A 57,671-nucleotide genomic window follows, 5' to 3' on the forward strand; every position below is an offset into this window, starting at 1 on the left:
ATCCGTTAATGCTTTTGGATCCGCAATGATTGATTGAGTCGACTTGGTAAGAAGTCCTTTCTTGAAAAGATCCTCTTGTGCTGTCTCCAGTGATGAATCTAAACCTGCTGCGACCGCAATCGTATAACAAGCTTGTTTGAGCGTTAGAGGCTGCTTCGCTGGTTCTGAGATATTCTCAACCGCTGTTGAGAAATCCCCGGTAAATTGAGTATGATATTTCTTTTGAATGGTGTAGAGTGCATTAACCAAACGCTGTGGATTGGAAGTCTTATCTAATTTGAACGTTTCATTGTTATAGGACCCTACTGCGATGCCCATATATACGGCCGCTTTTAAGCCTTCATAGGCTTTATGGTTCATGAATGATTGTGGGCTAGGCGTATATGAATTTATTTCCATACCTTGCTCATTCAATCGATTTTGAAGTTCCGTGATGACAGATTTCGTATCCGCCATCTTACGGAAACTTATTCCTTGTTCAATTGATAATTTAACCGCTGCACCAGCAGCTTGACCTTCTGCCATTCCAGTTGGAATAACACGAGCACTACCATGTGCAAGCGTATCATAACTAGCTGATCTGCCCACAACCAGAATCCCATCCAAATTGTTTGGAACGATACTGCGAAACGGTACAGCGTACTTCGAAGGATGAACGACAACTGCTCCATTATCAGTCGGAGACGTTCTTTGAATATCGGCGGGATAAGATCCAAAGGCGATGCGATCCCACTGATCACGGTTTTCCAACAGATCGATGACATTCAGACGATACAGTCCGTTCATATGCCGCGTCTCGCGGACGTATAGTTCCGGTGCAATGCCTGTTAATTCCACACGTTTAAACTCTTCAAATTTCTTCAGAAATTCAATAACATGAGGAATCTCCTTCTTCGCTATCTCCATACCCTCTTGAACGGATTTCGGATTCATTCCATCCACACCAAAAATTTGCAAGGCGTTAATCAAGATCGTTCCGTCCATTTGTCGACCAATATTTAAACCGCGCATCTTGGTCCGCTCTTTATTTACAGGTACATAATCTTGCATTTCCTTCCCATAACCCCATGCAGACATTTTATTGGAACCGCTGCCTGTATCTTTTGTGTCTTTCATACGTTTTTGAATCAGATTCCAAGCTTTATCATCAATATTTTTCAAGCGGAATACGGCAGTAACCGCCATTCGCGATTTTTCATCACCCAGATCTTCACGACCGATTGTAAAAGATCCACCTGCTGCAGCCGCAATATCCGCATCTTGGGTTGCATCGACCACTGACTTTGCCAGCACATTATGCACAGTTCCATCAGACTTCTTAAACGATATTCCTTGTACTAAAGTGCTGTCCTTTTCTTTTTTGACCAAAGGTTCTATGGCAGTTGCTTTCATATACAAATCAATATTGTTCTCACTCTTCACTAGCTCATAGAATGCATTGGCAGCCGTCGTCACATCAAAGGAATCTCCTTCTATTTTTTGATACCACTCGGAGAAGATCCCTTTGTTTAAGTATTCGGGTGGTTTGCCAAGCTGCTTGGACGCTGAACGATCCCAGTTCATATCCAGACTGTTCAACCAGCCAACAGTCATTAACCCGCCTAGAATATCACGGTTTCTACCTTCAATAAGGAGTGTCTTTAGACCATTTCGAGCTCCTGATATGGCCGCTGTAATTCCCTCAGGATCTGTTCCGATTACAACTAAATCATACTGATCTTGAATCTGTTCCACCGAATGAACGGCCAGTAGTTCTTGCTTTTGCTTTAACTCTTCACCTGATGACTTAGACTCTGAATTGTTATCGAAGCTAACGTACTTCAATAGAACAGTTACTACAATCAGCGCACCAACCACTCCTAATATTAACCACTTCTTATAAGACATTTTCAACTTCTGAACACCTCTCTACTGTTTACTCGTGCTGGGCTATTCCCTGCTTCAACCACTATAACGTAGAGAGTTTAACGATTATTTGTGATGGTCTTATGAATCACTTAAAGGATTCTTAATAAAAATTAAGATTTGTGAAGTGAATCAGCGTATTATTTAGATCCTCAACACAAAAACAGCAAGCTGCTGCTTAGGTTACTGATCTGCCTTAGTTGGAATCAGTACCGCTTATCAGCGCTTGCTGTTTATCGTTAACTACATTAATTATCATTCAACACTTACGATTACCTATTCATCCACTTGAGCAACTTCAATATCTGTTTACGACTAATCTTCCCGCCTGTAAAGCGGTCGATTTGGCGAAACGGCATATTAAGCACGAAGTATACGTTATTCGCGAGCAACGGTTTATTAATAGCATTAAAGAATTTATTAAAGAAGATCACAACGTTATACAGCGACTTCCCGATCCAATTCTTATACCTTGCTTGCGCGATTGTGTCATTGAGTCCTAAATCCTTCATCGGATCCCACATCGGTGATGGTGGCTTATATCCCAGCAGGCGATGATATTCCTCACGACTCACCTCATGAACATGTCCGTTAAAGTAATTCGGGAAATTTTCCTTCGTATGTTCACTTTGCGCTGCATCCCCCTCTAGCGTCACCTGTTCACTTAATAAGATGGACTGAATGGAGCTGCCGATTTGGATTTCATAGACTCCTGGTTCAACAACCCAATCTCGAACGCTCGGATTATAGTAAGAGAAATCTCTTTCTTCCAACTTCAACGTAACACGTTTGCTCTCACCCGGCTCTAAGTACACCTTGTCGAACCCTTTTAACTCCCGCTTCGCTCTAAAGATTGAAGAACCCTTCTTCTCGATATACAGCTGCGCAACTTCTTCACCAGCAACTTCTCCCGTATTCGTAATGGTAAACGAAACCTGGTGCTGATCTGCCGATAGATCCTTATAAGCGAAAGTTGTATAAGACAGTCCATAGCCGAACGGGAATAATACAGGCTTATTAACAGTATCAAAGTAACGGTATCCAATGAATATACCCTCAACGTGCTCTGCGGTTGCCTCTTTACCCGGATAATACGGCGCTGAAGATACATCACTATAATGAATCGGGAATGTTTCACTCAGCTTGCCGCTTGGATTATAATCCCCTAGCAAAATACTCGTCAATGCCTCAGCACTGCCCTGTCCGGATAGGTAAGTATGCACGACTACTTTAACATCCTGAATGAACGGCATTTCAATTGCACCACCGCCAGACAGAATCACAACAACATTAGAACCCACTTGTTTCAGCGCATGAAGTAGCTCCAACTGATTCTCTCGCAAGCTAAGGTCTGTACGATCTACGCCCTCCGCTTCACTGCCTTCATCCAGCCCTAAGAATAACAATACGGTATCTGCTTGCTTGGCTAATGATACGGCTTCATTTAGAAGCTGCGCACTCTTTCCACCCATGCGTTTGAAACCTTGTGCATGCCCTACAATGGATAAACCAGACTTACCTAACTCATCCCAACTATTCGATAGCTTGGCAGGGTTAATAAGCGAGCTGCCTGCACCTTGATAGCGAGGATTTCTTGCGAAATCCCCGATAATCGCGGTTTTCTTATCTCGTTGAAGCGGTAATATCTGATCCTCATTCTTCAATAACACGATCGAACGTTTCGCTGCTTCAATTGCTTTGTGATGATGGTCATCATAATCGACAGTTGGTGCAACCTGATCATCCAATTTCGTTGCAAATACTAGCTCTAGCAATCGATCTACTGCATCATCCAACAACTCGACTGCGAACTCACCGCTCTTCACAGCCTGCACGATTTCTTGATCCGTAATCCCGTTTGTAGATGGCATCTCCAATTGATTGCCTGCCTTAAGCCCCGCTACACGATCATTATTACCGCCCCAGTCGGTTACGACGATGCCATTAAATCCCCATTCTCCATACAAAATATCTTGAAGTAGATAATTGTTTTCATTAGCAAACGTACCATTCACACGATTGTAGGAGCTCATAATCGTCTTCGGATCACTTTGCTCCACCACACGTCTGAACCCTTCTAGGTATAACTCTCTAATCGAGCGCTCATCCACGACTTCATCAATCGTCATGCGCATGTGCTCTTGGCTATTTACTGCAAAATGCTTCGGACACGCCGCAATCCCATTGGATTGAATGCCCTTCACCATTTCACTTGCCATTTCTCCCGTTAAATAAGGGTCTTCGGAGAAATACTCAAAGTTGCGTCCACATAGCGGATTCCGTTTAATATTTAACCCTGGTCCGAGCAGCACACTTACTTTTTCACTCGCTGCTTCTTTACCAATCGTCTGACCGACTTCATAAATTAATTGTTTATCCCAGCTGTTCGCCAGTGTAGCCGCAGTTGGAAAGCAGGTGGCAGGAAGACTCTTATTAAGCCCCAAATGGTCAGCCTTCCCACCTTGCTTGCGAAGTCCATGCGGCCCATCAGTTAGCATGATCCCCGGAATATTTAATCGTTCAATGGACTTCGTATTCCAGAAATTCGCTCCTGACATTAAAGATGCTTTCTCTTCTAATGTCATCTTCTCGATAAGCTCTCTATATTTCATCTCTCTCCACCCCATACGCATTCATTTTCCTAGATTACGATTCAAACAAATGAGTTCTTAGGATTGTATATAACACATGATGGACACTTGTACGAACACCATTCGCGATGCCTGATGGGTCTTTCTTATAAGCATCTTTGAGTCCCTTCTCATTTTTATTCGGTGACATAATATCTAGCATCAAGTCATTACCCGCAACAACAGCATCCTTCGCATGCATGAAGCCGAATACCGCATCACTTGAAACGAATCCATCAAAGCCCCATTCTTTACGTAAAATATCGTTAAGCAAGATGGAGTTCGCACCTGCCCACTTCATTCCAATGATCGAGAAGCTGGACATTGCTGCAAGTGGCTTCGCATCTTTAACCGCAATTTCGAACGGCTTCAAGTAAATTTCGCGAATCGCTTGTTCGTTCGCCCAGATCAAGTTACCAGAGCGAGCATTCGTTTCTTGATCGTTCATTGCAAAATGTTTGATGAAGACGATGATGCCTTGATCTTGCGCACCTTTCGTCATTGCAGCTGCTATTTTACCAGATAGAACTGGATCTTCGGAGAAGTACTCGAAGTTACGCCCGCCTTGCGCAGTACGGTGAATATTCATACCCGGCGCATACCAGCCTTGAATACCATAAGCACGCGCTTCTTTACCCGCAGCTTCCCCCATACGGTATGCTAGATCGTCGTTCCATGTGGATGCGATAACGATCTCTGACGGATAAGATGCCGCAGTTACTGGTTTGAAGAAGTAGCTAAAGCCAGCAGGTCCATCCATAAGCAATGTTTTCGGTACTCCCAGACGCTCTACTGCCATCGTGCGATATGCAGCATTTGTTACATATTTGAACATTTCATCAAGTGTAAATTGATCTAGGAATGAATCCCATTTCGGATCATTAAATGCTAAGCCTTTCAAATCCTTGAGCTTAATACCGTTATCCGCACCGAATGTCGGCATCTTTGCAGTGGAAGGTTCAATTTCCTTCGTGAAAGCATCTAGCACATATTGTGGTGCATCGTGGCTAATGTTCGCATCAGACGGGTAGGTACCTTTCCAATCATTACGGGATAGGTAAGTCAATTCGCCTTTAGCTGAGTCAAATTGGTTCTTGTATTCTGTTCCCGTATCTTTATCTTTCTTATATACAATCTTGTCAGCTAACTTATAGTCATAGCTCGCTACAATATCATGAACGTTGCGCGCTACTTTAATTACATAATTACCCTGTTCAAGGACATATGCTTGTTCTTTATTCATATCATAAGAAGCCATGTCTTCCGTGTTAAAGGTAAGTGTCAGCACTTCGGATTGACCTGGCTCAAGTAGAGATGTTTTGCCATAAGCACCTAATTCGATTGCTGCCTTCTCAATGCCACCAGGTGTATATGGAGTGGAGTAGTACAATTGAACAACGTCTTTACCCGCTACTTTCCCTACGTTCTTCACTTCCACTTGTACTTCCATCTTCTGATCAGACAATTTCTGATCCTTCACTGTCCACTCAAAGTTCGTATAACTGAGTCCATGCCCATACGGGTACAAGACTGCTTTCTTATAGCCGGCTTCATCATTGGCATAGAATGTTTCATAGAAACGATATCCGACATAAATGCCCTCTTGATAATTCATGAATGCATAGTTTAGATTGTTGTACTTATAACTTCCGAAGTTCTCACTTGCAGGAGCACTGGAGTTATCATACACATAAGTGTCTGTAATACGTCCAGATGGATTAATATTTCCTGCTAGAATATTTCCTAAGGAGTTCGCACCATATGGACCTGGCGTTCCAATCCATACAACTGACTTAATCGATTTGAATTCTTCAACGAAACCAAGCTCTAGTGCATTACCCGCATTGACTATGATTGTTACATTGTCAAAGCTTTGTGCTACTTTCTCAACTAAAGCACGCTTGTTAGCCGTTAATTTTAATTGCTCGACACTTGCATCACTAGCTTCTGTACTTTCACTTGCAAGCACGATTACAGCCTGATTCGAATAACCCTTCGCTTGTTTAATTGCGTCATCCGTTAAGTAATCGATTTTCGGTTCGTCACTCGAATTCATACCGAGCAAGCCTTTTGCTACTTGCACGAGTCCAGAACCACCGCCGGAGTTACCACCGCCAACTTTCTGATACATATCATAAAGATGTGTATTGTATGCGATGCCTGCATTCTTCAAACCATCGAATAAGTTCACTGCACGAGACGTATCGCCTCCACCGGAACCGCCGCCTCCATAACGCATATGAAGTGCTGCTACACCGAACACATTGACCTTCTTATCTTGTAGTGGCAAGTTCTGATCACTGTTCTTAAGAAGTACGATCCCTTCATTGGCGATTTCCTCTGCCATCTTCTCCCCATGTGCACGTGCTTGTACACCTTCAGGTGTATTCGTCACTGCTGTGATATGCTTACCCGACAATGCCTCCAGGATCGCTCCAGCAGTCGGTCCCACTTGCACAATTATGAATATGATAACAACCGCGACGATCGACCAACCCGCGAAACGTCTAGGTCTGTTCTTGATTTTTCTGTATCGCTTTGCTTCCTTCTTCATCGCTTTACGCTCTTTACGCCCCATAGACTTCATTTGCAGCCTTATTTGCTCTGCAGCCTCATTACGCAATTGCTTATCGCGCTTGATTGCTTCGTTTCGCTCTGCCTCAGGCATTGCCGCAATTTCTATTTTACGTTCTTTAAGCTTGGCCTTATCAGCCTTCACCCGTTGTACAAGCTCTTGTTTCTTGGCTTGCTTTTGTCTCAAGTAATCGAACATGTCGATACCCCCCTCTTGATCTATCCCCTACATTGTAAAATAGCGCTTTCATGAAAACTATGAGTTTCTTGTCATAAAAAAAGCTAAATATTGCGTACCTCCGATTTTTCATAAAATCGAAAGCGCAATATTTAGCATTAAATGTTCGTCTTCTCAAGGTCAATCATGATGATTCCGAATATCGGAACTTCGAACTCAAGCGTATGAGATTCCTTGATTGTAAGCGTTTCTATGCGTCTTGCAGGGCGATTAACTCCATTCCAATATGCAATATCGTCCAAGGACAACTTTTTACATTTCCTTAAATCGGAAATATCGGATCGCTGATCGACCAGCTCTGGTGTTAATTCTTGCTGGATCAATCGATACGTTCCCTCTAAGTTTTGCATATCTAATTTAATATGAATATACGGACTCTTCGCTTTTTTCCAAGCTATTTCGGATTCTTCTTTACTTTTTTGATTCATAAACAAAATGAGCTCTTCCTCCGGATATACAGCGAGTATACGATAGTTGTCCCCGCGCTTCGTCACGATACAAGCATCATTGCGATACACAACCTCCTCAAAGAGCCGCATCACAAATTCCTTCGCATACCAATTATCCTTGTATCGACCATCAGGGGTACATAATGACAACTTACTTGCCAGCTCATCTGGAAAATACTCAAACAGCTTCGCTGAATCAAGCGATAACGGTGTGTAAAAATGATTCATAGACTCGAATTGATTCGTTAAACTCATGTATTGCCATATACTTGCATTCGCTTGTGCTAAGTCAGAATACGTTTGCAAATAATCATCCTTTTCAAAAGCCAACATTCGGGTCAACGCATGGCTCAGAACCTTCATATTCTTATTCTCACTAATGATCTGGATGTATGCTTGATCGAACAAATGACTCCGTGCATCTTCTAGCGAAATCTTGCGCATATACGTCATGTCATCTATACAATAAATGGCGTTAAGACAGTCTGAATCGAGCGTAACTGCCCCTTCAGGCAGTACTGGAAAATGAATGACAATATTCTTATAGTCTTCGAATATGGAGATAGCCTCAACTACCGGCAAACACAACTCTCCACCATCCGTAAATTCATAGAAGCAACGGAATTCATACATCCAATCATTACTTGTGTAATAATTTTGCTGTAAATGGTGATGCAGCTCCTTAAATACCGCTTGAAATGATCCCTTATCTGGATAGCCCATCTCCTGCCAATCATCATAATCAATGAATTGGATTTGCAGATAGGGAAGCATGCCTGCGGAAATAATCTGTTGTAGGATGCGATCTAGTTCTCGAAATGAGCATACAAGTTTACCTTCTTGAACTTTCACATCCATAATTTTCACAATACGATTGACCGCTACCCACTTCACACCAAGACGTTGTCTTACTTCAAGTAAGCGGCTATCCCTCAGATCTCCCTTAACCTTCAAGACATCATTACCCTTCGCATATCGACTGATCGTTACTTGCATATCAATTTGGGCTTCAATCCGATCTGGATTCATCGGTACTTGTGCAACGATTTCACCTGGAGGCATGTAGGGTGCGAGTAGTGCCATAACATCTTGAGACAGAGGTGAATCTGTACGTTTCTTAGCCGCTCCCCTCTTACGCTCTTCACGAAATTCAGCCGGTGTCAGCTTGTAGCTCAGCTTAAATGCTTCATTAAAGGCGCGTACATTAGGAAAACCGTTCGATAATGCAATCGTAACAATCTTCTCGGTCGTACTCTCTAGCATGCGGTAGCTATGAAACAATCGCACCTCTTTGATATAATTACCGATCGTAATTCCGAGTTGGTTCTTAAATGAATGTGCCAAGTAAAACTTGCTGCTATAAAATTTGTCTGCAATCTCATCTAAACTGAGCTTCTCCGCATAATTCATGTTAATGTAGGAGACCACTTCTTGAATTTTATCTGATGCAGCATGTATCTGTTCCTTTTCATCCACAGTTTGAAGATATCTCAGCAGTAGTCCGATTAAACGCTTCGCATATCCTTCAATCATATAGTCCGAACCATCCGCTGGATAACTCATTTCGACATATAAGGAAGCCATGCAGTTCTTAATGTGCGCGTAACCCTCTTTTTTGTACACCATTGCAAGTGGAATGTTTAGTTGAAATGGTGGAAGCTCAACTTGGTATTCATTCGAAACAAAAGCAACCTTAAGTGTCGCATTCTCCTCACTATTCACAACCCGAACAAGATCGCCCTTATTCAGCACAAAAATATCGCCAGTCCGCATCAATATATTCGACCCATTACGTACGATTTCTAGGTAACCTGAAAGAACAAACCATATATGTAGCTCTGTCATAAGCAGATAATCGACTTCATCCACTGTTTGGATAGTCGCAGTGACGATATGATCTTGCTTTCTCTTTTTCTTCATAACCAATCAACCCCACCCTTAGATCTTGAGCCTACTAGAAATAGTAGCACGAAGAGGGTGAAGCCGACAAATTGTTCATGGATGATTCAATTAAGGATCATACCAGATTAAAAATAGTACGACACCACAAAAAAGGACGCCTACACTGTCCAATCAACTGTACGAAACAGCACGATTTGATAGAGGCGTCCTTTACAATTTATTCGATTTATTTAGCCTGGATATAGCCCTCTGCTTTGAGCAATTCAGCGATCAATACGGCACCGCCTGCTGCGCCACGAAGAGTATTGTGGGAAAGTCCTACGAATTTATAGTCATAAATAGAATCCTCACGCAAGCGACCTACGGAAACACCCATACCGCGCTCAATCTCACGGTCAAGCTTTGTCTGTGGACGGTTATCTTCTTGGAAGTATGTGATGAATTGCTTCGGTGCACTTGGTAAACCAAGCTCTTGCGGGCGACCTTTGAAGTTAGCCCAACGCGCTAAAATTTCATCTTTTGGCGGTTTATTTTCAAATGATGCAAAGACGGTTGCCATATGTCCATCTAAAACGGGAACACGGATACACTGTGTTGTGATGATCGGAGAGCTTGCTTTCACAATTTCACCGTTATTCACACTGCCCCAGATGCGAAGCGGTTCTTGCTCACTCTTCTCTTCCTCGCCACCGATGTAAGGAATCACATTATCCAGCATCTCCGGCCAGTCTGTGAAGTTCTTACCTGCACCAGAGATCGCCTGGTAGGTGGATGCTACCACTTGTGTCGGCTTGAAATCAAGCAGCGCGTGAAGTGCCGGCACATAGCTCTGGATCGAGCAGTTCGGCTTAACAGCGATAAATCCAGTGGAAGTACCTAGACGTCTGCGCTGCGCTTCGATTACTTCAATGTGCTGCGGGTTAATTTCTGGGATAACCATTGGAATGTCTGGTGTCCAGCGATGTGCCGAGTTATTGGAGATAACCGGTGTACCTGTCTTCGCATAAGCTTCTTCTAGTGCTTGAATTTCCGATTTTGTCATATCAACCGCACAGAAGATAAAGTCCACTTGACCCGCTACTTCTTCTACATTTGCTGCGTCAAGAACCATAATATTTTTCACTGCATCAGGCATAGGTGTTGCAAGCTTCCATCTTCCTTGTACGGATTCTTCATAGGTCTTACCTGCTGAACGTGTGCTTGCTGCAATTGTCGTTACTTCAAACCATGGGTGACCATTCAATAATTCAATAAAACGTTGTCCAACCATTCCTGTACCGCCAACAATACCTGCTCTTAGTTTCTGTGTCATAATCGTTTCCATCCCTTTCCTATTCGCGCGTCATATTTGATGTACCTTATGTTACAAGATTGCTGAATGCTATTTTTAAACACTAAAAAAATCCCACCCCCAAGACTATAAGTCTCAGGGACGAGATTTGTATGCTCGTGGTACCACCCTAGATTCGCCAATATGTCGCCATAACAGCCTCTTCAAGTACGACATTCCAATTGAATGCTTATACTCTAGCTCTATAACAGGAGCTCCTGGCACATCATCTCCATAACGCATCGTTTCGATGTGCTGCTCTGAGCCTTTCTTCAATAACTTATTCTTTGCCCCTTTCCAGCTACCGGAGCTCTCTGTGTAAGAATGGAAGTTATTTACTCATCTCTTCATCGCATTTGAATATTGGGATTATAATATCAGATAATTGCCAAGAGGTAAACCTATCTTTTGATTAAAAATGCCGATTTATCGGTCTCGATTAATCAAATAGTTCAATAAATGCCTCAAAAATGCAATTTTACGTGGAATTACTTGCAATGCTTCCATCGCCAAACAATAGTGCTCCCACATTGCTTTACGTGCGCCATCTGCACCAAGAATCGAGACGAACGTTGAGGTACTGTTCGTGGTATCTTGACCAATGGGCTTACCTAGCAAGTTATGATCTCCCTCCAAATCCAACAAATCATCCTTAATCTGAAAAGCAATCCCTGCGTGGTAAGCGTATTTCTTAAGCGCTTCGATCTCGAAGTCATTGACTTGTGCTAAGATTGCTGGCATTACAAGACAAGCTTCAAATGCAATTCCTGTCTTATAGAAGCAGATGGTATTCAGCTCATCAAGTGTTAATGGCTTGCTTTTGGAATGTAGGTCCATCGCTTGCCCCATACACATCTCTTCTGTTTTCTCTGCAGAATAATGCATAAGCGCCAGCACCGTCTTAGGATCATATTGTTTCATAGACGCCTGCTCACGTACCGCCTTCAGAATCAGGAATATACCTGTTAATTCCGCTGTCGCCTCATTGTGAACCATATGCAAGGTTGCCCGCCCACGCCGTGTGGACGCATTGTCTTGAGAAGGTAAATCGTCGATGATTAACGATGCAGTGTGCATATATTCCAAGGAACGAAGTAATGGCATGAGCGCTTTCGGCTCAAGTCCGTACTGATCCACACCCATCACCCACGATAGGATTGGACGAATTCGCTTGCCATCTCCCTCTAAGCTATAATTCGCTGCATTAATAAGTGGTTCTTTCATCGGAATCATATCTGCTGGCTTATCAATCGATAGATTATTATTGATCTGTTCACGTACCGATTCAATGGTACGAACGAATTCCTCTTGTTCGTTGCGATCATTTTTCAAATTTAGAATGAATTGATCCCGTAGCAGCTTATCGAAGAAATCGACATCACTTGCTTGTTGTACCATTTGTTGCACGAGGAGGTTAAACGTTGGATTGCCAGAAGCAAATATCGCCATAATCTCATTGTACTTGTCTTTACCAACCCGCTCCTTGCAACGTTTAAGGCCATTAATTGCCCGATCTAGTACGACTTCACGCGTCTTGGCACATGAGCCATGTACATGGTGGATCAAATGATATATAACCGTCCAGTACATTTCATATGGATTAATGAGATCAGGACGCTGCTTGTGATATTTTAAATAATACGTATAAGGTGTAACAGCACCCTCTCTCATGTCATCGAACATGTCTGCGAAATCGTCTGCCAGTTGATTGTAAATCCCATTATAGAAAGTACGATCATCAATCTCATCATCGCTTGAGGCCGCAATAACGGAGCGCACAATTAGGCGAGATGAGGATGACTTCAAGATAATTGGGATATATAACTCTTCATTCGAATAATTCGCAAAATCCATATGCTTCACACGGTCAATTTCTTGGGATTCAAAGAAAATATTCGACTGCTCAAAGAAGGTAATCTGCGTCAACATATTCTGGTAGTTCTTAATATATTCGAATGCTTCCCGCAGCTCACCATGCACATATTGCATCAATCCTTGAATCGGAGCTGCCCACTTACCTAACTCTGGCACAGTACCTGTTGCAAGCGATTGACGGATCAAACTCGAGTAACGAACCTTTTCTTGCGCTGATAGAATTTGAGCATCTAGAAGATCATCAATGAATGGATAAGTCAGACCATAAGAGTAACCGAGTCTTATCGCTTCATCCAATCGCTTCGCGCGTTCTTCGCTTGTAAGATTCGGTGGAAGCTCCTCATAAGCATGCATAAACACCCCAATGATAATCTTAATCAGCTTGCGCTGTGCGTGCTCTGCATTCAACTCTTTCGGAATGTGGTTTGCAACTGCCTTCAGCTTGTTCATGACCCAAATGACAGCACTTTCGATTCCTTTTTTCTGTGCTTTACGATACAACCAAGCAAGACTCATGTACTCAAGCTCAGTCCCCTTCTGAGTATCAACCGATTTAAGCAGATGTTTCTTAACGCTATTAACTACATATTTAATTCGAGTTTGCGTCACGGGATTATCCAATGATTTGCCCAGATCTCTCATATAGATATACGACACACTGCGATCTAGATAACTGTCTAATTTTCCCGTATACTTCAGCCAATCTATATACATCTTCGTATCCTTCGTACTAGGGTTCTTCGTTCCTTTTGTTAAGAAAGACAACAAAGAACGGCGGTGAACATGGTCTTTTTTCCATAGTAAAAAATCTTCTGTTAGCGCAGACACATATTGTTTTCCCGTCATTTGTTCTACAAGCGATGCAAAGTACTGGGCAGCCTTATACTCTGCTCGTCTGTACCCCATATCGGTTTGATCCATCCTTACAACATTCATCAGCTGGTCTACCTCAATTCCGCCTTTTATGTCTTCTTTATACGAAGCAGTATCGTCTTGGGTTACAAAAAAAATGAACTGGGGCTTACACCCCAGCTCTTTACATGTTGTTTATGAATTTCGTTTTTTTTTCAAAAAATGATTTCGCGTATTCCACAACACCTTGTACACCGGATAGTCCTTGATCTTGAAGCTCCATCGCCATAAAATTCTCATCTGGAACATCGAATGGCGCTTTAATCTGATACATGCTTGCTTTCTCGTAGCCGAACTTCGGATAGTACTCAGCATGACCAAGGACAACGGAACCCTTGTATCCAAGATTAGTTGCAATTCTATGACCTTCAGTAATTAGCTTCTTGCCAATTCCTTTACCTTGCGTATCTGGCAACACCGCGACAGGCGCAAGTGCAATAAGCATATGTTCTCCCACCTTAATCTCTGTGAACAGGATATGTCCTAAGATCTTGCCGTGTTCCTCTGCTACGAGGGATAGCTCTGGGATAAAGTTAGGACTCTTGCGAAGTCTGTTAACTAAATTATGTTCATCCTGATCCGAATGCTCCCCTTGCGCGAACGCTGCTTTAACTACTTCATAAACCTTGTGAACGTCTTCATTCGTTTCTTGTCGAATGTTAATTGTCATGGAGTCTTCACCTGCTTTGTGTATGGGTACATAAAAATTGGTACATAAAAAAAGCGAGTATAGTTGTTGACTATACCCGCTCGTTAAGCATATTCTAAGTGATTTCTAGACTAAGGTCAAATTTTGTAAAAGTAGATGAAAAATTACTGTAGCTTGCCGCCTTCAACGACCAACTGATCGGTAAATCCATCGCCATAGATGTCATTGAGCGTTGCCTTGTAAGCTTCGTGAATGAACTTATCTTTACCGAGTGTCTCAAGCTCTTTGTTGATCCAGTTCAGCAGCTCAGTATTTCCCTTTCCAACTGCAGGTGCAATTGTAGATTGACCACCAAACTCTGGAATACTTACCGTAAATCCAGGGTTTGCTTTCGCCCAAGCGATGAGTTCCGTATTGTCATTAGCAATGGCTGCACCACGGCCGTCTTTAAGCGCTGCGAAAATCTCCGTGTACTGATCGAACTTCAAGAGCTTCACATCGGGATGATTTTTTGTAAAATAAGTTTCTGCTGTCGTGCCTTTGGCTACAATCAGCTTCTTGCCGTCCGCTTTTAACTGATCAATCGATGTAATTGGTGCACCACTTGGTGATACGATCCCGAAGGAAAGTTTCATATATGGGTTGGCAAAATCAACTTTCTGCTTGCGCTCATCCGTTACTGTGAAATTCGCCATAATGATATCTACTTTATTGGATTCTAAGTAAGCCACACGGCTTGCTGCATCTACAAGTACAAACTCTGCTTTGGACTCGTCACCGAGCAAGTCTTTCGCGAATTTTTTGGCAATATAAACGTCAAAGCCTTGGTTCTTCCCATTCGAATCCACAAAACCGAACGGCGGCTTATCTGCGAACACCCCGATACGAACCTTGCCATTCTTCTTGAGCTGTTCAATAGAGGCAAACTTCGCATTCGACGCTGCGCCATTACTGTTGTTATTGGTGCTGCTAGCCTCTTTGGCATTGCCACAAGCTGTTAGACCTACTAATAATACACTTGCAAGTAATATACTCACCCATCTGCTTCGTCTTCTCATTTCTCTCCAACTCCCACTTTTCTATTATTTAATATTGAAAAACATCCAGAAAGTGCTTGGCACGATCTGTCGTCGGTGACGCAAAAAATTGCTTAGCAGGTGTGATCTCTTGAATCTGACCTTGATCCATAAACACGATCCGATCACCTACAGATTTAGCGAATCCCATCTCGTGAGTCACAATAATCATCGTCATCCCTTGGCGTGCAAGAACTTGAATGACATCTAACACCTCACGAACCATCTCTGGATCGAGGGATGCTGTCACTTCATCGAACAGAATCATATCGGGATTCATACATAAAGCGCGTACGATGGCAATCCGCTGTTTCTGTCCACCTGATAGTTGACGCGGATATGAATCTTTACGATCAAGCAGCCCCACTCTTTCGAGTAATTGTTCAGCTTGCTTTGTTGCTTCAGCCTTATCTCTCTTCTGAACCTTTAACGGCCCTAATAATACATTGTCGAGTACGGTCATATGCGGGAACAGATCATAATTCTGAAATACCATGCCGATATGTTGTCGAACTTCAGTCCAATCCACGCTGGCATCCACAAGGTTACGACCTCGGTACTGAATTTCTCCACCTTGTACTTGTTCCAATCCATTGAGACATCGCAGGAAAGTACTCTTCCCACAACCAGAAGGACCTAGAACGACGATAACTTCCCCTTTTTCAACAGATAGATTAATGCCATTAAGTACTTGTCGTTCCCCATAACTTTTATGTAATTGCTTCACTTCTAAGAGTGTTTCTGCGGCTTGGGTCATGGATAACAACCCCTTTCACATGCTAATTTTGCATTCTTCTCTCGAAAACTTTGGAAAGTTTAGATAATGGATAACACACAATAAAGTACAGAATAAAGATAAACCCATACACCCAGAATGATGCCGTTGGAGCATTAATGACGCCGACTTCAATAATTTGCTGACCAATCTTAACAACTTCAATAACTCCGATTAACACCACAAGCGATGTTGTCTTAATCATTCTAGTCGCTAAATTAATCGTACCTGGCAACATCCGACGAATGGCTTGTGGGATCAGAATGTACCGATAGATTTGCGCTTTACTAAGCCCTAATGCTTGGGCAGATTCCACTTGGTGCTTAGGTAATGACTGCAATGCCCCGCGCACAATATCGCCTATTTCCGCTGCTCCCCATAAGCTGAACACGAAGATCGCAGTCACTTCACCACTGACTTCAAAGTCTAATAATGGTGTAAATCCGAAGTATACGACATACAGCCAGACAAGAATCGGGATAATGCGAAACATCTCCAGGTACAGTCGCAGGAGTGTCTTCACAATTCTCGAATCCAGCGTTCGTAATAGACCCATGACAATTCCAAGTAGAGTGCCAATTACTATCGAAATGAACGATATTTCAATGGTAACGAGCAAGCCTCCAAGCAATCTTGCGAAATTAGAACCTTCGAACAGCACCTCAATTCCCGAATTCAGCATATCTAACCTTCCTTTCTACCCATGTGAGCACAAGTGATAATGGCAACACGAGTATAAGATAGGCAATAACGAGTAAGAGTAGGGATTCGGTTGTTCTGTAATGCATGCCAATGAGATCCTTCGCGACGTTCATCAGATCCATTAGTGCAATCGCACCAACGACAGAAGTTTCTTTTAATAGGAAAATAACATTCGCACCGAGCGACGGAATGCTGATCGCATACGCTTGCGGGAGAATCACGTACCTTGCGAGCTGTACTTTGGATAACCCAATACTTAAACCCGCTTCAATCTGCGATTTGCTCACTGCCTCAATTCCGCTGCGAAACGCCTCTGTCATGTAACTACCGCCTAAGAACGTAAGTCCGATCACAGCACAAGTCATTTCACTGAAATGAATGCCAATCTTCGGTAGACCATAATACAAGAAGAACAACTGAACAAGCAGCGGTGTATTGCGAGAGAGTTCGATATAACCGCTAATTATTCGGCTAATGACGGGCACTTTGTAATACTGAATGACGCTACACAGCAATCCGACAATTAATGAGAACAGAATGCCCCAGAATGCAACAACGACCGTCAACCACATTGCTTCCCCATAGAGAGGAAGACTTTCCTTCATAAAATCCCAATCCAAATTCATAAGCGACAACCCTTCTTGTTCGTCAAGATTTAGGATGACCCTATTAAACATATAATTCCGATAAACAAACTAAGAATTAATGTTTTATACGATACAGCAGGTTGGGAAAGTTTGCAAGAATTATTTTTTTGTCTAATTTGAAAATACAAACAACCCGCCAATCTATGCGATTGACGGGCTATGCCTCTTTATTTTTCATAACAATTAGATATATCGAGTGATTATTCGAACCAATTGACGTGGGAATGCCTCAAGATTCGTAATGTCGATAAAGCGTTCTTGACCGTAAATTTGACTAATGACCTCTTTATCTTGACCAATTGCGGCAGCTAGGAAGGTTATACCCTTGCGCTCGTACTCAGCAATCGTCTGCTGCATATCAGTTGCTGCAACACTTCCCGTATAGTCCTCCATCGCTTTGGGTTGACCATCACTAATACTTATAAGTAGCTTCGTCTGCTCGGAGGATGTTAGGAGTCGTTCGGCCATCATTCTTAAGATGAGTCCATCCCGATTGTTATTTCGTGCTCGAATCCCCATCAGCTTATAACGATCATCAGGATTCGGATGTTCGCTGTCCGTATATGCATAGATCGACATCTGCTCCATTCGAGACACGTCTGCTGTATCCCCATAAATGAGGACTGGAATTTTACATAGCTGACAAAACTCATACACTGCAATCACGGCACGCTTTGCCGCCTCTAATCTGCCAAATGCAGCCATGGAAGCAGACTCATCAATTCGTAGCCCGACTACAAGTGAAGGAGATTCTGTTGGTGGACGTTTCTTGGCAAAAGAACGGAAATCCCGGTATGCCACGCTATCTGCTTGAAATTTACTGCCATAGTATTGATTTTTTGCATAATCAACTGCTATTTCGTGTTCGAGAAGCGGTAGCGTTTTACGAGCAATTTCCTGAATGACCGGCATTAGCTCTTTACTTAATCGAGCGTACTCTTCCTTATACTCCACTTCATATTCAGGGCGATGAACAATGAGCTTGATCCCTTTATGAACCGTATCCGCAACAAGTTCCCTTGCCTCTCGGTTTAATTTTTTGCGAAAATCTCGCTCTTGCTGCTTCGCATCATTTAGCATCGAATCTGGATTTCCTTGGTGATATTGAGGCGTGCCATTGTCACCTGTGTCGGTGCTTTCTAAGTAATTCGAATTCTCGGTACTACTCTCACTTGATGAGTTTGGCTTGCTGTCAGCGGATTTTTTAAAAGCTACACCAGCTTCATCATCTGGGCTGCTATCAGTTATTATAGGATCGCTGATTTCGCCCTCAATGTGGATCTCTACGTTGTCAAAAACTCGTTTTTTTTTACGCTACTTTCGATCTCCGTTAATCGATCTAGCAGTTGATGCTTGTGAAGTGCATGTTCCAATAGGCTGATTTCGTCCGGATCGGTTGTAATTTTATAAATAACCTTATGATAAAGCGATTCGGTAGCTGTTGCACCGCTGGCATATGCATCTACCCAATAGAAATACGAACGCATGCCAGCCACACCTTTGATTGCATTCGCTCGTGCAGTCTGATCGAGAACAATGATGGTTTCTGCAAAAGCGTCTAATACTTGCTCTTCTCCATAGCCAGTCTTCGCCTTCGCTCGTTCCATCATAACGGCTTTAGAAGGAAGATCCATCTTCTCTGTGTGTTGAACCCTATCGCGAAGTGCTTCATTCAGCGGTCTAGCTCCTGCATAACTTCGATTGGCTGTAATAACTGCTATAAAGTCTGGGTGTCTGCGAATAATCTCTGTCGGCAGATTGATGCTACTATCAAGCTCTAAGGCCGAATTGAGCGCCATTAACACCGCGGCATCGCGTATGACATTCGGTTCTTGGATTTCTAGCAGGTATCCTTTTTGATAAGCCCTGACGATCTCAGACGGATAAAAGCGATACTCCACGTTATCCCCTTCTGCTTGTTCCATCGCGAGCTTAAGTAACTGCTTCATTTTGCGAGCAGCCATCTCTTCTGATAATCCGAGCACATTCATCAATATTTCATGCGCACTTTCAAAGCTGTCGTTCTCATATAACGCCTGCAATGCGCTTTTATCCGACAAATCCATCTGATTCATACGTTCTGTTGATATCACTGGCAGAATTGCACCGATAATATCCGATTTGTCCATATCTGCAAAACATGTCACCTTCGTATACGGCAGTCCGAAATTAGCGGATAATGCCTTCGCAAGCTGGGTCTTCCCTGTTCCTGCGTCACCCTCCAGCAATATGTTCGCAATCTTCATTTCCCCGCGATGCCAATTGCGCTTTATCTCCTGACACACACGCTGCTCTTCTTGACTGACTTTATGGGAGGAGGGCTTTTTCCATACGAGGTCTTGTTCGGATTCAGTTAGTTGTCTTGTCGGAGACAAGTTACATTGTTGATTCATTCTTGATTGGCTCCTTTCTTTACAAAAGCGATCTCCGCTTTTATATTTACTAATTTACTAAATTACTAATTCACTAAATTTGATGATTGCATCATAACGCAAGTTAAGATCAAAGTCAATTCGGCATTTGCCCATTCCACAAATAAAAAAACCAATCTCTGCACATATGCAAAGATTGGTTTCAAAGATTTTATTTCCCTTCAAGGGTTATAAAATCGACTAATTTATCGCCCCAGTCGGTCTGGAACAGCAATTGCTGATCCTTATTCGTAAACATATAGTTTTTACAAGTTGCTGTATGGTAGCAGGATACTTCCTTCACTTCATTTTTCAGAGACAAATCAATTTCAGATTTATTGATAGGAATTTGTAATTTTTGTACAAGGGTCGAGTCTAGATAGCTCGGATTCCAAATCGCTTTCACCAACTTGTTATTCGCCATTTCGAAAGAAACACCATTATTGTTATGATAGTTATCTCCATAAACCTTCTTGATTTCCTCTATCGTACTTCCGATTCTTAACCCACCAAAGGCAAGTTCATTCTTCACCTTATAGTTCCCACTCGCACCTTTAACCGGAACAGCACCAAGCTCTTTGCCAACCGATATCCATGGTTCCCATTTACGTGAATTCGGATTGTAAGTCAGATATTTGCCGTCTTCTTGTATGATAAGCTTCGATCCACTTCCGAATATTGCATCTGCAAATGGAATCGTAGTAAAGTTCTGTGGTGTCTTGCCTAATTGCCAATAACTGAAACCAATGGATTTCAGAGTGGTTCCTTTTTCGAATCGTTCCAAGTACGCACCGTCTTCACCAACAGCACGAATATACCCTACTGCTTTCTGCGTCTTTCCTTCGTTACTAACAAAAGTTGTGTAAGGAATCCCTTGCTCAATTGTCGTCCGATAGGTGCCCTTACTCGTCGGATAAATAAGCATATCCAGATGCGTGTACATGTAGAGGTTAACCGTTGATGTATAATTACGCGTTACTTTTAGTTCATTCTTCCCGTCTTCATAGGTGAACAAATCTAGTCCCGTCGATTCATTACGATCGTTATACACCAATACATGAATTTGCTTTCGAGCTTGGTCATACACGGCGTAATTAATGTTATACATTTCATCTGGTTTATTATCTCGAAGCAATTTCTTCGTACCTGTCGCAATGTCATAAATGTATACACCGTAGTAAGAGCTATATAAGATTCGGTTATTATCCATCCATTGAACTGGGGTATCGAACGGCTCAATGGTTGTATAGAAATGCGACTCGATAACAACTGGCTCCTGGTTAGCACGTTCTAGGACATAACTATAGAAATACCCATCGCCATCACCTAACGCCCCGCCAATCGGATATACACCGATATAGCTCTGACCGTCAGGAGAAGTAACAATTTGTTTGTAATACCGATCTCTCGGACTGAATCCAATTGACTTACCCGACTTGCCATCACGCCACTGAATTGCTGGATACTGTTTAACCGTAAGACTCGTATTGTCTAACTGCAAGTATGACGTTGTTTTCACTCTTAATGGATTCAAATCCAAGGTCATTTGTTTAATTCCTTGATCGTCCACATCCACATTATCCATGTTACTAACTGTAATCTGCAGATGTTTATTATCCAACCATTTACCCACAGCAGGTTTCCCACTATTGAGAGTGGGCATAGAATTCGTATTCATCTCTTCCGAAAAGGCAAGGATAATCGTGTCCTGTTCAGCAGGAATTAATATTTGATTGCCATATTCAGCTCCATTTATCGTAAGGTTTGCAAATTCATTTTCTTTCTCCTTCACAATCTCATACTTCAGAGGGTCTTTAGGAGCAAACTTCATTTCTGGCAACCCTTTCACTTGTACCGAAAAAGATCCTTTAGGATCAGTAATATGAATATTAAATCCTTCGGCATAATCTGGATTAGCCTTTAATTCCCACTTCACGTCTCCGTGTACTTGTACCGCTGGTTTAACCAACGCTTCATCAATCTCTGACTTGCGTACGTAACTGACTCCAATATTGATATGATCTAGATGGTACGGAATTTCTACTGCTTCATTGGGTATTTTGCTTTTGTCCCATTCGACATGAGAGGATGAGCAACAAATCTCGTTGTATTGATAGATGCTTAATTGCTTCATCCCATCCACCCATAACGGTTTGTTAACACTTTCAGTTACAGTTGACGTCACTTCAGGTGTTGTTGTTCCCAGAACTGAAGACGATGATGGTACTGTAACTACTGTTGACACACTCCTTTCTGGTGCTGTCCCCGCCCTCTCCTGACAAGCACTTAACACCAACAGTATGAATAATAACCCGAACAGCCCCCATTTTCTGAGCAAAATAAACAACGCCCCTCATCCATCTCAATTTATCTAATTTGGTTAATAATCCCAAAAAATTAGACGTCTTGAAATGAAATAAGTTGCATGTATTCGGTGTTAGTTTTCTTCGAAAACCTCAAAAATAAAGTACGTATCCATAACGAACGCTAACCCCGCCGGATTCGGCGCTGAACCTTGGTTCAAGTAATTCTGTCCTTCAAAAGAGACCACTGCCGAGTAATTAGAAGTACTATCCTCAACATCGACAGTTCCGGAGTAAAACCGCAGGGTTTGCCAATTAAATGGAGGTGCTACAGGTTCGTTCATGGGTGTCATGGTGCCATCAATTAACGGCAATGGAACATTAAAGCCATCCACAGGTGTTATCGTAACGGCTGGGAAAGGTTTCCCCTCCTGTAATAATTGAATAACAACATCATGGGCGTTATCACAAAAAACCGTAAGAAATACAATAATCGACAAACTTGATGCAGATGGATTTCCCGTAAGCTGACTGCTTGCAGCAAACCCTAATCGTTCACCGGGAATCACCGTATCTCCCCACACGAATGCGGGTGTTACAGGTGTAAAGTAATTATCATTCGAATACGAATCTAAACCTGGCCATGCAAAGAATGAACGCCCTACATCTGTTGCAGGTGTTCCTGTCATATTAAGCAACCCACTTATTGCGGTACTACGATCAATCGCTACCACAGTTGTGGATGGGCTGCTAACAATACGATCACGAATGATGGATATGGACATTACCGCACCTCCTTTTTTAATACTTTATTCAAGTTTGTACTAAAGGACATTGATCATTGCAAAAAAACAAACTAGCCTATATATACAAAAAAAGCAGCCCATCGGCTGCTCTCTTCCCATCATATTCCTATTACTAACCTTCTTCAATATCTGCTCTCAGCGCGCCTGCGATTTCCATCATGAATGGAACTACCGCTTCATTCGCACCTGATACATAAAGGTCGCCTTCATAATGACGGAATGGAATGAGAAGCTCTCCATAGCTCCACATGAAGAAGTCGCCTTCAATAGACATCGTCGTTTCACCCTTAACCGTAAACACAGATGTATAAGTCACATCCGGTCTTGTTTCAAAATATTGCTTGCACTCTTCGAGAGAAATTTGTTTCTCACTAATTTCTTGATGTTCTCTTGTGATGCGGTAACGCTGACTCATTGTATAGCCTCCGTATATATAAGATCGTCTTATTATAGCAGATCCGAGGACTAACTTTCATCTGATGATGGGTATTTCACAACCGGCCACTTCTGCTTGCGTAGCGCGTCAAGGAGTTCTGGTCCTACATGTAAGTTATCTCTTACTAGATCACGAGGTGTTAACGCCATCCATTGATTCAGCGAAATATCTTCAAAGCGATCACTCTTGAACATCTCTAGAAACCATAACGTCTGCGTTCCTGTATTCTGAATGTAATGCCCGAATGCGAACGGAACATACCCGACGTCTCCAGCCCGGAAATCAAACGTCCTTGCAGCACCATTCCCAGCAAATACAGTCATTCGACCTTCTCCTGCTAAGTAATACTGCCACTCATCTTGATTCGGATGCCAATGGAGTTCACGCATCGCACCTGGCTTCACCTCAACTAGCGCAGCAGCAATCGTCTTTGACACAGGAAAATTCTTCGAATCCACAATGCGGACGCTCCCACCTGGAGTTCGAAGCGGTTCTTGAGCAAGTAGTTCATATTTAAATGGGAACGGAATAATTCCATAGGGGGATTCAACTTCTTGACTTTCAATCGAACCAGGCACATCATCTTGAAAAATGTAAACTTGATCTGGTGGAATACAGTCGAATGTATCCTCAGGAACGCCAAAGTTAGCAGATAGCACATCTTTCGGCGTATGAGCAAACCAATCTGTGATTGACAGCGTATTTAAGTCAGAGAAATTCCCATCATCGAACACAAGCAGAAACTCGCACCCTTCATCCAACCCTTGAATCGAATGCGGCAAACCCGCAGGAAAAAACCAGAGATCCCCTTGCCCAACATCAGCAATATAGTTCCTGCCTTTCTGATCAACAGAAGTAATTCGAGCCCGACCATATAGCATATATGCCCACTCCGACTGTTGATGCCAATGTAGTTCCCGCACCCCTCCTGGGGTTAGACGCATATTAACTCCCGCAAGTGTCGTAGCGATCGGCAGTTCTCGAACTGTTATCTCGCGTGACCATCCTCCATGATTTAATTGCATATGTGTATCGGAAAAAGAATATCGCATGTTCGGCACGAGCCCCGCATCTGTAACAGGCGGTACGAACATGTTCTTATTCTCACAATCACGCATCACATCACGCGGACCGAGATCTGTCGCTCCCATTCCATCACTTCGAATTGGTTGTGGCACATTCGAATAAAACATCTGCAGTTTACGCTTATCATCCATCCACCCTCACACCCTCCTATCACGCTCTTATTCTAGAAAGGTATGATCTTTCATCTTGTTGTATAACTATTACGCATTCACTTACAACATAACTACAAAAAAATAGACGATCATTCCCCATCTATCCTTTAGGAAATAATCGCCTATTAGTTATTCATTTCATATTCGATCTAACCAAATATTAGCAGATGGATTGCTTCGCAAAGGCATAGAATGCCTCTGCATCTTCCCAAGTTGGGAAGCCTGCTTGTGCTTGCGTCTGACTGCCGCCGCCTTTGCCGTTATAGCTACTTACATGTGTTTTGTAAAATGCTCCGCATGCAAAATCATCTTGACCTTGCTGGGCAAGTACAACCTTGTTCTCAAATTTCGTCACAAGGAGCACAATGCAGCTGGATAAGGAAGTGATCTTGTTAGCGAGATTTTGCAAGTCTTGCATCGATTTATCTTCATAAATATGCGTGATGAGCGGACCCTGACTTGCCGCGATCAATTCTTGTGCAGTGTATTCGTCCAGTTTATTCTTATAGGCATTCAGATCGAATTGGAGCTGCTTCTGTTCTTGCTCCCATTTCTCAATGCGCTCTACCATTTCTTCTTTGCTAGTTTTAAGCTTATTCGTAAGCGTTCCTAATATACGCTGATTTTCTTTAGTCTCTGCTAGCGCACGATACCCGCATTTGAAATAAATACGTGTATTACCTTTTAGCTTCTCCGTCTTTAGCAGCTTGATCATTCCCAGCTCACCTGTTGACAAGACATGCGTACCACCACAAGCGTTATACTCAATACCTGCCATCTCCACGATGCGGATGTTCTCTTTGATCGAAGTCTCTTTCACAAGGTTGAGCTTGCTTAATTCTTCTTCGGTCACGAAATAGCTAGTAATCGCGTGATTCTTATAAATATGCTTATTTACTTCGTGCTCAATGGCATCTAGTTGCGTTAACTTGAGCTCAGGAGTTTCAATATCAATGGAGCAATAATCCGTACCTAGATGAAAGCTTACAGTCTTAAATTGAAATAAATCTCGTGTAATTGCAGATAACAGATGCTGTCCGCTGTGCTGTTGCATATGATCGAACCTTCTGTTCCAATCAAGCTGGCAAGCTACTTCATTCTCCTCAGGCAAACGCTCAACTTGATGAAGGATTTGATCTTCCACACTGATAACATCCAAGACAGGTATGCCTTGAATTGTCCCAAAATCACACGGTTGTCCACCACCATGCGGATAGAATGCCGTCTTCTCTAAAGTAACGAAAAACCCGTCTTCTTTCTCAAGCTTCTGGGTGATCGTTGTTTCCCAATCTGTCGTATAAGCATTGTCATAATAAAGCTTCATCGTCATGTTTATTCTCCTTACACTTCATTAAGTAATTATTTTCATTTGAGCGATTTTCGCACCCATATCATTCGCCTCTTGCTCAAGCTTCGGGTCATCATTGATCAGGACACCGTTCATCTGGATTGTAGCGGCAACTTTCCCTGCTCCTAGCCCAATTCCATTTAATGTCCCCATCGAACGCTGTGCTTCGCCTCTGTTAGGCGTTCCAAGTTTATGTTCACTGCTTCTCTTCAATAATCCTTGATGTTCTGAATTATCTGGTTGCGCCATTCTGCCACTCGACATGATTTAGCCCCCTATATACCAACTTCACTCATTATATAACAAATCAGATTGAATTTCTTATAGTCTATACATATAACAATCTCACACCTGTATATCTCTGGCATGAGATTGCTTACGATGGAACATCACACCCGAGATACTGCAAGCAAGCAGCAATTGCGCAATGAAATACGTAAGCATCACGAGAAATCCCGATGCAAACACAGGTCCAACAAATTTATTCCAAGCTAAGATTGAATCTGATACTACAAACAACCCTGCACCGAGTGCAGCATATGAATTGCGACTCATCATAGCAACCCATAACATCGAGGAGATTGCTATCAAGTACACGAGGACTGGCAACCACATACCGCTCTCACCTTCTGTCCCCCGCATACTCTCATACAGATTTGAACCGACCCACCATGCATAGATCCCTATTGGAATGATGCTTAGTAGCGAAATTAGTGAATAATGCCATCTATGGAGCAGTGCTACGATATAGATTAGATGCCCGATTAGAAAGGACCCTAGTCCAAGTATGAACCATTGATCTCCCGTATTAAGCAGGAACGCATCTCCTCCTAGGCAGAATACGAGTCCAATCATCATCAATAATTTGTATGTACGCTTAGGTGTGATGGAAATTGATCGAATCGCAAGTGTTAGAATGAGCAGCATCGGAAGTAGTTTAAACACCCAATGTACCGCCTCATTGTCCATATAAAGCGTCGCTAGATGAAACGCACCTGTTACAAGAATCGCAGCTATTAGTACGTTACGAAACATGTTCCATCCCCCTTAAAATCAATTGTAAGCCTTTACATTCATTATACTTGCGCACCCATAAGTTTCCAATTAAAAATACTACCAAACAAAAAAGCTGCAACCGAAGTCGCAGCCTATCGCATTACTAGCTTTTCTTATTCCAACTATCCTTTAACGGCACAATTCGATTCATAACTAGATGCTCCGTTGTCGTATATTTATGATCCCTGTAAAAATAACCATGACGCATAAATTGCATCCGATCCTCAGCATCAATTTCTTTCACATGAGGTTCAATCAGTGCCTCCCGAACTACAATTAGGGACTCTGCGTTCAACGAATCTGTCCAATCACCCGCTTCTTTCGGCGCGTTCTCATCCTTCAACAGTTTATCGTATAACCGAACTTCTGCCTTTACCGCGTGATCCGCTGAAACCCAATGAATCGTCCCTTTCACCTTGCGTTCTGTAAACCCTGAACCACTCTTCGTTCGTGGGTCATACGTACAATGAAGTTCGATAACTTCACCCGTCACCGGATCTTTAATCACTTCTTCACATTTGATAAAATAAGCACCTTTAAGTCTCACTTCAGCTTGCGGGCTTAAGCGATGAAACCCTTTCACAGGCACTTCCATGAAATCTTCACGTTCAATATATATCGTTCTGGCAAAAGGAACCTCCCGATTTCCCAGCTCCTTATTCTCGCTGTTCTTCTCAATTGTCAGCATCTCCATATGATCCTCTGGATAGTTCGTAATCACAACCTTAAGTGGGTCTAGCACGGCCATCACACTTGTTGTGTGTACCTTTAAATCCTGACGAAGTGCATGATCGAGAAGTGAGATATCCACCGTACTTTGCGTACGAATACTACCAATTTGCTCAATAAAATCTCGAATACTCGAAGGTGTAAACCCTCTTCTTCGCATCCCTTGAAGTGTCGGAAGTCTAGGGTCATCCCATCCATCCACATGTCCACCTTCCACCAATTGCCTCAAGAATCGCTTGCTTGTGACAACTCCTGTCAAGTTCAATCTACCGAACTCCCTTTGGCGCGGTGGATTAACCATATCGAGCTCATTTAGAACCCACTCATACAGAGGACGATGGTCCTTAAATTCATTGGAACACATGGAATACGTTATGCCTTCGATTGCATCTTGAATCGGATGAGCAAAGTCATACATCGGATAGATGCACCATTCTTTGCCCGTTCGATAGTGTTCAGCATGAATGATCCGGTATAGAATGGGATCGCGCAAATTCATATTCGGCGAGCTCATATCTATTTTAGCACGCAATACTTTCGACGAGGATGGATAACCCCCATTTTTCATATTGCAGAATAGATCTAAGTTCTCTTCGATCGTTCGGTCTCGATTAGGACTATTCTTACCCGGTTCGGTAAGTGTCCCGCGATAAGCAGCAACTTCATCTGGCGACAAGTCGCACACATATGCCTTACCTTTCTGAATCAGCTTGATAGCAGCATCATATATTGCATTCGAGTAATCTGAGCCGTAATAGATATGGTTGCCTGGATCATATCCAAGCCACTTGATGTCTTCCTTGATGACATTCACATACTTGATATCTTCTTTCAACGGATTCGTATCGTCAAAGCGCAGATGAAATGTTCCGTCATATTTGGCAGCAATCGAATAATTCGTATGGATCGCATACGCACTGCCAATATGCAAGTAACCATTCGGCTCAGGTGGGAACCGTGTACACATCTCTCTTCCGAACGAATACGTTTGCCGCTCTTCATCGATTAATTTATACATAAAGTGATCGTGTTTGTTATCTTCAGCCATATTGAACCCTCCTAAGGAATGAATAAAGTGATCTTTTCCCACAAAATAAAAAAACCTCACCTCCAAGACTTGTTGTCTTGGGGACGAAGTTATCGTGGTGCCACCCCGGGTTCATTAATATGTCGCCATATTAACCTTTTCAAGTACGGCATTGTTATGATGCACAATTGCTTATACTCTAGCTCTATAACGGGAGCTCCCGTCATGTCATCTACCGCTAACGGTTCCGACATACTGCTCAGAGGCTTGTTTCAGGGACTCGCGCTTTGCTCCTTTTCAGCTGCCGGAGCTCTCTGGGTAAGTGCGTATTCCCTTACTCTTCTCATCATCGCGTTTCAAATGTTGATAACATCATAACAAGGTCTACGTGGTCTGTAAATAGTGAACGATTGGGACTGCGTTAGACAACTTATCGTTATGATTCTCCAATATTCTTCTCTATACTCGCTCATTCATAACTTATCGGGTAAATTACAATAAAACTTAGCTAAAACTTAGATAACCTAAGCATTTACATAGCAAATGAACAATGCTGCCACTTGTATACGCTACCATTCGACAATTACACGGTTAATCGGGATTCAATCATTTTAATCCCGTTTTACTTTAATTGGCGTTCCAAGTAATATTTCATATCATAACAGTGAAATGGAGAGTGCCACCAATGGCATTAGCACTTAAACAGACCTACAAGCAGCATCAAATACAAGTTGATCATTTGTTGAATCATCCGATTGATTCCATTACGATCTACCAACTTGACACTAACAACTCAAGTGGATTATTCATTATCTCGAGTCATAATTGCTCAGGTGTGCACAGATTCGATATTCCATATCCGCATGAGAAACACTTTGATCTCGTACAGTGGGCTTCGGTCTATATGCGTATGAAGCACATGTCTGTCGGTCAAGCTCTCCAATGTACGTCACTCATTAACGAATCTTGGGGCTCATTACGAGCACGTGTCGCAGAAGCAGCCCTAAGCCAGCTAGCCGATCAATTAACACATGGCAGCCCATCCATTTATCGTGCAGATCTTATGCTTGACCGGACATTTCTTATCGATAAATCAGTGGCTTACTTCTCTTGCTAGTCCCTAAGTTTACATAAGAAAACCCGCTATAAGCGCGGGCTACGATCGGTTCTTTAGACAGGCATCGGCGTCTTTGTAGGGTTTCCGTAGCCTTTCTCGTACTTCTTATCGATATAATCTCTAATTTCTTTAAGCGACTTGCCTTGTTGTTTCAGCTGTACAGATTCAACAGCAATTTGCATACATACGCCGCAGCGAGTGCCATGATCATCCCATACGACTGAACCATCGCTATTAACTTCCTTAATGAAACAGTTCAGATTACTTTGGTGACCTACGCTCTCACCACAACCACAATAGCAAGGCATCCACTTGATAATGTCTGTTGCCATCCCTGCTACTTGGTATACCATGCGAATTTCTTCCTTTTGCTTATCTAGAAATTTAGGAAGCTGACTTGCTGAGGCTGTCTTTTCTTGAATATCTCCTTGCACATGCTCTTGGTGTACTTCTTCTTTCTTGGTGCTACACGCGGATAAGAAGAGCATACCTGCAAGTAACAATAGCGTTAATCGAGTTTTCAATGGATCCACCTCATGATATAAGATATTTCTACTATATCATCAAAGATATACTCGTATATAAGCTATGACAATTGTTCAATAAATCGTTGGAATTACAATACATCCCTACCCTATAATTGTTGACCTAATCTTCTCTAGCTTCCTCAAGAACGCTCTTCACTTTTTTTCAAGTTAAAGTAAAATAATACTCCATCCTCCGTATTACGAACTCCATAGCTCAGTCCATGCAATTCTAGAATCCGCTTCGAAATAGCAAGACCTAAACCCGTCCCACCGCTAGAGCGGCGACGTGAAGCTTCCCCACGATAGAATCGATCCCAGATTTTATCCAATTGATCTTCAGGAATGTGCGTGCCCGTGTTTTCAATGTTAATTCCAATTGTATTTGTCTGATCCACCATCGAGAGTCGGATTGACTCTCCGTCTGGAGAATAACGAATCGCATTGCTTATGAAATTGACAAGAACTTGTTCAATACGAAGTGGATTCGCTACAACTTCTGTATGGTGCAAGCTTAAGTTTAGCCACAACCGTTTTTTCGTCATCTCTGGTGCGAACTTATCACAAATGACTTCAATCATCTCATCAATGGCAAACACTTCGACCTCCATCTTGTAAGTACCAGACTCATACTTAGAGAGCTCAAGCATATCTACAATTAGGTGGTCCATCTTCTTCACTTCATTTTCCATCGCTTCAAAATAATAATCTCTCTTCTCCCCGGCTACATCGTCTTTGAGCACCCATAGGCAGCTTCGGATTACGCTCAGCGGTGTCTTTAGTTCATGGGATACACCTGAGATAAATTCTTTGCGCGTCACTTCTAATTGCTTCTCTTTCTGGATGTCCTGCTGGAGTTTCTGAATATGTGAATGCAGCGTATCAGAGAGTTCATTGATGTTATGTGAAAGATCTCCGATCTCGTCTTTGGAATTAATCCGAATCTGCTTAGAGAAATCAAGCTCAGCAATCTTCTTCGTCGTATCATTAATAAGCAAGAGTGGCCTTGCAATGCGCTTTGAATAATAGAAAGACACGAGAACAATGAGCACGAGAACAAACACAACCAAATATACATAATAGTCCTGAATCATCTGAATCGCTTCGTCCACAGGTTGCAGGGATGCCATTGCATATATATATTCCATCTCTCCTGCTTGACTCTGAATCGGCATCATAAACTGCTTATACTGAATGTCATTCTCCTCATAAGTCGAATTTTGCGCCGATTGTTCATATACATCTTTTATCTGCTGCATGATTAAATCTGCCTGAAATGCTTTAATTCGCTCAAGGAACAAGTGATTGGTATACATAAAACGTGTTGATGCATCTTTAGAAGGAACGTTTATCTTAACTATTTTCCCATAAAATGCATTTGTCGGAATCAGTTCTTCAGGATTTGGATTTAGCTTTTCTTTAGGCGATACAACCTTTGGGTAGGCTTGATTTGGGTAGGCTTCATAATGTTCTCTTATTTTCTTCCCTAACTGATTATTCTCCCATACCGTTCCATAATCGTATGCTAATATGCGGTAGGGTACGATTTCATCCCCGATTTGAATAATATCCACAGCAACTGTATTTCCGATTTGAAGTCCACTCTTCTCCGATTGCAAGTCATCCATCTGTACATAATCATTGTTCATAAAACTATAGAGCGGGATCGTAATTTTCTTATTATTGAGCGACTGTACTTCACTTTTATTGATTTGAACCTCAATTGACAGATCATCGGTATCCTTCAAATTGCCTAAGTGATCCAGCACAGTCACAAGTGTATTATGTTCCTGATAGAACGACTGCTCCAATTGTTCAGTCGCCGCGTTACTACCTTTCTCAGCCTGATATTGTTCGGCAAAAGCCTGTAGACTCGCTTGCACTTTATCCACTTTCTGATGGACGTAATACTGCTTGAAGAATACCGTCTGCCCTACGAAGATCGTCACTAGAATAAGTACGCACAGTGCCGTTGTTAGCGTAAACAACTTAAATACAATGCCTCGTCTCATCGTAGTTCCTCGAATTTATACCCTGATCGGACAACCGTCACAATGCATTTCGACTGATCCCCTAATTTATTGCGTAAATTACGAATGTGACTGTTTATCGTTCGGTCATCGCCGACAAAGTCATATCCCCATATTTTCATAATTAACTGCTCTCGTGTGAGAATGATTCCACTATGATTCATTAAATACGTTAATATCTCATATTCGGTATGCGTTAGATTACAAGGATTACCATCCACAGTAACAGTGCGGGAAGGTAGATTCACATGAATACCACTGCTCGATAGCGAATCGTGATCATGAACCTGTGCTTTCCATTGCCTGCTCTCAAGTAGTCGCTTCGCTCTTGCTAGTAATATTGGTGGTACATAAGGCTTGGTCACATAATCATCGGCACCCAGCTCAAATCCGAGGAGTGTATCGTCCTCATCCACTCTCGCGGTCAGCATAATAATAGGCACTTGCGACACTTTACGAATGCGCCTGCATACCGACCATCCGTCTAATTCGGGCAACATGATATCCAAGATGATCAGATCCACTTCGTTTTCTTGAAAAATTGTCATGGCATCTTGGCCATTATCTGCTTCAAGCACAGTATACCCTTCTTTTAGGAAGTAATCTTTCATCACTTCTCGAAGTATTTGTTCATCTTCTACGATTAGAATGGTGTGTGTCATTAGAAGTCTCCCTAATATGATCCAATCAGGACTATTATTGCTATTTAGATTGTTGTTCATGTAATACATGGTTGATTCAGGTTACAAGCGATCATCTTTTTGGAAGTTTAACGAGAAATGCTCGGATTCCTTGTAGACAGCGAACTTGTATCCTTTTTTCTTATAAAATTCGATGATTTGAGGTAAGGCCTGCAACGTTTGCGGTTGTTCGTGCATCAGTACGACCTCAACGTCCCGCTTTGTCTGTGCTTTGATCGTCTCTATGATTTTATCTGGTTTACCACGAAGGTTCCAGTCATTCGAATCAATCGTCCAATCCCATACTTTAATGCCTGATTGTGCGAGTTGATCGCGAACTTGCTGCGGTTTAAGCCCTGGAGCAGAGCCGTATGGTGGACGTACAAGCTTCGGGCGCTCTCCCGTAATGCTCTGAATCAGCTGAATGGTTTCCTTCATCTCCGGAACAAACATGCCTTCATTATACAGTTTTTTCGAGTTATGCGTCATACTGTGTGCGCCAACATAATGCCCTTCGTCTATCGCACGTTTCACATTGGGTTGATAACCAACAGTAGATAAATTATTCCCCGTCATGAAGAACGTCGCTTTTACACCGTGTTGCTTCAACACATCTAGGAATTTACTTGTGTACTTCGTCGGCCCATCATCAAATGTGAGATATACGACCTTCCCTTCTGGTTTAAAATCAGGTTTCTTCTGCTGTTCGGTTTCCTTATTCACCTGATCATTGGTACTTGAGCTAATGCTTGGGCTAGTACTTGGACTGACTTCGTGTGCGCTCACATCCGCTTTCCCCGAAACGTAAAGCTTAAGCGACAATGCCGCAATTGCTATAACTACTATTAGTCCAATTTTGTAAAACAAACCTCTTCTTCTACTGAATCTAGTTGTTTTCATTCTTCTCTTCCCTCTCTCTAGATGCTTCTCATGAAGACTTCATGTAAGTAATAGATTAAGAGGGACATGTGAAGATTAAATGCAGTTCAGATAGAGATTAACTAGAGATTGAATCGCCATGATTCTATGAATCTATTTAGTTAGCCGTGTCACAGTCAGACTTCTTGCAATATACAAGAGTAGAATAATAGAAGGAGGAGTCAATTAATGGCTAAGAAGAAAGCACGAAAGAAGCAAACTCTGCAGAGCGTGAATCGCATTCGACATCGGATGGAAGGTGTAACATCCACTAATAGTGGTCATCAGCACCTGTTCAGTAACATTAGTGACCAAGTTATACTTGCGCCGGGAACACATTTTCACACTTTTCACGGCATCACGACGACAGAGAATGGAGTTCGTCACGTGTATAACGGAATGACTGGGCCATCCATTAATGGGACAGGACTACATCGTGGAGGACCGAATCATTTTCACAACTTCCAATTCACGACGAATGTAGCTGGTGGGCACCGACATACGGTGAGCGGGACCACTACGAAGAATCGAATCATACGCAACAGCACACCAAATTCACCTTAGAAAATCATTGACAGGCAATATCTGTAAATCTATAATAGGAACAATTTATGTCCTGCCTTCTGCACTTAGAAAGCAGGATTTAATTTTACTAGAAAGAGGTAGATATATAGGATGAATGTGACAAGTGAAGAGATTGATTGTTTCATCTGCCGCAAACATCGCGGTGGGATTCAAATTCCTGGTGGAACGCTTTATGAGGATGCGTACCTGCGTGTTGGTCATATATATTCGGATACCGGTGCTGTTTACCTTGGTTATTTGATCATTGATCTTAAACGTCATGCTCAGAGTCTTGCTGATCTAACAGACGAAGAATCAAGTTCGTTAGGACGTCTACTTACACGAGTAAGTAGAGCACTTAAGGATGAACTCGGCGCGGAACACATCTACTCCTATGTCCTCGGTGACCATGTTCCACACTTCCATATGCATGTCGTTCCAAGGTATCCGAACACACCTGTGGAATATTGGGGTTTTAGAGTTGTAAGCTCACCAGATGCACCTACAGGTGGTGCGGCTGAGATTGATTCTATTTGCGAGAAAATAAGAGATTATTTGCAGAGGAAGTGAGTCCATTGGGGCTTCAGCAGCTTTATTATTTCAAAAGAGTTGCGGAACTAGAGAGTATGTCTCTTACCGCGGATGCCTTGCACATTGACCAACCTACTCTAAGTAAGATGATTACGAGGTTGGAAGAGAATCTCGGTGTTCCTTTATTCGAACGCGTTGGCAGACGTATTCGGCTTAATCCATACGGCAAGCGATACTTGGTCCAAGTCGACAAAGCATTAGAAGCACTAGAGTACGGGCGTAAAGAGGTACAAGATCTCGCCAAAATCGATCGACAACGTGTGAAAGTTGCTATGCCCCTGCATAATGATTTTGCCAATGAGATCGCCGAATATATGCAAATGAACCCTGACGCGAAACTGCAAGTTGTACAAGCATCTGAATTAGAGCAAGTGAAACAGTTGCGAAGTGGTGGGCTGGATTTGTGTATCACATCGACACGAATTGATGAACCAGACGTCGAAGCTGTATCCTTTTTCAAAGAGCAAATCTTGTTGGCAGTTCCATCTACACATCGGTTCGCTGCACGCAGTCATATTCAATTGAAAGAAGCTGCTTTCGAGCCATTCATTGGTCTTCATAAAAGTAATCCATTGCGAGAAATGACGGATATGTTCTGTAAACAAGCAGGATTCGCGCCTTATATTATTCATGAAGTAGATGAACATAAAGCTATTGAGCAGTGGGTACAGACAGGTGTTGGAATTGCGTTCGTGCCTGAATCGCATGTTGAGCAATTTAGTTCGAAGCTTACCGTGATCACAATTGAACAACCCATCTGTATACGTAACTACCAGCTCGCGTGGCGTAAGGATCGTTATATGTCTCAGGATGCGAAACATTTGCAACAATATATCCTCAGTGGATTCAGCAGCAAGTTTTACATAACAGCACGATGACTTCCTCACGACTTAATACATCTTCCGTCTTAGCAATCATGTCTTTAAGACGTACGTTGTCATCATTTACTTCATCCTCTCCAATTAGAATGACATATCGAATCCCTTTGGCAGATGCAGTAGCGAGGGAATTTTTCAATTTACGTCTACTTGTGTCCGTCCGAGTTCGTATACCATTGCTGCGCAGTTCAGCTGCGACTTGCAGCACACTTGGAGTCGTCTCACCAATCGGAATGACGAGAACGGACGGCTCATTAAGCTTGAACGGACGATTGCTGATCATCTCCATAATCGACTCCATCCCGAACGAAATACCGACAGTGGGATATGCCATATCCTCTCGTCCCACTAGTTGACCAATAATTGCATCATAGCGCCCACCCGCTCCAATACTGGATTTGTAACCATTTGTTGCATCGAACACCTCATAGACCGTCCCCGTATAGAAAGATAGCCCGCGTGACAAGAACGGGTCGAACTTGCAAATCTGACCCAAACCTAATTTACTTAATAATTCCTGTAAGGCTAAAACTTCAAGTGCTCCTGTGGTTTGAGGAATAGCATATGTGTTAACGATGCTTTCAAATGTTGGATTGCCCATGGTAATCAGTTCCATGACTCGCCTTGATACTTGCGTATCTAAACCTTTACTGAAGTAATTCCTTCTGTACCTCAGAACGGGAAAGCTTTGCAATTTTATCCAACGTTAACATCACTGTGAGCGTCTGATCTGACGTAACTCCCATGGACTCCAACACCTCAGTTAGAAACTTTCGGTTGTTCCACTTGATTGTAACCATGATGTCTAATCGCTTGAACACTTCTGCCGCAAGCAGCATGAGCTCCGCTTCTGCCTCTAGACCCTCAATACCGACCACATCGACATCACACTGCATGAACTCACGAAGACGACCACGCTTTACAGGGCCATCACGGAACACCTTGCCCATCTCATATCTACGAAATGGAAACTCAATGCCAGGATTCTGCGCAATGACTTTGGCGAATGGTATTGTTAGATCGTACCGCAGACCCAAACTACGATTGCCTTGATCTGTGAGTTGGTACATCTCCTTCAGAATCTCCTCCCCACCCGCATATTTGGATGCCAGTAGATCGAGTTCACTTAGAATCGTTGAACTCATCTCGTCATAATCGTATACCTCGAACACTTCTTGGAGTGTTGCTTGTACTTTCTTGCGAATCGCTTGATCCTTGCCGTAATAATCGTAAGTCCCTTTAACATTCTGCATCTTAATCCATCCTCTCTTTTTGTGGAAAATAAAAAAACGCGCAAGACCTCTTAGGTCCTGCGCGTTCGTATGCCGCAGGGAGGCCAACGCGAAATGCGTTAGCCCACCCTGTAAATTACAGATGTGCTAACGCCGTTTGTGATGATGAAGTTGATTAAACATGATTGTATTCATGGGTTGATCTCCTTCAAGTAAAAGAATATTGATATTTTAACGCAATGCAGATAGTTTTGCAAGTGTCTGCCAACTAGGAGTTTTTACGAAAGATCCTTTTCATACTGATACAAATTCATACCCGTGTATTTCACATAGAATCCATTCTTGATCCGAGGTAGTTGCTTCTTATCGATACCAAGTGAGAAGGAGCTTTCACTTGCTCCAATCTGTTTGACCTCTATTTCTTGATGATTGGAATCAAATATTGCAAATTGTTCTCGCTCAAAATTAACGGAGTTCTTACCATCTGGATAAAAAATAGTATTGCTTAAAAAATTACCTTCCTCATGATCCAAAATACGTGAAATGTGAAAACCAACCTGCAATTCATCCCCAAACTCTTCTAGCCATATCTCATTCAAATAAATTTGTGTTTTATTCTCATCATATAGCTTCAATTGGTGTTTCTTCCGCTCGTATGTATCAAATGTTATCCAATCCGGCTTAATGAAAAACTCCAATGGAACTGCTTTTTCCATTAGTTCAATCGAGTAACCATTTTGCGAAAACACTTGTTCTTCAAATGTGAATGGATTCAACTTTAGACTCACCTCGAATTGATATGGAATACTTTAACGCATGCGACGACTAATATTGAGATGATTATAATAACGATGTAAACAGGTTTTACAGACTTCATTGCATAACCATTTTCCTCTCATTATCATAGCGTCCTATTATAAGGATGACTTTATATGGAACAAAATGTAAGTGAAACTTTTTACAAAAATAGCATGAAAAAGAAAGGAAAATCGCTGTACTCACTTTCCAAAAACTTCTATATTTAGTAATGTGATATACAGATTACAATGAGGAGGAGTACAGTTGTCGAAAACATACTATTGCACAGTCGAGGCTACTTTAGATGTGATGGGAGGAAAGTGGAAGCCACTCATCCTCTACCATTTGGCTGACCGCTCCCTGCGGTACAATCAGCTGAGAAGGTGTATTCCGAACATCACTCAGCGCATGTTAACACTCCATCTCAAGGAATTGGAACAAGATGGCCTCATCGTTCGTACTCAATCTTCAGATATTCCTCCTAAAGTCGATTATGCCTTGTCGCTATATGGACAAAGCTTGCGTCCAATATTAGCTGTCATGTGCAGATGGGGTGGAAATCACATCGAGAAAAACGAACTCCATTTGTCTGCGGCAGCTGTATCAGATTTTTAATAAGAAGAAGCGAAAAGAAGGGCTATCTCAATTGAGACAGCCCTTTCTTATTACTTCGATTCTGATGGTGTTCTCACCGTTAGGTAGTACAAGGGAACAATAATGTAAATGGCTATGGTCAGGTAGACATGCACAAAAGATAAACCCATACCAATCAGGTAGCAAATAAGCGGAACAAACCTGCCTTTCCATGAGTTACGAATGACGTGAAGTGGTGTTTGTGAATCAATTAACCTGTGATTGCGAGAGGCATGCCACCAAATCAAGTTAAATGTAATTCCAGTCATTAGAAGGGCGAAACCATATACCATGACGGCTGTCTGAGTGTGTGGGTATTCGCCTAACAAAGCGGCAGGGAACGGTATGAATGATATGGACATTAAGAATAGCAAGTTGAATATAAGCAGTTGACGATCCGCACGGCGAATTTGGTGAAATGTAAAATGATGTGCGATCCAGTAAACACCAATCACAAGAAAGCTGAGTACATAACTTAGTAACTTTGGTCCAAGCGTAAAGAGTTTGGTAAAAAGATCACTGCTAGAAACATGTTCAGGTAAGGACGGTACTTTGATCTCAAGAATGAGTAAAGTGATGACGATGGCAAATACACCATCACTAAACGCCTCGATTCTCTGTGGAGTCAGCATTCCTTTGCTACTTGCTTCTGGTTTTACTTCTGACTGTGAGATAGGAAGTCACCTGCCAATGCCAGTTCTGCGGCAACTGCGTCGCTACTTAGCGAAATCATGAATTGAAGCGATGCATTCGGTAAATAGCGATCCATCCGAGTTACTAATTCTTGTTTCGCCTCTTCGGATAACTGCGAATTACCTTGCGCAAGTTCTTTGACATTCGCGCAATAAGTTAGCAAGTAGTCTCTTTGTTTAGCCAACAACTCATGACCACCTGCTGGCCCGTGTCCAGCGTAAATTTCAGATACATTATCCAAGTACTGCTCAGCGTTGTCGATGTTGAGTAACCAAGCTCTAATGCTTCCATCAGCCAAATAACAATGTGTACCACTAAAGACCAAGTCTCCAACAAATGCTGCTTTACTATTCTCCGAAGTCATGACCCAGACAGAATTTGCATCGCAATCTCCACCTGGCCCAATATCATGTACCTGAAAGTGAATACCGTCTAGTTCTACTTCTTCTAGATTCTGAACAAATCTATTCGGGAATGTCCATTGTCTGATCCATTCATCCTGGAAAATCGGCGCCCACTGTGCATGCTTAGCTTCTTCAGTAGCCCTCATAACACGATCGATGGATGGCAGCGCTATGACAGGAATTGAAGAATCAGATTGAACTAGCTCTGTAATGCCTGCAGTGTGATCGGGATGGGCATGTGTAACCAGCACGGCAAGCAATGGCTTGTGTAAGGCATCAATTTTCGCCCGCAATGCTCTGGCTTCGCTCCTAATTAATGTGCCGTCAACAGCAATGACACCATTTTCCGTCTCAACCAGATATGCATTCGCAAGAATACCTGCCTCTGTCGATGCATGTGTATGAATAACTGTTTTACTCATAAAATTACCTCCTCATAATTCGATCATATTTTTGGCCAAATAAAACATCCTTAACCGATCTTGATGCTAGAAAATCGTGAGGAAATCCTAACTCTATTCGGCTTGCTTCATGAAGTCTTGCAAGTTGATCTTCATTTAACTGATAGTGAAGACTGGCTATATTGTCGCTAAACTGTGTTACTTTCCGAGAGCCGATGATCGGTATGATAGAAGAAGATTGAGCACGTACCCAGCTTAGCGCTACCTGAGCAGGAGTACATTCTAACTCGCTTGCGACTTGCTTTAACTCCTCTACAATGAGGCGATTCTTATCGTTAAACCTTCCGCTGGACGGAGAAAGTCGTCCTCCTTCTGATCCAGCTTGTTCTTTCTCTTCAAAGTTGTATTTGCCTGTGAGAACCCCACCACCAAGCGGAGACCAAGCTGTTACGGACATACCGAATGATTCTGCCATCGGCAACAAATCTCGTTCTGGAGCACGTTCAATCAAGCTGTACTCCACTTGTAACCCGATGAAAGCTGACCAACCACGTAGGGCTGCAAGTGTATTTGCTTGAGACACAATCCAAACTGGCGTATCGGAAATGCCTATGTAAAGCACCTTTCCTGCGCTAACCATATCGTCCAAAGCTCGGATGACTTCCTCAACCGGTGTAGTGAAATCCCATGCATGAAGCCAGTAGATATCTACATAGTCCGTATTCAATCTCTTCAAGCTTGCTTCAAGCGACTGTATCATGTTCTTGCGATGATTACCTCCAGCGTTCGGATCATCACTTCGCATCGTTAGACTATACTTCGTTGCCAGCACATATTGCTGCCTTGCTGAAGCTATGAGTTCACCAACAATAGATTCACTTGTACCTTGTGTGTAAAAGTTGGCTGTATCGATAAAGTTGCCTCCAGCTTCCACGTATGTCTCGAAAATTTTCTTGCACTCTTCCTTCGATGCACCCCAGCCCCAATCTTCGCCAAAGGTCATCGTACCCAGACAAACTTCCGATACACGAAGTCCACTTTTTCCAAATAATCGATACTTCAATTTTGCCACTCCTTATTTGAATTTTTTCCCAGTATACGCCTGAGATTAAAATCCAACAAGAAGGCACAATTTTGTTCGTAAACTCAATTGGAACAAAAAAAACGTAAGACCATAGCGGTCCTACGCGTTCAACATCTCACAGCTATCCAGCTTCGTTAATCAGCAAAATACATGGGTACAAAAGTATCTGGATCATTCATATCCGCCTTCCATATTACTCCTCCTAAGTAAGGCGTTGTATAGAAATAAATAATGTTCGCATTTGGATCAACCAAGGTTAAATATGGACCCTCAAACATTTCATAGCGTCCAATATTTCCAACATAGTATGCGTCATCTATAGCTTTATCGATTTGTACAAATGTCGGGTCATCCAGACTTTTTCCTACTAAGCTGCCTCTATGCGCAGTGTCTAGATTGATTTTCAAACAGTTAAGTCCTTGCTTCATCTGAGATTTAAGCCATACCAGTATTTCTTCGGTAGAGTTGCTCTTGTTCATTTTGGCAGGATCATCAATCCAAACAATAGGGTTAGGTGCTAAACCCTTAGCAACGTCTTTATCGGCGATAGCATGAAGATATTGTTTTCCAGCTGGAAGATACCCTACGGCTTTGTTAAGGCAAATACTAATAAAACGTAATGGGACATAGGTACGTCCATTATCTTGAATAGGTTCTGCATCCATTGTTATAGTTTTACCGTTTACACTTGCTACTGTAATCCCTATTTGCATGACGATTTCATTATTTTCGTCCTTGATCCTAATCGTTTGTGTCGATTCATCCCATTGGACACTCGCACCGTATGCCTCCGCAACAGTGCGGATAGGTACAAGCGATCGATTACTAGTTATAATCACTTTCGTGTCCGTAAACTCACCATTTATCATCAACAAGACTTCATCTGGAGCGGTTTCTTTCTCCCCCTTCTGGAACGAATATATTTTGTTATCAGTAAGACCGTTGCTATCAGTCTTTGGCCTGACCTGATATGTGGGATCAGGATAGCTTATGGAGTTAATGTCAACTTTGGCATCTGTTGTCTGGACATATGTAACCATCGAAATCATAGTTAAACTAAATAGCATCAAGCCTACTCGACTTAATAAAATTCTTCTCATAACATTCCTCCGTTTTTTTGGAACGTGATACAATGATGATATCATCTCTTTGGAAGGAAGTGGTATTACATGCATCTGTTTAGGAATGGGTTACATACTCTTTCCTTCATCACCTTTGTAATCTGCGCTTCCCTATTGACAAGCTGCTCTATAAATCATAGACTCTCTGAGAAGTTGAATTACTGTTGAAAATTAACTAAGATCATAAAGAAAATATTGCTTAAAGCAATTGAGATAATTATCGTCACAATAACATGTTTCCAACTAATCTTAGATTGGCTAGACTCCTGTATTATTTTTATTTGTTGTTCAAGTTCAGCAACTTTCTTTTTTAAATCGTCATTGTTATCTTCATTAATCATATAAATATCCTCCTTGAAAAAGTCCCACATCCAATAAAAGAAAAGTTGTAGTTACCCTATGCTTGAGCTAGAGTCCATTAACAAATTGACTCACCATGCCAAAGACTAGAATGCATAAGTATAACAATCCAATAAATGTAATAATGACTACCATAAACTTATATCTTGTTCTTATTGGATTTGATTTATCTTGTATATCTACTTTTGCTTGTTCAACAGCTTCTGAAGAACTACGTCTGGAACAGACAAAACCTATCATAGCTAATACCAATCCCATTAACCCAAAAGCTTGACTACTCACCCCATCTGTTATACGTAAAATAATTCCGACCACTGCTACGATTAGAATTAAGAGGAGTAGAATACGTCTATTCCATTTCATATAAAGCCTCCTTCTTTTGAAATCAGAATTACATTATTTTGAAATTCAACACACTCGGCTCCTAATCCTTTGAGTAATCAATTTCTCTCCACATATGTTCAACTCCCCCACTCTGTTATACAATGCTTGAAGGGATCAATCGTTTGAACCTAGAAAGGCGGGAACAATTTTGTCACAGATAACTGATGATTCTTATACTTCACAAAGCCATCCTGCATGGGTGCAACGCTACTTAGATTCACCACATAAGCTAAAGCAGCTATATCGCAGAACACTTGCGGTTGTAGTGCTTTCTCAAATATTCGGGGGAGCTGGACTTGCGGCAGGGGTTACGATCGGGGCTTTGCTTGCGAAAGATATGCTGGGATCAGACCAATTCGCAGGAATTCCAGTTGCACTCATGACATTTGGATCTGCTATTTCTTCACTGTTGGTGGGTAGGATTTCACAAAAATTAGGTAGGCGCTACGGACTTTCGCTTGGGTTTATCGCTGGAGGTATTGGTGCGATTGGGGTAATATTTGCAGCAATCTTAAGCAATGTCTACCTACTGTTCGCAGCTCTACTCCTCTATGGGGCAGGTACGTCGACGAATTTACAAGCACGTTATGCTGGAACAGACTTAGCAAGTCCAACACAGCGTGCGACTGCAGTTAGTATTGCACTTGTTTCAACGACATTCGGTGCGGTAGCTGGGCCGAACTTGGTTCAGGTAATGGGAAATCTTGCTGACTCCATCGGCATTCCAACACTTGCAGGACCTTTCATTCTATCTGCTGCTGCGTTTATTGGTGCAGGTATCGTATTATTCATCCTATTACGTCCAGATCCATTAATTGTGTCCAAAGCTATTGCAGCTGCTAATAAGAACAAGTCACAAGCAGACTCTACACAAACTTCTTCTCTAACGTCTGATTCCAATAAGCGCGGGATTATTGTTGGTGCAACCATTATGATCTTAACGCAGATTGTGATGGTATCGATTATGTCGATGACTCCCGTTCATATGGGCCATCATGGGCATGGACTAGGTGATGTAGGTCTGGTAATTGGATTCCATGTCGGTGCCATGTATCTCCCTTCTCTTATAACAGGAATATTAGTCGATAAAATTGGTCGAACTGCGATGGCAATTGCAGCAGGGGTAACACTTCTGGCCGCTGGTATTCTATCCGCACTTGCTCCAGTAGATTCATTACCACTCTTAATCGTTGCTTTATCTCTACTTGGCTTAGGTTGGAACTTCGGATTAATTAGTGGAACAACATTAATCGTTGATGCAACAACTCCTGCAACGCGTGCGAAAACACAAGGAACGGTGGATGTATTCATCGCTCTATCTGGTGCATCTTCAGGTCTCCTATCTGGTGTTGTATTTGCTTACACAAGCTATCCAACCCTATCCTTAATCGGTGGGTTCTTGTCACTTCTGCTTGTTCCCGTCGTTGTCTGGTCCATTATGAAGAGAAAAGCGCAGCAACGAAATGATGTAAGTATGTAGTGAAATAACAAATGCCGATCTCCTTCACCAAGGATGAATCGGCATTTATTGAATTCATATTCTTTTCGGAGGACATTACATGAAAGATTACCAACTTATTAGTGATTATAAACATATTGATGCATATAAAGAAAGCTTTAATGACTTAGCCAAACTCGTATTTGATCTAGATTTTAAAGAGTGGTATGAACAAGGATATTGGAATGACAATTACATCTGCTATTCCTACATAGATGATGATCGGATTGTCGCGAATGTATCGGTTAATAAGTTAGTTGTCGTTGTAGGTGGTGTTGAATACCAAGCCCTGCAGATCGGAACCGTCATGACCCATCCCGACTATCGTCATCAAGGTCTGGCAGCTATGTTAATGGATCATGTGATTCATCAATATGAACAAGACTACGATCTGATTTATCTATTCGCCAATCGCTGCGCGATACAATTCTATCCTAAGTTTGGCTTTGAACCCATTCAGGAAAGTCGTTTTCTTCTAGATTCTTCTCATTTGAAAAAGAAACCAACTACACCATCAGCATTACAGAAGCTAAGTCTCAATAATCCTGCTGATCTTGAACTCATGAAACAATTTGCTGCTGAGCGTATTGCTGTATCATCCACCTTAGGAGTAAAGAATCAAGAACATCTAACCATGTTTTACTTGATCTTGGCTTTTAGTGATGCGATCTATTACATCCAAGATGAAGATGTTATTGTATTGTTCGAGCAAGAGGATAAAGAGCTACATGTCTTAGATATCATTAGTAAAAGAAAAGTCGCAATCGATACGATTCTTCCATACATCATCACAGATGACATAGAAACTGTTCACTTCTCTTTTACACCTGATATGAATATCGAGGGCATTCAGACTGAATTAATCACAGATAGTGATGATTTGCTATTCGTTCGCCCTGTCCTAAACAATTTCCCCACTCATTTCTTATTCCCAATAACCTCACATGCCTGAAACTCAAGAGTAGAACGTGGTTGAATCATCCTCTGCTTTAACCACGTTTCTCCATATATTCCAATCCCCATTCTCGCATCAGCATAATGATCGGCTTCAAAGACTGTCCAAATTCAGTCAAAGAGTATTCCACTTTTGGCGGTACTTGCTGATACACTTCTCGATGGACGACGCCATCCTCTTCCAATTCACGCAGTTGCAGTGTCAACATACGTTGAGTAATCGCCGGACAAATCCTTCTAAAATCGCTGAACCGCTTCTTTTCTTCTAACATGTGATACAACAGTATCCCTTTCCACTTCCCACCAATAACATCTAACGTATATTCGACAGGACACGCCTGTTTATTACTATTTGGAAAATTTCCAAAGCCACCTTTACGATCACGCATAGTCCCACTCCTTGGTAACATTTTTGTTACTATCCCACATTATTGTGCGTACTTCTCTTTTATAAGTATATAACTTAATATAAATCCATGGACGAATGATCGTCAATAATTCCCAGATAAATAAGGAGTGGATCAACAATGCAAACGACTGTATCCAAGAAAAATGAAATTTTGAGTGCATACCAATACCGCCACGCAACGAAAGAATTTAGCGATCAGAAAGTAAGTGAAGAGAATTTCGAATTTATAATAGAAACCGGTCGATTATCCCCTAGTTCATTTGGATTTGAACCATGGAAGTTTCTTGTGATCCAGAATCCACAAGTAAGGGAGAAAATTCATCCCCATGTCTGGGGCGGACAAAGACAAATCCCTACAGCAAGCCACTTTGTCATCTTACTTTCGAGACAGCCTAAAGATATGCTAGCTCATTCCACATACATTAGTGAGATCATGAATAACGTGCAGCAATTACCACCGGAGGTCGCAGAAGGCAAACAAAAGATGTATGATAATTTCTTAAAAGTAGAATTTAATCTGGAGGGCAACGAACGTGCTATGTTCGAGTGGGCAAGTCGCCAAACATATATCGCTCTTGGTAACATGATGACTGCCGCTGCGCAAATTGGAATCGATTCCTGCCCAATTGAAGGTTTTATGAAGGAGAACGTTGAGGAAATCTTAGCTACTGAAGGAATTTTAGATCGTGAACACTTTGGTATCTCAGCTATGGTGGCCTTTGGTTATCGGTTACATGAGCCTCGCGAGAAAACAAGAAGGTCTACATCTGATGTGATTCAGTGGGTGTAAGCTTAACTCTATGAACATACAAAAGAGCCGCTCATAAGCGACTCTTTTTTTAATTACACTCTCATAAAATATCCAATAATGAAGATGATCCATAAATGTACAGGGTAGAATAGATAAAACAGATTTTTCGTAAATGGTGTATTAAGTCCACGAGCCCCGTTATATAACAGCATAAATGGCAAGGCCATAAACATCATCCATTGAACATTCATAAGGAATAAATTATCATATTCGAATTCTGTAAAACTATTTGTGAGAATAAAGAGCTCAAATGCACAAATGACTAGATAACCAATCGCCATCTTCCATTTTGAATTACGTAAGAAGTAAAAGTTTAATGTCATTAGAACCCCAAGCATACTTGCTTCTGTGAAGAAAGCAGCACCTGCTACGAGTATTGCGAGAATAATAAACAGAGCATTATCCTTTCCTACTTTACTCTTAGCTAAGTCAATGCAATGAAGCATAAGTATCCCTAGTGCTAGTGATAAGAACATGTGATTCATGATGACATAACCTTCTATCCGGAAAATTAAATTCAAGATGAGGTTACCTATTATCATAATAAATGCACAAGCAAATAGTCGTTTCATATACTTGGTACGACTTCGTGTATGGAAGAATCCTTCAACGATTAAATAGAAGAAGATAGGCGCGACTATTCTCCCAACCCAATGAAACCAATTTGGCGTATCTGGAATGAATGTTGCAACATGATCTAACACCATTAAGACGAGCGCAATAATTTTTAATTGAAAAGCATTTAATCCAAAACTATTATTCATGATGACTGCTCCTTTATGTATAATTCCGAGGATTATCATAGCATGGATAAGGGAAATAATGGCTTACAAGTTTGTAAGATTAGTGCTTACATAACTGTCACTTTGTTATTTGAGGCAATGGGTATCGATAACATAAAAAAAGAGCCGCTCATGAGCAACTCTTCGACTATCCGATTAATATCCAAGCTCTTTGAGAATCGCAGACAATGCGCGCAATCTCTCACCGATCAATTCCCCATCATCGCTAAGTGCTTGATTGAACAACTTAATATCTTCATTAATTTTCTCGTTAGCTGTGCATACCTCGACCGTCATTGCATCCCCTTGTAGACCAATACGATCAATCTGTGGATTCGTAGGATCATACAAGTTCTCAAAGCGATAAGCTTCGCGGAAGTGTTCCATCGTGCGACAGATCAGAATGGACAAATCTAATACGCGATGCAGTGGCAACTCCTCAGACTGTCGTGACCACTTCTCACCTGTATAACGCCATACTTTAGCCGAGATATCAACTTTACCGCGATCATTCCATTGTGCCAAACCTAAGGACAATCCTTGTGCATCTGTGTTACCTGCTAGGCGTCCGTCCACTTGCGAATAATTTTCCGTTACGACAACAGGTTTATGCTTTAATGTTGTTGGTATTCTCATGTAAATCCCTCTTCCTATTCTTCATTTCATTATTATTCATTCACTAATTTAGTCATTTAGTTGTTTATTGTACCCTCGATCACCGTAAGGCTGCAACTTCTCCAGCCAAGGCTTCTTCATCTTCTTACGCTCCCATTTCATATCTGTGATATCATCGGCTTCTTTTTGCTCCAACACTTCAAAAGTAAAGGCTTCTTCACCAAGCTCTTTCCAATCCTTTTGCAACTCTAGATTCATGAATGTTCCCATTTGAAGTTGAGCTTGCATACTTGACCATTTATTTTTCAAATTTGGAAAACTCTCAATAAAGATCTTGCCGCTGACTTTGTTCGTTATTTGAATGACACCCATATAAGTCTTGATCTGCTTGTATTCCTCAACCATTTCTTTGCGTTTATTCTTATCCAATTGCAACACCTCTACCCGTTTACTTATTTAGTAATTTACTAAATGACTAAACTTAGTATATGCTTCATTTTGATACCAGTCAACCTACTAATATCATGATAAATTTGCCAGAAAGTTGGAGTTATGTATAAAAGCAATATATAATGTATAAATAAACAGTCATCATGAGGAGGTACTTGATTGGAATTTACAGTGGATAGTACGATATTACTTTTCTCAACATTATTAATTGTTGGTGTAATTACTACGAAATTTTCCTCTAGGTTAGGCGTCCCATCCCTCGTCTTCTTTATCCTGGTTGGTATGGTTCTCAGCAAGTTTTTGTATTACGATAATGCATATTTAACACAATTATTCGGTATTCTTGCCTTGATTGTGATTCTATTCGAAGGTGGTCTTCAGACCAAATGGACGGATATGAAGCGAGTTCTCGTACCGTCTACGACCTTAGCCACCGTCGGGGTCTTGCTCACAACTGTCATCATTGGTGCTCTGGCAAAATACATACTTGGATTAACTTGGCTTGAAGGTATGTTATTCGGTGCAATTGTTGGTTCGACGGATGCTGCAGCTATATTCGCGGTACTCGGTAATAAGAACATTCGACCGAAGCTTACGGTTACATTAGAAGCGGAATCCGGTACGAACGATCCCATGGCGATCTTCTTAACGGTTGCCTTTATTGAACTCATTCAGAATCCAGCTGCTAGCTTCACAACATTAACACTTGGATTCGTGTGGCAGATGGGATTGGGTCTTGTAATGGGTATAGTCGCAGGAAAAGCCTCCACTTGGATCATTAATAAGATTAATCTTGATTCGTCAGGGCTTTACCCGGTTCTATCGATGGCACTCGCTGTGCTAACGTATAGCGGAACTGCAATGCTACATGGTAGTGGCTTGCTTGCTGTCTATGTAATGGCGGTGCTTATCGGAAATTCTGATCTCACCTACCGTCATTCGATCTTCCGATTTAATGAAGGTTTTGCATGGATGATGCAAATCCTGATGTTTATCTTGCTGGGCCTACTCGCATTCCCGCATCAACTGTTTTCAGTCATGTGGCAAGGTTTAGGATTGTCTGTGTTACTCATGTTCGTAGCTCGTCCAATTGGTGTGTTTATCAGTATGATGTTCTCCAAATTCACGAAGAAGGAAGTCACATTCATTGCATGGGCAGGACTCCGCGGAGCCGTTCCAATTGTACTTGCGACTTATCCGCTTCTTGCTGGGCTTGAGAACAGTCAGCTTATCTTTAACGTTGTATTCTTCGTTGTTCTTACCTCGGCTCTTGTTCAGGGCTCTACCATTTCTCTGCTTGCTGAAAAGCTTGGCTTATCTGGTGATAAGAAAACAACAGTTCCACACACATTAGAACTCGTCTCTATCGGTAAGACTAATTCAGAAATCCTTGAGATTGATATTGAACCGAATTCAATGGTCGATGGAAAAGAAGTTATGTCGATCAACTTACCAGAAGAAGCATTAATCACAGCGATTGTTCGGGACGAAAAAATCATTACACCTAAAGGTCAAACCGTAATGGAATCTGGCGACATTGTATACATTCTCATTCCGAAGTGTATGCGAGAGCAGATTAAACAGCTTTTTATAACGAATGAAGAAATACTAACTGAAGAAGAAATCGGAAGTGACTCAAAAAAGAATTGTAAGACAGAGAAGGAATAGGGTACTCCCCTGTCGTATATTAAGGTAGTAGGATCATGTAATTCTATTTTTGTGGAATAAGAAGGAGTCTTGGACATGCAACATTATGAAGATTACTGCTTGAGTAAAGCAGGCGCTGAATTAACATACCCATTTGGTGATAATGTAAGAGTATTTAAAGTCGGAAATAAGATGTTCGCACTCCTGCCTTCTGAAGAACCCGCTCCTACTATTAGTCTCAAATGTGACCCGATGCGTGCAGCGTCACTTCGTGAACAGTACAAAGAAGTGAAGCCCGGCTATCACTTGAATAAGAATCATTGGAACACCATTACTTTAACAGGTACTCTTTCGGAGCAAGAAATTCATGTCCTGATTGATCATTCTTATGATCTTGTCTACAAAGGACTAACCAAGGTGGAAAAAGCGGCGATTGCAGAGGACGCTGTCTCTTAGTATTTTCAAATTAAAAGAGGAGGTTCACATGTACCTCATAACGAAATTGCTTCTGCAATTTGTTCGATTAAATAATCGCTTTATTATTTTCTTCGCCCTCCTTTTCATCGTTCTCTGTTCCCTGCTTGCCTTTCAGCTAGAGCCCGAGACATTCAAGACACGCTTCAATAGTTTCTGGTGGGTCATGACAACTGTGACGACTGTCGGATATGGGGACTTCTATCCCCATACCGTTGCAGGTAAATGGCTAGGTATCTTCGTTTACCTGTTCGGAATTGGTCTAATTTCACTCACCATTAGCAAGATTATCGATGCGATGTTTATCTATCATAAGAAAAAGGAGGAAGGGAAATTGCAATACATGGGCGAGCAGCATTTTGTCATTATTGAGTGGAGCAAGCATGCTGAGAATGCAATTCAAGAAATATTAGAGAGTGATCCGAAAGTGGAAGTTGTCTTGATTGATTCATTAGAGAAAACCCCATTCAATGATATTCGGGTTCATTACATACAAGGAAATCCTGTACACCTGGACACGTTGGAAAAAGCGAATATGGCGAAGGCTCGCGCGGTGTTTATTTTTGCCGATGAAGTCACCCGCTACCAGAATACAATACGAGATCCCGCCTTTATCGATGGTAAAACACTTCTGATCGCTACGACCATTGAAAAGAATTACAGTAACGTCTACTCCATTGTTGAAATTCGAGATCGTGAGAATCTAGAAAACTTCCGTCACATTCAGGTCAATGAATTTATTCTAAGTAGTGAAATGGTGTCGCAGCTGGCAGTACGCTCTGCATTCAATCCGGGTAGTACGAAACTTCTGTCTCAACTATTAACTCGCACTTATGGTGATGATCTCTATGAAATTCCGAGTAATCCAAATTGGAATACATTCCATGATGCGTTTACAGACTTACTTAATCAAGGCGCAACCCTTATATCAGATGGTACGAATCTCAATATCAATCGCAGACTGACCGAGCAAATTCCAGCAGATGCAAGATTGTTCGTGATCTGTGATCGTGAGACATATGAGAATTTACTCCTTATCGCTAAAAAATAATAAACCAACACCAAACGTCCCTGCCATATAGTTGTCAGGGACGTTTGTTTATTATAGAGATATAGAACAATAATGAAAATTGTAGGAGGTAATAACAATGAGTAATCAACAAACTTTACGAGGATTTGCAACGATTAGTTACTGGGCAGATGATGTCGAAGCGGCAACAACTTGGTACACGGAATTATTAGGAATTGCACCCTACTTCGAGCGTTCAGGTCCCGATGGAAAGCTTGTTTACACGGAGTTTCGAATTGGTGATTACCAGCATGAGCTTGGAATCATAAATCGCCAGTTCGCACCACCAAGTACAACCGATCAACCTGGCGGTGTAATCATGTACTGGCATGTGGATGACATTGAAGAGACTCTTCAGAAATTAACCGAGATGGGAGCTAAAGAATACGATCCACTTACACCTCGTGGGGACACTGGATTCGTTACAGCTTCAGTTGTTGATCCATTCGGTAACGTGCTTGGGGTTATGTATAACCCTCATTATCTGGAGATTTTGAAGTCATTGAAAGAATAGCTGCTAAGTCTTACCCTTCCCAGATAAATTTACTATGTGAGCTTAAAGCTGGTTCGAATCCAAGTTAGTGATTTAGATAGTGCTAAATACTCTTCCTTTAACTCTGAGTTTGCGGGATCATATTGCACATCGCTAGGCGTACTAAATACATAAATTTGATCCCCTTTCTCCCCCACCTTAAATTGGTGACTGCCTGTCATCCCATTCTCAACATCCGCATTCCATGACTCCTTCGACCGCGTCGATATTGTAAACAGCAATCCGCCGAATCCAGCTTTATTCGCTTTGTTGAAGAAATGAACGCTAGAAGCTGACGGAAGTGATTCCTGAGTCTGTTCCACAACCTCATACTTCCCCTCAAAGTAACTCGGTAAGATCAATCTAAACTTCAAAGCTTCACTCTGATATAACTTACTCGAAGCAGGATCAAGGATTGTCCCCTCTTGGCCATTCTTCACATAAATCTTCTGCTTATCCGCATCGTAGTCAACGGTGGAACCTAGATGCTCAGCCACAAAACGAATCGGTACATAAGTATGTTGATCGACATTCAGTACTTTGTAATCTTGATCTAACACCACTTGTTCTCCATTAATCTCGAATTGAACCGGAAATAAATAAGCTTTAATCGAATCTGAGGCAACCGCCACTGTCGAGAATGAAACTGCGATCCCACAAACCATGCCTACAATGAACTTTTTCAACTAGCGCACCTCATTTACGTTATTTGTTCTTATAGACGCATATTTCTATGAAAAGTTTTACATTGTTTGTTTGCAAAATAAAGAACTGCACGACCAATGTAAGTCTAATCTAACATCTGTGGTGCAGTTCTTTTTTCGTAACGCATAACTTCTTACTAAATCTTTTCGCGGCATTATCCACTTTAATCATGACATCATCCCTTTCTCAAATACTTTTTCACGATATCAATAATTTCATCATCCTTCTTGCCGAATGAACGAAGCGTCTCGATGCACTGATTAATACTCTTGGCTAAAGCCTCTTCACGTAGAGACACCAGCAGGCCATCATCACTGTGTTAATTTATTAATTCAGTAACACGATGGCAGTTTCAAAGTCAAAAGGCTAACATTCTTTTTTGAATGATCAACTTCATCTCTATTTCCATAATAAAAATAACCCCGGAACCATTCGGTTTCGAGGTTAAATGGTACTTCTATATGAGATTATGTCTACGCTGTGTCCACTTCAAGATTAGCTCTGCTTCTGGCTGTGGAATGTATGGCAGTGAAACTTTCATCTTGTTGTTGCCTGACGCAATTGCTAAGTTCACAGATGCAATATCTTTACGTTGTTGAAAAATAGTATGCGATAACTGCGACCACTGTACGCGGTCCTTCTTAATCAACGTAACTTTACGCGTAAACCCGCCATTCTGAATCGTAAGCTGCTTCTCTTCGAGCTTCCAGCTTGTAAGCTTATACTCCATGAGGCAGTAGATCAAGACGTAAATCGGAATAAGTACGGCAAACCATCCATACGATTTAGGCACGAAGACGATGATTGGCACGCACACCGCGATACTAATTAGTGTTGGTACTAGCAAGTAATATCGTAGTGACTTCTTCGATACCTTCTGCAAGTTTTCCGCTACATAATAATGGGTATAACCATTTAGGAATACCGGGACCTCCGCAATTCGCAAGATAGGATGAAGTACCATCGAACTCTCGGTATCCTTTTCCTTTCTATTACGTACAAACACCACTCTTACACATACATATCCGAAGAGTCGTTGCAGCGGGCTTTGAATGAGCTGTACACTCTGAATTCGCTTCTGCGCAATGGAAGTCTTCTTCTTCTCAAAAAGTCCTCGTTCTATTATAAGGTCCGTATCCTGCGCACTTAATTTGAATCCATAATCCCCGATCAACGTCCACAAGAACGACAAGACCGCGGATAACACAAGCAGAATAACTATGCTTAATACGATCCAATTATCTAATATCCACCCTGGAAGCAAGGAAACTAGATCAATGTCCCTGTCTTTCCTAACTTTATCCCATAATTTGAATGCACCACCCAACAAGACGAAGAAGATCAGACTGAATTTGGGAGATAACATACTATGTATGATCAGTTCTCTTGTCGTAATTTGAATTGATTTAACTGTACCTTCTTGCTGCTGTAGATTCTCGGAACTAGCTGATGGTTCTACATTCGCCGATACTGACTCTGTTTCCCTCGTTTGCTCATCCCCTGACGAGTCAACCGATTTTTTCGATAATACCGCTCGAATTCGTTCCGCTTCCTCTTGCCTGATACAGCTTAACTCCACACTTGAATCTTCTCCACCTGCCACTTCCATCGTAAGTGTAATCGTATTGAAAATCCGGTCATATGCACGAATCGTCGAATCAATCGAATGGAGCCGATCTGGTGTAATCCAGCGCTCCTTTTTCACCAATACGCCACTCTTGATGTAGATCGAGTTCTCATTAACCTGATAAGTGAAATTACGCCATTTTTTTCGTCCGATCAACACGAATATTCCAAGCAAGATGAAGGCAACCACGATAAACACTACAACTTGATTGACCTCATGCCCGAACCATTTCTTGATCCACAGTAGTCCTAGCGGAATAATCCAGATGTAGGATCTAGATTCTTTAAGCGCCATCACGACGAAATATAGAATAGAGACCGGATGTAAACGATTAGTATCCGTGCGCGAATCAGACATCATTATCACCGATCCTTGCAAGCTCGGCAATTCTTCTCCGCACATCTTCCGCTGCTTCCTCTGCTAACCCAGGTATTTCGTGACTACCCGCCGCGGTTGAGAAATTAATCGTGTACAAACCATATTTTCTAAGAATCGGTCCTTGTTTGGAATCAACATGTTGAATACGCACCATCGGGATTAACGTTCTTTTTTTGAAAATAAGCCCATGCCATAACTCCACCTCATGCTCGTGAATCGCATACTTCCAAGACTTGTACTTCCATTTCGGAACCACATTTATTTCAAACGGAATCGCGATGAATACCAATACCGCAGCTCCAACTGCATACCAGATCGGCCATTCAAACTTCAGTGACACAATAAAGAGTGCACTCACGATAATTGCCTCTACGAGAATAGTAATCCAACCCTCTAATATGCGCGCATTCATTATTTTGATATCTACATGCTGTAATTGATCTTCATTCATTTACGTTCACTTCCACTGTCTAAGTATAGTTATTGTGTCATATCTGCATCTAGCTTGATAATAAGCCCTAATAGTCCAATAAAGGACTTCGCTTGCTCCTCTGTTACGATACAACCAGCCAAATCCTCACGTTCTACGATAATTCCATCGAATTGGCATTGCGTTAGATCAATACCATCAAGCTTCGTTCCTGACAACGTCGCTTTCTCAATCAAGCAGCCCGATAAGACTACTTTATCCCATGTCGATTGATAGAAGTCTGCACGCGTGAGAATGCAATTCGTCATCACTGTCTTGTTTAACTTCGTGAACCGAAAAGTTGCATAATCCCCTAAGCAGTTCATAAACTGAACGTCTTTAAATCTGGACATCGTGAAGTCCGTTCCGACAATTTTACAATTACGGAATTCAACTCTTTGAAAAATACAATCCGAGAAGTTAAAATTTGACAGATCGCATTTATCAAAAATGACATCTGTTAACTCCGTATTCGTAAGACGTGAATCCGAAATCGTCACCTGATTAATAATCACTTGATCGAGCGTGACTTTGTCTGCTTCCAAGTATTCGAAATTAGTGTCTTCGATCCGTCCATGACGAAGTTCATCATTATCTCCAATCCCATATAGCATTTCCGATAAATCATGCAAATCAGCTGGAATTTTGGGAGATGTAATTTTAATTGAAATAGGAAGTCCCCCCTTTATACATTGGTTCACTAGATAGCATACCATATTCCTACGTGCAGGTTGGTATTTATCCATACCTACTCTTACGAATAGGTGGAATCCCAGGTTCTATGGCGTAGTTATACTTCCATAGATCCACTCTTATAAAATAATAAAAACGCTAAACCTCATACAGAGACTTAGCGTTTCCTTCCTAATCGTTAACTTTCCCGTCCAATTACTTTACTAACGACCATCATATACTTTTTACGATTTAGTGGGGATACCGTGCGGCGTTGCTTTTCAATCGGTATACCTTGCACCGACTGATACCCACCCGGTCTTGCAGTGAAGAACCCTTCCCCCACTGTAATCGACTTTAAGCTTCGCTTTAATTCTTCTGTCCTGCGAACTGGTATTGTGCCACGAATCAAACAGCCACTCGTCACCAACTGTGGCACTTCGATGCTTGCTTCAAGAGACGCAAGCATTGACATACACTTGCTTAAACTCGATTCAGGTATGAGCATCTCATACTGCTGATAAGGTTCATACACCCGCGTCCCTGCTTCATGAAGTGCATGCATCAAGACAAGCGGGACTAGATTACGAAAATCCGCCGCAGTCGTCACTGGACTTGCATATCCAGAATGCGTCAGTGTCACGACAATATCTGTTACAGGCCAACCTGACAACCCCTCTTGCAGCACCTCCATAACTTTCTCTTGTATCACTTTCTGAAACGTAAGTGGCAGTGAACCTAGCTCTACCTCAAGTCGATAAACAACTCCCGTCCCAAACTCACCCGGTTCCACACGAAAACCAATCGTAGCGTAGAACGGATTTGGTCGAATCCCCATAAACTCAGCGGCTGACCCTGTCGATAAGGGCTTTTCGATACACATAATTAATGGTTCTGAGAATTTCGCGCGAATCCCATAGTTCTCTGATAGGGTCGTTGCGATGATTTCCTGCTGCACTTCTCCAAACATGCGAATCGTCAACTCTTTGGTTACAGCATCTTGTGTAAATTGGATAAAAGGATCTTCAATTGCCAGATCCGAAAGCGCCTTAAATAGTAAATGTGTATCTTTACTATGCTCCGCAGACACTTGAATCTGAAGCGGAGGCTCGTGAAATGGAAAATGCTTGATCTTCGTACAATAGTGTC

The 57,671-nt window shown here is 41.9% G+C and carries 55 protein-coding genes and 2 other annotated features (2 of these 57 cut by a window edge); of the genes, 12 read left to right on the forward strand and 43 right to left on the reverse strand.

Going from position 1 to position 57,671, the window contains the following annotated elements; genetic code table 11:
• The 21 genes from NV379_RS16615 to NV379_RS16715 form a co-directional block, all read right to left on the reverse strand.
• On the reverse strand, window positions 1-1,887 hold the 5' portion of the coding sequence (locus tag NV379_RS16615; RefSeq protein WP_258208703.1) for an FAD-dependent oxidoreductase. Its footprint begins 63 nt before the window's first position; 1,887 of the gene's 1,950 nt are visible here — the first part of the coding sequence; the start codon lies at window positions 1,885-1,887; its stop codon lies off the left edge, out of view.
• A 290-nt stretch (window positions 1,888-2,177) separates the two neighbouring features.
• Entirely contained in the window at window positions 2,178-4,517 is a 2,340-nt protein-coding gene (locus NV379_RS16620) for a glycoside hydrolase family 3 C-terminal domain-containing protein (protein ID WP_258208453.1), read from the reverse strand.
• 34 nt (window positions 4,518-4,551) lie between these two features.
• Window positions 4,552-7,308 (reverse strand): glycoside hydrolase family 3 N-terminal domain-containing protein, encoded by a 2,757-nt coding sequence (locus tag NV379_RS16625; RefSeq protein WP_258208454.1) that lies wholly within the window; start codon window positions 7,306-7,308, stop codon window positions 4,552-4,554.
• 137 nt (window positions 7,309-7,445) lie between these two features.
• A complete protein-coding gene (locus NV379_RS16630; protein ID WP_258208455.1) occupies window positions 7,446-9,716 on the reverse strand; it encodes a helix-turn-helix transcriptional regulator in 2,271 nt (756 codons plus the stop codon).
• A 208-nt stretch (window positions 9,717-9,924) separates the two neighbouring features.
• Window positions 9,925-11,010 (reverse strand): aspartate-semialdehyde dehydrogenase, encoded by a 1,086-nt coding sequence (gene asd / locus NV379_RS16635; RefSeq protein WP_258208456.1) that lies wholly within the window; start codon window positions 11,008-11,010, stop codon window positions 9,925-9,927.
• 113 nt (window positions 11,011-11,123) lie between these two features.
• Window positions 11,124-11,388: a binding site (T-box leader), on the reverse strand.
• Between the two features lie 66 nt (window positions 11,389-11,454).
• Window positions 11,455-13,839 carry a polyprenyl synthetase family protein gene (locus NV379_RS16640; protein ID WP_258208457.1) on the reverse strand — a complete coding sequence of 795 codons (2,385 nt, stop codon included), beginning with the start codon at window positions 13,837-13,839 and terminating at the stop codon, window positions 11,455-11,457.
• Between the two features lie 100 nt (window positions 13,840-13,939).
• Entirely contained in the window at window positions 13,940-14,485 is a 546-nt protein-coding gene (locus tag NV379_RS16645; protein WP_258208458.1) for a GNAT family N-acetyltransferase, read from the reverse strand.
• A 143-nt stretch (window positions 14,486-14,628) separates the two neighbouring features.
• Complete coding sequence (locus NV379_RS16650) at window positions 14,629-15,522, reverse strand: cysteine ABC transporter substrate-binding protein (RefSeq protein ID WP_258208459.1); 894 nt, start codon at window positions 15,520-15,522, stop codon at window positions 14,629-14,631.
• A gap of 28 nt (window positions 15,523-15,550) precedes the next feature.
• A complete protein-coding gene (locus tag NV379_RS16655; RefSeq protein WP_258208460.1) occupies window positions 15,551-16,297 on the reverse strand; it encodes an amino acid ABC transporter ATP-binding protein in 747 nt (248 codons plus the stop codon).
• A gap of 22 nt (window positions 16,298-16,319) precedes the next feature.
• Complete coding sequence (locus tag NV379_RS16660) at window positions 16,320-16,997, reverse strand: amino acid ABC transporter permease (RefSeq protein WP_258208461.1); 678 nt, start codon at window positions 16,995-16,997, stop codon at window positions 16,320-16,322.
• The gene (locus tag NV379_RS16665) at window positions 16,978-17,643 is read right to left on the reverse strand and encodes an amino acid ABC transporter permease (protein WP_258208462.1); all 666 of its coding nucleotides are present in this window, start codon (window positions 17,641-17,643) and stop codon (window positions 16,978-16,980) included. Before NV379_RS16665 ends, NV379_RS16660 begins: the two co-directional genes overlap by 20 nt.
• 204 nt (window positions 17,644-17,847) lie before the next feature.
• Complete coding sequence (locus NV379_RS16670; protein ID WP_258208463.1) at window positions 17,848-18,744, reverse strand: vWA domain-containing protein; 897 nt, start codon at window positions 18,742-18,744, stop codon at window positions 17,848-17,850.
• 203 nt (window positions 18,745-18,947) lie between these two features.
• A complete protein-coding gene (locus NV379_RS16675; protein WP_258208464.1) occupies window positions 18,948-20,057 on the reverse strand; it encodes an AAA family ATPase in 1,110 nt (369 codons plus the stop codon).
• A 190-nt stretch (window positions 20,058-20,247) separates the two neighbouring features.
• Window positions 20,248-22,320, reverse strand: a complete 2,073-nt coding sequence (locus NV379_RS16680; RefSeq protein WP_258208465.1) for a hypothetical protein — start codon at window positions 22,318-22,320, stop codon at window positions 20,248-20,250.
• A 192-nt stretch (window positions 22,321-22,512) separates the two neighbouring features.
• A complete protein-coding gene (locus NV379_RS16685) occupies window positions 22,513-23,163 on the reverse strand; it encodes a hypothetical protein (RefSeq protein ID WP_258208466.1) in 651 nt (216 codons plus the stop codon).
• A gap of 133 nt (window positions 23,164-23,296) precedes the next feature.
• The gene (locus NV379_RS16690; protein WP_258208467.1) at window positions 23,297-23,599 is read right to left on the reverse strand and encodes a hypothetical protein; all 303 of its coding nucleotides are present in this window, start codon (window positions 23,597-23,599) and stop codon (window positions 23,297-23,299) included.
• A 50-nt stretch (window positions 23,600-23,649) separates the two neighbouring features.
• Complete coding sequence (locus NV379_RS16695) at window positions 23,650-24,837, reverse strand: oxalate decarboxylase family bicupin (protein ID WP_258208468.1); 1,188 nt, start codon at window positions 24,835-24,837, stop codon at window positions 23,650-23,652.
• Between the two features lie 181 nt (window positions 24,838-25,018).
• Window positions 25,019-26,188: an alanyl-tRNA editing protein gene (locus NV379_RS16700; protein WP_258208469.1), complete on the reverse strand. Its 1,170-nt coding sequence runs from the start codon at window positions 26,186-26,188 to the stop codon at window positions 25,019-25,021.
• A 21-nt stretch (window positions 26,189-26,209) separates the two neighbouring features.
• Window positions 26,210-26,470, reverse strand: a complete 261-nt coding sequence (locus tag NV379_RS16705; protein WP_258208470.1) for a hypothetical protein — start codon at window positions 26,468-26,470, stop codon at window positions 26,210-26,212.
• Window positions 26,471-26,551: 81 nt separating this feature from the next.
• On the reverse strand, window positions 26,552-27,241 hold the full coding sequence (locus NV379_RS16710) for a lysoplasmalogenase (protein ID WP_258208471.1): 690 nt from the start codon (window positions 27,239-27,241) through the stop codon (window positions 26,552-26,554).
• 124 nt (window positions 27,242-27,365) lie between these two features.
• On the reverse strand, window positions 27,366-29,039 hold the full coding sequence (locus tag NV379_RS16715; protein WP_258208472.1) for a glutamine--tRNA ligase/YqeY domain fusion protein: 1,674 nt from the start codon (window positions 29,037-29,039) through the stop codon (window positions 27,366-27,368).
• Between the two features lie 76 nt (window positions 29,040-29,115).
• Window positions 29,116-29,377, reverse strand: a binding site (T-box leader).
• Between the two features lie 326 nt (window positions 29,378-29,703).
• Between NV379_RS16715 and NV379_RS16720 the strand changes: the two genes are divergently transcribed.
• The gene (locus tag NV379_RS16720) at window positions 29,704-30,135 is read left to right on the forward strand and encodes a hypothetical protein (protein WP_258208473.1); all 432 of its coding nucleotides are present in this window, start codon (window positions 29,704-29,706) and stop codon (window positions 30,133-30,135) included.
• Between the two features lie 53 nt (window positions 30,136-30,188).
• On the opposite strand, the gene NV379_RS16725 is transcribed toward NV379_RS16720, so the two are convergent.
• From NV379_RS16725 to NV379_RS16740, 4 genes are all read right to left on the reverse strand, one after another.
• Complete coding sequence (locus NV379_RS16725; RefSeq protein WP_373426126.1) at window positions 30,189-30,623, reverse strand: PCYCGC motif-containing (lipo)protein; 435 nt, start codon at window positions 30,621-30,623, stop codon at window positions 30,189-30,191.
• A gap of 179 nt (window positions 30,624-30,802) precedes the next feature.
• Window positions 30,803-32,671 (reverse strand): sensor histidine kinase, encoded by a 1,869-nt coding sequence (locus NV379_RS16730; RefSeq protein ID WP_258208475.1) that lies wholly within the window; start codon window positions 32,669-32,671, stop codon window positions 30,803-30,805.
• Window positions 32,668-33,351 (reverse strand): response regulator transcription factor, encoded by a 684-nt coding sequence (locus NV379_RS16735; protein WP_258208476.1) that lies wholly within the window; start codon window positions 33,349-33,351, stop codon window positions 32,668-32,670. Before NV379_RS16735 ends, NV379_RS16730 begins: the two co-directional genes overlap by 4 nt.
• An 81-nt stretch (window positions 33,352-33,432) precedes the next feature.
• Window positions 33,433-34,269 (reverse strand): polysaccharide deacetylase family protein, encoded by an 837-nt coding sequence (locus tag NV379_RS16740; RefSeq protein ID WP_308860301.1) that lies wholly within the window; start codon window positions 34,267-34,269, stop codon window positions 33,433-33,435.
• 207 nt (window positions 34,270-34,476) lie between these two features.
• On the opposite strand from NV379_RS16740, the gene NV379_RS16745 reads away from it, so the two are divergent.
• The 3 genes from NV379_RS16745 to NV379_RS16755 all read left to right on the forward strand — a co-directional run bounded on the left by NV379_RS16745 (window position 34,477) and on the right by NV379_RS16755 (window position 36,320).
• On the forward strand, window positions 34,477-34,851 hold the full coding sequence (locus NV379_RS16745) for a YmaF family protein (RefSeq protein ID WP_258208477.1): 375 nt from the start codon (window positions 34,477-34,479) through the stop codon (window positions 34,849-34,851).
• A 111-nt stretch (window positions 34,852-34,962) separates the two neighbouring features.
• Complete coding sequence (locus tag NV379_RS16750; protein WP_258208478.1) at window positions 34,963-35,421, forward strand: HIT family protein; 459 nt, start codon at window positions 34,963-34,965, stop codon at window positions 35,419-35,421.
• A gap of 5 nt (window positions 35,422-35,426) precedes the next feature.
• Entirely contained in the window at window positions 35,427-36,320 is an 894-nt protein-coding gene (locus tag NV379_RS16755; RefSeq protein ID WP_258208479.1) for a LysR family transcriptional regulator, read from the forward strand.
• Here the strand turns inward: NV379_RS16755 and NV379_RS16760 are convergent.
• From NV379_RS16760 to NV379_RS16770, 3 genes are all read right to left on the reverse strand, one after another.
• On the reverse strand, window positions 36,289-36,936 hold the full coding sequence (locus tag NV379_RS16760) for a His/Gly/Thr/Pro-type tRNA ligase C-terminal domain-containing protein (RefSeq protein ID WP_258208480.1): 648 nt from the start codon (window positions 36,934-36,936) through the stop codon (window positions 36,289-36,291). The two genes, NV379_RS16755 and NV379_RS16760, sit on opposite strands and share 32 nt — an antisense overlap.
• Before the next feature lie 31 nt (window positions 36,937-36,967).
• Window positions 36,968-37,573: an ATP phosphoribosyltransferase regulatory subunit gene (locus NV379_RS16765; protein ID WP_258208481.1), complete on the reverse strand. Its 606-nt coding sequence runs from the start codon at window positions 37,571-37,573 to the stop codon at window positions 36,968-36,970.
• A gap of 257 nt (window positions 37,574-37,830) precedes the next feature.
• A complete protein-coding gene (locus NV379_RS16770; RefSeq protein WP_258208482.1) occupies window positions 37,831-38,328 on the reverse strand; it encodes a hypothetical protein in 498 nt (165 codons plus the stop codon).
• A gap of 286 nt (window positions 38,329-38,614) precedes the next feature.
• Between NV379_RS16770 and NV379_RS16775 the strand changes: the two genes are divergently transcribed.
• Window positions 38,615-38,965: a winged helix-turn-helix transcriptional regulator gene (locus tag NV379_RS16775; protein WP_258208483.1), complete on the forward strand. Its 351-nt coding sequence runs from the start codon at window positions 38,615-38,617 to the stop codon at window positions 38,963-38,965.
• A gap of 50 nt (window positions 38,966-39,015) precedes the next feature.
• Here NV379_RS16775 and NV379_RS16780 read toward each other — a convergent pair whose 3' ends face one another.
• The 6 genes from NV379_RS16780 to NV379_RS16805 all read right to left on the reverse strand — a co-directional run bounded on the left by NV379_RS16780 (window position 39,016) and on the right by NV379_RS16805 (window position 43,409).
• A complete protein-coding gene (locus NV379_RS16780) occupies window positions 39,016-39,615 on the reverse strand; it encodes a TMEM175 family protein (RefSeq protein WP_258208484.1) in 600 nt (199 codons plus the stop codon).
• 23 nt (window positions 39,616-39,638) lie between these two features.
• On the reverse strand, window positions 39,639-40,502 hold the full coding sequence (locus NV379_RS16785; protein ID WP_258208485.1) for an MBL fold metallo-hydrolase: 864 nt from the start codon (window positions 40,500-40,502) through the stop codon (window positions 39,639-39,641).
• Window positions 40,503-40,506: 4 nt separating this feature from the next.
• The gene (locus NV379_RS16790; protein ID WP_258208486.1) at window positions 40,507-41,544 is read right to left on the reverse strand and encodes an aldo/keto reductase; all 1,038 of its coding nucleotides are present in this window, start codon (window positions 41,542-41,544) and stop codon (window positions 40,507-40,509) included.
• 155 nt (window positions 41,545-41,699) lie between these two features.
• On the reverse strand, window positions 41,700-42,665 hold the full coding sequence (locus NV379_RS16795; protein WP_258208487.1) for a stalk domain-containing protein: 966 nt from the start codon (window positions 42,663-42,665) through the stop codon (window positions 41,700-41,702).
• Between the two features lie 179 nt (window positions 42,666-42,844).
• On the reverse strand, window positions 42,845-43,027 hold the full coding sequence (locus NV379_RS16800; RefSeq protein WP_258208488.1) for a hypothetical protein: 183 nt from the start codon (window positions 43,025-43,027) through the stop codon (window positions 42,845-42,847).
• Between the two features lie 67 nt (window positions 43,028-43,094).
• Entirely contained in the window at window positions 43,095-43,409 is a 315-nt protein-coding gene (locus tag NV379_RS16805; protein WP_258208489.1) for a hypothetical protein, read from the reverse strand.
• A gap of 169 nt (window positions 43,410-43,578) precedes the next feature.
• On the opposite strand from NV379_RS16805, the gene NV379_RS16810 reads away from it, so the two are divergent.
• Together NV379_RS16810 and NV379_RS16815 are read left to right on the forward strand one after the other, a co-directional pair.
• On the forward strand, window positions 43,579-44,910 hold the full coding sequence (locus NV379_RS16810; protein ID WP_258208490.1) for an MFS transporter: 1,332 nt from the start codon (window positions 43,579-43,581) through the stop codon (window positions 44,908-44,910).
• Window positions 44,911-44,989: 79 nt separating this feature from the next.
• Complete coding sequence (locus NV379_RS16815) at window positions 44,990-45,880, forward strand: GNAT family N-acetyltransferase (RefSeq protein WP_258208491.1); 891 nt, start codon at window positions 44,990-44,992, stop codon at window positions 45,878-45,880.
• A 37-nt stretch (window positions 45,881-45,917) separates the two neighbouring features.
• On the opposite strand, the gene NV379_RS16820 is transcribed toward NV379_RS16815, so the two are convergent.
• On the reverse strand, window positions 45,918-46,271 hold the full coding sequence (locus tag NV379_RS16820) for a winged helix-turn-helix transcriptional regulator (protein ID WP_258208492.1): 354 nt from the start codon (window positions 46,269-46,271) through the stop codon (window positions 45,918-45,920).
• A 138-nt stretch (window positions 46,272-46,409) separates the two neighbouring features.
• Here NV379_RS16820 and NV379_RS16825 point away from each other — a divergent pair, with 138 nt between their 5' ends.
• Window positions 46,410-47,081 carry an NAD(P)H-dependent oxidoreductase gene (locus tag NV379_RS16825; RefSeq protein ID WP_258208493.1) on the forward strand — a complete coding sequence of 224 codons (672 nt, stop codon included), beginning with the start codon at window positions 46,410-46,412 and terminating at the stop codon, window positions 47,079-47,081.
• A 53-nt stretch (window positions 47,082-47,134) separates the two neighbouring features.
• Here the strand turns inward: NV379_RS16825 and NV379_RS16830 are convergent, their stop codons facing one another.
• The 3 genes from NV379_RS16830 to NV379_RS16840 all read right to left on the reverse strand — a co-directional run bounded on the left by NV379_RS16830 (window position 47,135) and on the right by NV379_RS16840 (window position 48,928).
• Window positions 47,135-47,866 (reverse strand): TraX family protein, encoded by a 732-nt coding sequence (locus tag NV379_RS16830; RefSeq protein WP_258208494.1) that lies wholly within the window; start codon window positions 47,864-47,866, stop codon window positions 47,135-47,137.
• A 174-nt stretch (window positions 47,867-48,040) separates the two neighbouring features.
• A complete protein-coding gene (locus NV379_RS16835; RefSeq protein WP_258208495.1) occupies window positions 48,041-48,520 on the reverse strand; it encodes a DUF6530 family protein in 480 nt (159 codons plus the stop codon).
• Window positions 48,521-48,568: 48 nt separating this feature from the next.
• On the reverse strand, window positions 48,569-48,928 hold the full coding sequence (locus NV379_RS16840; RefSeq protein ID WP_258208496.1) for a GIY-YIG nuclease family protein: 360 nt from the start codon (window positions 48,926-48,928) through the stop codon (window positions 48,569-48,571).
• A 180-nt stretch (window positions 48,929-49,108) separates the two neighbouring features.
• Between NV379_RS16840 and NV379_RS16845 the strand changes: the two genes are divergently transcribed.
• The 4 genes from NV379_RS16845 (at window position 49,109) to NV379_RS16860 (ending at window position 52,653) form a co-directional block, all read left to right on the forward strand.
• Window positions 49,109-50,617, forward strand: a complete 1,509-nt coding sequence (locus NV379_RS16845; protein WP_258208497.1) for a potassium/proton antiporter — start codon at window positions 49,109-49,111, stop codon at window positions 50,615-50,617.
• A 75-nt stretch (window positions 50,618-50,692) separates the two neighbouring features.
• Complete coding sequence (locus NV379_RS16850; protein WP_258208498.1) at window positions 50,693-51,052, forward strand: MmcQ/YjbR family DNA-binding protein; 360 nt, start codon at window positions 50,693-50,695, stop codon at window positions 51,050-51,052.
• Window positions 51,053-51,080: 28 nt separating this feature from the next.
• Window positions 51,081-52,121 (forward strand): potassium channel family protein, encoded by a 1,041-nt coding sequence (locus NV379_RS16855; protein ID WP_258208499.1) that lies wholly within the window; start codon window positions 51,081-51,083, stop codon window positions 52,119-52,121.
• Window positions 52,122-52,218: 97 nt separating this feature from the next.
• Window positions 52,219-52,653: a VOC family protein gene (locus tag NV379_RS16860; protein WP_258208500.1), complete on the forward strand. Its 435-nt coding sequence runs from the start codon at window positions 52,219-52,221 to the stop codon at window positions 52,651-52,653.
• 32 nt (window positions 52,654-52,685) lie between these two features.
• Here NV379_RS16860 and NV379_RS16865 read toward each other — a convergent pair whose 3' ends face one another.
• The 5 genes from NV379_RS16865 to NV379_RS16885 form a co-directional block, all read right to left on the reverse strand.
• Window positions 52,686-53,357 (reverse strand): stalk domain-containing protein, encoded by a 672-nt coding sequence (locus NV379_RS16865; RefSeq protein WP_258208501.1) that lies wholly within the window; start codon window positions 53,355-53,357, stop codon window positions 52,686-52,688.
• Window positions 53,358-53,833: 476 nt separating this feature from the next.
• Entirely contained in the window at window positions 53,834-55,360 is a 1,527-nt protein-coding gene (locus tag NV379_RS16870; protein WP_258208502.1) for a PH domain-containing protein, read from the reverse strand.
• A complete protein-coding gene (locus NV379_RS16875) occupies window positions 55,353-55,832 on the reverse strand; it encodes a PH domain-containing protein (protein WP_258208503.1) in 480 nt (159 codons plus the stop codon). The genes NV379_RS16870 and NV379_RS16875 overlap by 8 nt, the downstream gene beginning before the upstream one ends.
• A gap of 29 nt (window positions 55,833-55,861) precedes the next feature.
• Window positions 55,862-56,596, reverse strand: coding sequence for a pentapeptide repeat-containing protein (locus tag NV379_RS16880; protein ID WP_258208504.1), 735 nt, complete (start codon window positions 56,594-56,596; stop codon window positions 55,862-55,864).
• A gap of 125 nt (window positions 56,597-56,721) precedes the next feature.
• Window positions 56,722-57,671, reverse strand: the 3' portion of a protein-coding gene (locus NV379_RS16885; protein WP_258208505.1) for an elongation factor G. Its footprint extends 1,012 nt past the window's final position; only the last 950 of its 1,962 coding nucleotides appear in the window; its start codon lies off the right edge, out of view — the gene reads right to left on this strand; it ends in the stop codon at window positions 56,722-56,724.

It is taken from the genome of Paenibacillus radicibacter, assembly GCF_024721995.1.
Classification (GTDB): domain Bacteria; phylum Bacillota; class Bacilli; order Paenibacillales; family NBRC-103111; genus Paenibacillus_AM; species Paenibacillus_AM radicibacter.

Bases quoted from the DNA above. Each gene is read 5' to 3' on its own strand.
- NV379_RS16620 (WP_258208453.1), bottom strand. From the start codon at position 4,517: ATGAAATATAGAGAGCTTATCGAGAAGATGACATTAGAAGAGAAAGCA.
- NV379_RS16625 (WP_258208454.1), bottom strand. From the start codon at position 7,308: ATGTTCGATTACTTGAGACAAAAGCAAGCCAAGAAACAAGAGCTTGTA.
- NV379_RS16630 (WP_258208455.1), bottom strand. From the start codon at position 9,716: ATGAAGAAAAAGAGAAAGCAAGATCATATCGTCACTGCGACTATCCAA.
- asd (WP_258208456.1), bottom strand. From the start codon at position 11,010: ATGACACAGAAACTAAGAGCAGGTATTGTTGGCGGTACAGGAATGGTT.
- NV379_RS16640 (WP_258208457.1), bottom strand. From the start codon at position 13,839: ATGAATGTTGTAAGGATGGATCAAACCGATATGGGGTACAGACGAGCA.
- NV379_RS16645 (WP_258208458.1), bottom strand. From the start codon at position 14,485: ATGACAATTAACATTCGACAAGAAACGAATGAAGACGTTCACAAGGTT.
- NV379_RS16650 (WP_258208459.1), bottom strand. From the start codon at position 15,522: ATGAGAAGACGAAGCAGATGGGTGAGTATATTACTTGCAAGTGTATTA.
- NV379_RS16655 (WP_258208460.1), bottom strand. From the start codon at position 16,297: ATGACCCAAGCCGCAGAAACACTCTTAGAAGTGAAGCAATTACATAAA.
- NV379_RS16660 (WP_258208461.1), bottom strand. From the start codon at position 16,997: ATGCTGAATTCGGGAATTGAGGTGCTGTTCGAAGGTTCTAATTTCGCA.
- NV379_RS16665 (WP_258208462.1), bottom strand. From the start codon at position 17,643: ATGAATTTGGATTGGGATTTTATGAAGGAAAGTCTTCCTCTCTATGGG.
- NV379_RS16670 (WP_258208463.1), bottom strand. From the start codon at position 18,744: ATGCTAAATGATGCGAAGCAGCAAGAGCGAGATTTTCGCAAAAAATTA.
- NV379_RS16675 (WP_258208464.1), bottom strand. From the start codon at position 20,057: ATGAATCAACAATGTAACTTGTCTCCGACAAGACAACTAACTGAATCC.
- NV379_RS16685 (WP_258208466.1), bottom strand. From the start codon at position 23,163: ATGTCCATATCCATCATTCGTGATCGTATTGTTAGCAGCCCATCCACA.
- NV379_RS16690 (WP_258208467.1), bottom strand. From the start codon at position 23,599: ATGAGTCAGCGTTACCGCATCACAAGAGAACATCAAGAAATTAGTGAG.
- NV379_RS16695 (WP_258208468.1), bottom strand. From the start codon at position 24,837: ATGGATGATAAGCGTAAACTGCAGATGTTTTATTCGAATGTGCCACAA.
- NV379_RS16700 (WP_258208469.1), bottom strand. From the start codon at position 26,188: ATGACGATGAAGCTTTATTATGACAATGCTTATACGACAGATTGGGAA.
- NV379_RS16705 (WP_258208470.1), bottom strand. From the start codon at position 26,470: ATGTCGAGTGGCAGAATGGCGCAACCAGATAATTCAGAACATCAAGGA.
- NV379_RS16710 (WP_258208471.1), bottom strand. From the start codon at position 27,241: ATGTTTCGTAACGTACTAATAGCTGCGATTCTTGTAACAGGTGCGTTT.
- NV379_RS16715 (WP_258208472.1), bottom strand. From the start codon at position 29,039: ATGGCTGAAGATAACAAACACGATCACTTTATGTATAAATTAATCGAT.
- NV379_RS16720 (WP_258208473.1), top strand. From the start codon at position 29,704: ATGGCATTAGCACTTAAACAGACCTACAAGCAGCATCAAATACAAGTT.
- NV379_RS16725 (WP_373426126.1), bottom strand. From the start codon at position 30,623: ATGCTCTTCTTATCCGCGTGTAGCACCAAGAAAGAAGAAGTACACCAA.
- NV379_RS16730 (WP_258208475.1), bottom strand. From the start codon at position 32,671: ATGAGACGAGGCATTGTATTTAAGTTGTTTACGCTAACAACGGCACTG.
- NV379_RS16735 (WP_258208476.1), bottom strand. From the start codon at position 33,351: ATGACACACACCATTCTAATCGTAGAAGATGAACAAATACTTCGAGAA.
- NV379_RS16740 (WP_308860301.1), bottom strand. From the start codon at position 34,269: ATGAAAACAACTAGATTCAGTAGAAGAAGAGGTTTGTTTTACAAAATT.
- NV379_RS16745 (WP_258208477.1), top strand. From the start codon at position 34,477: ATGGCTAAGAAGAAAGCACGAAAGAAGCAAACTCTGCAGAGCGTGAAT.
- NV379_RS16750 (WP_258208478.1), top strand. From the start codon at position 34,963: ATGAATGTGACAAGTGAAGAGATTGATTGTTTCATCTGCCGCAAACAT.
- NV379_RS16760 (WP_258208480.1), bottom strand. From the start codon at position 36,936: ATGGAACTGATTACCATGGGCAATCCAACATTTGAAAGCATCGTTAAC.
- NV379_RS16765 (WP_258208481.1), bottom strand. From the start codon at position 37,573: ATGCAGAATGTTAAAGGGACTTACGATTATTACGGCAAGGATCAAGCG.
- NV379_RS16780 (WP_258208484.1), bottom strand. From the start codon at position 39,615: ATGCTGACTCCACAGAGAATCGAGGCGTTTAGTGATGGTGTATTTGCC.
- NV379_RS16785 (WP_258208485.1), bottom strand. From the start codon at position 40,502: ATGAGTAAAACAGTTATTCATACACATGCATCGACAGAGGCAGGTATT.
- NV379_RS16795 (WP_258208487.1), bottom strand. From the start codon at position 42,665: ATGAGAAGAATTTTATTAAGTCGAGTAGGCTTGATGCTATTTAGTTTA.
- NV379_RS16800 (WP_258208488.1), bottom strand. From the start codon at position 43,027: ATGATTAATGAAGATAACAATGACGATTTAAAAAAGAAAGTTGCTGAA.
- NV379_RS16805 (WP_258208489.1), bottom strand. From the start codon at position 43,409: ATGAAATGGAATAGACGTATTCTACTCCTCTTAATTCTAATCGTAGCA.
- NV379_RS16815 (WP_258208491.1), top strand. From the start codon at position 44,990: ATGAAAGATTACCAACTTATTAGTGATTATAAACATATTGATGCATAT.
- NV379_RS16820 (WP_258208492.1), bottom strand. From the start codon at position 46,271: ATGCGTGATCGTAAAGGTGGCTTTGGAAATTTTCCAAATAGTAATAAA.
- NV379_RS16825 (WP_258208493.1), top strand. From the start codon at position 46,410: ATGCAAACGACTGTATCCAAGAAAAATGAAATTTTGAGTGCATACCAA.
- NV379_RS16830 (WP_258208494.1), bottom strand. From the start codon at position 47,866: ATGAATAATAGTTTTGGATTAAATGCTTTTCAATTAAAAATTATTGCG.
- NV379_RS16835 (WP_258208495.1), bottom strand. From the start codon at position 48,520: ATGAGAATACCAACAACATTAAAGCATAAACCTGTTGTCGTAACGGAA.
- NV379_RS16850 (WP_258208498.1), top strand. From the start codon at position 50,693: ATGCAACATTATGAAGATTACTGCTTGAGTAAAGCAGGCGCTGAATTA.
- NV379_RS16855 (WP_258208499.1), top strand. From the start codon at position 51,081: ATGTACCTCATAACGAAATTGCTTCTGCAATTTGTTCGATTAAATAAT.
- NV379_RS16860 (WP_258208500.1), top strand. From the start codon at position 52,219: ATGAGTAATCAACAAACTTTACGAGGATTTGCAACGATTAGTTACTGG.
- NV379_RS16870 (WP_258208502.1), bottom strand. From the start codon at position 55,360: ATGTCTGATTCGCGCACGGATACTAATCGTTTACATCCGGTCTCTATT.
- NV379_RS16875 (WP_258208503.1), bottom strand. From the start codon at position 55,832: ATGAATGAAGATCAATTACAGCATGTAGATATCAAAATAATGAATGCG.
- NV379_RS16880 (WP_258208504.1), bottom strand. From the start codon at position 56,596: ATGGATAAATACCAACCTGCACGTAGGAATATGGTATGCTATCTAGTG.